Below are 57,259 nucleotides of genomic sequence, written 5' to 3'. Positions count from 1 at the left end.
CGCAGCACGTTGATGCCGGCGGTCTCCAGCCAGGCCTTGGACCAGGCCTTGAGGTCGCGGCCGCTGGCCTCCTCCAGGGCGCCGAGCAGGTCGCTGAGCCGGGTGTTGCCCCAGGCGTGGCGCTTGAAGTACGCCTGCACGCCCTGGAAGAAGGCGTCCTGGCCGACGTACGCCACCAGCTGCTTGAGCACCGAGGCGCCCTTGGCGTAGGTGATGCCGTCGAAGTTGACCTGGACGTCCTCCAGGTCGTTGATGTCCGCCATGATCGGGTGGGTGGACGGCAGCTGGTCCTGCCGGTACGCCCAGGTCTTCATCTGGTTGGCGAAGGTGGTCCAGGAGTGCGGCCACTTGGAGCCCGGGGCCTCGGCCTGGCAGACCGCCTCGGCGTAGGTCGCGAAGGACTCGTTGAGCCAGAGGTCGTTCCACCACTCCATGGTGACGAGGTCGCCGAACCACATGTGGGCGAGCTCGTGCAGGATCGTCGCGGCACGGGCCTCGTACGCGGCGTCGGTGACCTTGGAGCGGAACACGTACTGGTCGCGCAGGGTGACGGCGCCCGCGTTCTCCATCGCGCCGGCGTTGAACTCCGGGACGAAGAGCTGGTCGTACTTGGCGAACGGGTACGGGAAGTCGAACTTCTCCTGGAAGTAGTCGAAGCCCTGCTTGGTGACCTCGAAGACGGCCTCCGGGTCCAGGAACTCGCGCAGCGAGGGCCGGCAGTAGACGCCCAGCGGCACCTTCTGCTCGCCGTTCTCGTAGGTGTCGAAGACCCCGACGTACGGGCCGGCGACGAGCGCGGTGATGTAGGTGGAGATCCGGCCGGTGGGCTCGAACGTCCAGACCCGGGTGTCGCCCTCGCCGACCGGCTCCGGGGTCGGCGAGTTGGAGACCACGACCCAGCCCTCCGGCGCGGTCACGGTGAACGCGAACGCGGCCTTCAGGTCGGGCTGCTCGAAGTTGGCGAAGACCCGGCGGGCGTCCGGCACCTCGAACTGGGTGTACAGGTAGGTCTCGCCGTCGACCGGGTCGACGAACCGGTGCAGGCCCTCACCGGTGTTGGTGTACTCGCAGTTCGCGACGACCCGCAGCTCGTTCTCGGCGGCGAGGCCCGGCAGCGGGATGCGGCTGTCGGCGAAGGTCGCCGGGTCGAGCCGCACGCCGTTGAGGGTGATCTCCTCGACGCTCGGGGCGACGAGGTCGATGAAGGTCTCCGCCCCCGGGGTGGTGGCGGTGAACCGGACCACGGTGGTGGACCGGAAGGTACCGCCCTCGCGGGCCGAACCGAGGTCGAGCTCGATGTCGTACGCGTCCACGTGGAGGAGGTCGGCCCGGGTGCGGGCCTCCTCACGGGTCAGGTTTGTGCCGGGCACTCGCTGCACTCCTTTGTCAGACTGATGGTCCGAATCCTCGCACGTCCAACGGACGGGGCGGCCGAAAAATCACAGGCGGGGCGGGCCCGGGCGATCAGCCCGTGCCCACCCCGCCCGTGTCGGTCGCCGCGCGGCCCGCGACGAGGGGTCACGCCCCCGGGATCAGCCCCGGAGGCGCCCCGGCGTCACTTCTTCCACTTGGTCAGCGGACCGTCGCTGGCGCTGTAGCGGCGGAACGCGTAGACGGCGGCGCCGTCGTCCGAGACCAGGTACTCGGAGGTGCTGCTGCCGATGCCCATGCTGCTCGGCATCGTCATGGTGCCGAGGTCGGACATCGAGCCGTCGGTCGGCGAGAGCGTCACCAGCCGGGCCGGCTTGTTGTAGCCCTGGTCGACGATCGCGCGGACCTTGCCGTCCTTGTCGGTCCCGGCCACCAGGCGCATGTCGTTGCTCGTCGAACCGGAGTTGGCCGACCACAGCCGCTTGCCGGTGTTCAGGTCGTAGGCGTTGATGCCCGGCTTGCCGCCGCTGACCTGGACGTACAGCGTGGTGCCGCTGACCACGTTGCGGGTGAGGGCCTCGTTCTGGCCGGAGAGGCGCAGGCTGTCCGCGCCGGGCTCCTTGACGGACATCTGGGTGCCCGGCTTGTTGTCCTTGTCGAACGGCAGGACGTAGTCGCCCTGCGGGCCGTTGCCCATCAGCAGCACCAGCGGCTTGTCCTGGACGACCGAGTCGACCTCCTCGATGTTGCCGGTGAGGGTGATCGGGGTGCTGGCCGGCTTGCCGGTCTCGGCGTTGACGATGACCAGCTGCGACTTCGGGCCGCTGGTGCCGTAGCAGCGGTCGCTGACCGCGATCTGGGCGCCGGCCGCCTTGCCGCGCAGGACGCAGTCCTTGTCGCGCGGCTGGTACTGCCAGGCGGGCTGGCCGTTGGCGATGTTCAGGGCGGCGACGGCGTTGCCGCCGACGGCGACGACGTTCTCGGTGACGCTGAGGGTCGGCGAGGACATCCGGTCGGCCGAGACCTTGACGCTCCAGAGCAGCTTGCCCTGGGTCAGGTCGATGGCGCCGACGGTGGAGCAGTCGCTGTCACCGGTGTTGAAGGAGACGGCGGCGACGCCCTTGGAGTTGGCGGCGTACGAGGCGGTGCACAGCTCCTTGCTGCCGGCCGGGGCGGCGATGGTCCACGCCTCCTTGCCGTCGGTCAGGTTGAAGGCCCTGATCCCGGAGCTGTCGACGCGCACCGCGAGCTTGTCGGTGCCCCAGACGCCGAGCATCTGGTTCGAGCTGTCCGCGTTGGCCGGCTTGGGGGCGCTCCAGGCGACGTTGAAGGTGGCGCCCTTGGGAGCGGGGGCGGGGGTGGGGCCGCTGCTGGTCCCGCCGTTGTCGGTGGTGCCGGTGCTGACCGGGTCCGGGCCCGGGTCGGGGGCGGGCTTGGGGTCCTTGAGCAGGACGACCAGGGCGACCACGATCGAGATCGCCAGCACGCCGCCGATGATCCCGCCCCACAGCATCACCGGGTTGCGCTGCTTGGGCGCGACCGGCGCGACGGGGTAGCCGTACCCGGGCTGCTGCGGGTAGTTGTAGCCGCCCGGGTTGTAGGCCTGCCCGGCGTCCGGGGCGCCGTACGGGGCACCGGGGACCGGGTCGTACGGGCCGACCGGCGCGGCACCGGGCGGCGGCGGGGCCTGGCTGGGGAACCCGGGCGCGGTCGGCGCGTACGCCGCGTACTCCGGGCTGCCGACCGACGGCTGCGCGGGCGGCTGCACGGGCGGTGCCGGCGGCTGGACGGGCGGCGGGCCCGCGGGCGCGACCGGGCCCGGGGTGACCTGCCCCGGGACGGCGGCGCCGTCGAGCTGCGTCATCTGGTCCGCGACGGCGGCCGGATCGACCCCGCCGCCCGGCGGGCGCCCGAACGAGACGCCCCGGTTGTCCTGCGGACCGCTGCCGGGCGTTTCGCCTGCACCCGGCGTAGGGTGATCCCCTGCCATCTGATTCCCCGTCATGTCTGGATGCGTCCCCCTGGCGGTGCCGTCCACGGCCCCGATGGGACGGGTGAGAAGTGGCACCATGTTAGTGGTGCGTGGTTTTCGGCCGTCGCCAGGACGGCGGTTCCCCGTCCCCGCAGGTCCAGGCCGCGCAACACCTTCACCCCCCGATCACCGCGCCCCCACGCCCGCGCCCCCGCTCGCCGGCCCGCGCCGGGCGGCCGCCGTCCGCGCCCCCCCTGCGCGCCCGCCCGCCGCAGCCGGGATCCCCGCCCGGGCCCCCGGGCCGTACCCTTCAGGAGTTGAAGGGGACGCCCGGCGGAGGGGTCCCCGCCCTGGGAGGGTGGATCATGTCGACGGACACACCGGGCTCGCAGTCGTCGCTGCACCGGGCGAACCTGGAACGGGTGCTCCGCGCGGTGCGGATGGCCGGCTCGCTGACCCAGGCCGAGATCGCCCGCGGCACCGGACTGTCCGCGGCCACCGTGTCCAACATCGTGCGGGAGTTGAAGGAGAGCGGCACCGTCGTGGTCGCCGACACCTCCTCCGGCGGCCGCCGCGCCCGCAGCGTCTCGCTCAGCGGGGACGCCGGCATCGTGGTCGGCATCGACTTCGGCCACACCCACCTGCGCGTCGCGGTCGGCAACCTGGCCCACCGGGTGCTGGCCGAGGAGAGCGCCCCGATCGACGTCGACGTCTCCGCCCAGCAGGGCTTCGACCGCGCCGAGGCGATGGTCGAGCGGCTGCTGACGCAGGCGGGCTTCCGTTCCGACAAGGTGATCGGCGTCGGCCTCGGCGTGCCCGGCCCGATCGACGTGGAGACCGGCGCGCTCGGCTCCACCGCGATCCTGCCCGGCTGGACGGGCATCGCCCCGGGCCGGGAGCTGGCCGAGCGGCTCGGCATGCCGGTGCACGTGGACAACGACGCCAACCTGGGCGCGCTCGGCGAGCTGGTCTGGGGCGCCGGCCGCGGGCTGAGCGACCTCGCCTACATCAAGGTCGCCAGCGGGGTCGGCGCCGGGCTGGTGGTGAACGGCCAGATCTACCGCGGCCCGGGCGGCACCGCGGGTGAGATCGGGCACATCACCCTGGACGAGGCGGGGCCGGTCTGCCGCTGCGGCAACCGCGGCTGCCTGGAGACCTTCGTCGGCTCCCGCTACCTGCTCTCGCTGCTCGCCCCCACCCTCGGCCAGGACCTCAGCCTGCCCCGGGTGGTCGAGCTGGCCCAGCAGGGCGACCTCGGCTGCCGCCGGGTGATCGCCGACGCGGGCCGGCAGATCGGCACCGGCGTCGCCACCCTCTGCAACCTGCTGAACCCCCGCCGGGTGATCCTCGGCGGGGACCTCGCCGAGGCCGGTGAGCTGGTGCTCGCCCCGATCCGGGACTGGGTGGCCCGGTACGCGATCCCGAGCGCGGCCCGTCAGCTCTCGGTCGTCCCCGGCACCCTCGGCGGCCGGGCCGAGGTGCTCGGTGCGCTGGCCCTGGTGATGAGCGAGATGGGGGAGTCGGGCGCGCTGGGCCGCGCCTGACACCGCCGTCCGGCCCGCCCGCGTATTCAAACGCCTGTACGTCAACCTGAGGTGACCCGGCTTCCCGGCCCGACCTCCCGGAATGGCGGTAACCGAACGGTGGCACCGGGCGCGCCGCTTGGTGTCCGGCAGGCGGACATTAGACTCGACCGGTCGCCACCGGCCGGACCGTCGGACTGCCGCCGGGCCGGGCAGCGACGCCCGTCGGACCGTCCGTGGTCCGCGAACACTGAACGAGGAGGAACGGGTGGCCCTGCTGACCCGCATTCGGGGACCGCGCGATCTCGACCGGCTCACGCCCGGACAGCTGGCCGCACTGGCCCAGGAGATCCGGACCTTCCTGGTGACCGAGGTCTCCAAGACGGGTGGCCACCTCGGGCCCAACCTCGGCGTGGTGGAGCTCACCATCGCGCTGCACCGGGTCTTCGACTCCCCGCGCGACCGCATCCTCTTCGACACCGGCCACCAGAGCTACGTCCACAAGCTGCTCACCGGCCGCCAGGACTTCTCCCGGCTGCGGATGAAGGGCGGCCTGTCCGGCTACCCGTCCCGGGCCGAGTCCGAGCACGACGTGATCGAGAACTCGCACGCCTCCACGGTCCTCTCGTACGCCGACGGCCTGGCCAAGGCCAACCAGATCCTGGGCAAGAACGACCCGGTCGTCGCGGTGATCGGCGACGGCGCGCTCACCGGCGGCATGGCCTGGGAGGCGCTCAACAACATCGCCGACGCCAAGGACCGCCCGCTCGTCATCGTCGTGAACGACAACGAGCGCTCGTACTCCCCGACCATCGGCGGCCTGGCCAACCACCTCGCCACCCTGCGCACTACCCAGGGCTACGAGCGCTTCCTGTCCTGGGGCAAGGACGCGCTCCAGCGCACCCCGGTGGTCGGCCAGCAGCTGTTCGAGACGCTGCACGGCGCCAAGAAGGGCCTCAAGGACTTCATCGCCCCGCAGGGCATGTTCGAGGACCTCGGCCTCAAGTACATCGGCCCGATCGACGGCCACGACATGGCCGCCCTGGAGTCCGCGCTGACCAAGGCGCGCGGCTTCGGCGGCCCGGTGATCGTGCACTGCCTCACCGAGAAGGGCCGCGGCTACCACGCCGCCGAGAACAACGACGAGGACCGCTTCCACGCGGTCGGCAAGATCCACCCGGAGACCGGCCTGCCGATCACGAGCGGTGGCGGCCGGAGCTGGACCTCGGTCTTCGCCGAGGAGATGGTCGCGCTCGGCCACGAGCGCGAGGACATCGTCGGCATCACCGCCGCGATGCTCCACCCGGTGGGCCTGGCCCCGTTCGCCGAGGCCTTCCCGGACCGGATCTTCGACGTCGGCATCGCCGAGCAGCACGCCGTCACCAGCGCGGCCGGCCTGGCCACCAACGGCCTGCACCCGGTGTTCGCGGTCTACGCGACCTTCCTCAACCGGGCCTTCGACCAGGTCCTGATGGACGTCGCCCTGCACAAGCTGGGCGTCACCTTCGTCCTGGACCGGGCCGGCGTCACCGGCGACGACGGCGCCTCGCACAACGGCATGTGGGACATGTCGATGCTGCAGATCATCCCGACCCTGCGGCTGGCCGCCCCGCGCGACGCCGACCAGGTCCGCGCCCAGCTGCGCGAGGCCGTCGAGGTCAAGGACGCCCCGACCGTGGTCCGCTACTCCAAGGGCACGGTCGGCCCGGCCGTCCCCGCGGTCGGCCGGATCGGCGGCATGGACGTGCTGCGCGCCGCCGAGGAGCCCTCCGGCGCCCACCGCGCCGACGTGCTGATCGTCTCGGTCGGCGCGATGGCCCCCACCAGCCTGGAGGTCGCCGACCTGCTGGCCGCCCAGGGCGTCACCGCCACCGTGGTGGACCCGCGCTGGGTCAAGCCGGTGGACGCGGCCCTGCCGGGCCTGGCCGCCGAGCACCGGGTGGTCGTCACGATCGAGGACAACGGCCGGGTGGGCGGCGTCGGCGCCGCCGTGGCGCAGGCGCTGCGGGACGCGGACGTGGACCTGCCGGTGCGCGACTTCGGCATCCCGCAGGAGTTCCTGGACCACGCCAGCCGGGCCGAGATCCTGGCCGAGATCGGCCTGAACGCCCCGGACATCGCCCGAAAGGTGACGGCCCTGGTCGCCAAGCTGGACGCGGCGCCGGTCAAGGCCTGACCGGAGACCGTCCGGGGGAGCGGTCACCCGTTCCGCAGACGACCGTTTGTCGTAACTCCGTAACAGTTCGTCACGGAACAAGCTGACAATCGCACTGAAAGGCGGGACCGGCGCTACCGGCGCCGATCCCGCCCGGTAGGTTGTCACCCGTGCCGACCCCCACCCGCCTCCGCCTCACCGGACTGGCCGAGCGCCTGCCCGAGCGCGTCCGTACCCGTGTTCTCACCGGGTACTGGACCAGGCTGGTGCCGGTGCTCGCGCTGGTCGCGCTGCTCACCCACATCCCCTCCTTCGCCCGGCCCGTCTGGAGCCCGGACGAGGGCTTCCTGGCCACCCAGGCCCGGATGCTGGCGGACGGCGGGGTGCTGTACGACACCGTGGTGGACCGCAAACCACCGCTGCTGCCCTGGCTCTACCAGGCCTGCTTCGCGGTCTTCGGCTCCGCCTCGCTCTGGCCGCTGCGCACCCTGGCGGTGGTGGCCCACCTGGTCACCGCGATCCTGCTGGCCTCGATCGCCCGCGGCCGCTGGGGCAACCGGGCCGGGGCCGGGGCCGGACTGCTCTACCTGCTGGTCTCCATCGGGCTCTCCCCGGAGGACACCCAGGCGGCGACCTTCGAGGTCTTCATGCTGCCCGCCATGGTGGCCGCCTTCCGGTACGCCGAACGGCGCCGCTGGCTGGCCGCGGGCATCGCGGTCGCCCTCTGCTCACTGACCAAGCAGACCGGCGGCGCGGTGCTGCTGCCGGTGCTCTGGATGCTGTTCCAGGACGCCCGCCGGCGCGGGGTGCGCTGGCCGCCCGCGCTGTTCAAGATCGGGTTCGGCTTCACCCTGCCGATAGCGCTGGTCGCGGTGATCCTCACCAAGCCCAAGGGCTTCCTCTTCTGGGTGGTCACCGGCAGCGGCGACTACGCCTCCTTCGGCGGTGCCTGGCTCCAGATGCTCGGCCGGGCCTTCGGCAACTCGGCCATCCTGGCCGCGGCCGGCCTGGGCTTCCTGCTCCCGGTCGGACGCCGGCTCTGGCTCAAGCACCGCCACCGCCCGCTGCCGGTGGCCGGCGAGGAGCACGGCTCGACCACCGACCTGTGGGTCTGGCTGCTCTCCTCGGTCGTCGCGGTCAGCGTGGGCTTCCACTTCTTCGGCCACTACTACCTCCAGCTGATCCCGCCGCTGGTGCTGCTGGGCACCGGAGCGGTCGCCACCTCGGCGATCCGCTGGAAGCCCGTCCTGCTGTACACCACGGCCGCCGCCACGGTGTTCTGGAGCCTGGCGCTGGCCTGGCCGGGGGAGCGGCTCAACCGCACCACCGAGGTCGCCACCGCCGTCGCCGCCCAGACCACCCCCAAGGACACCGTGCTGGTCTGGGGCATGCACCCCGAGCTGTACTGGCTGGCCGACCGCAAGCCCGCCACCCGCTACCTGACCGCCGGCTTCCTCACCAACTACAGCGGCGGCAAGGACGGCAACCAGAACGTCGGCGAGCAGTTCAGCGTCTCCAACGCCTGGCAGACCTTCGACAAGGAGCTGGCCAACGGCCTGCCCGAGGTCGTGGTCGACGACTCCGGCATCGCCCCGTACCAGCCGGTCATGGTCCCCCGGATCGAGAACCTGCTGGACACCCACTACGAGATGGTCGGCGTCTTCGCCGACACCGTGGTGTACCGCCTCAAGCACTGAGGCGGCCCGTACCCGGTTTCCTCGCGGCAACGCCGTACACGCCGGGTTCTCGGCGGCAGCGCCGTACACAGGACCTCGGGCGGAAACGCCGTACACGCCGCGTCCGGGCGGCAGCCCCGTACACACGGAGGAGCCCCGGTGACCAGGCGGTCACCGGGGCTCCGTGTTCGGGCCCTGCGTTACGCGGGCACCGAGGCCACGCCGGGGGCGAGGAAGGCCTTGCCGTTCACCCGCTCCGAGACGCCCTCACGGTCCAGGTACGGGGTGATCCCGCCCAGGTGGAAGGGCCAGCCGGCACCGGTGATCATGCAGAGGTCGATGTCCTGCGCCTCGGCGACGACACCCTCCTCCAGCATCAGGCCGATCTCCTGCGCCACGGCCTCCAGGGCGCGGGCGCGGACCTGCTCCCCGGTGAGCACCGAGTCGCCGAAGGTCAGCAGCTCCAGCACCTCGGGGTCGAGGACCTGCTGGCCGTCCGTCCAGGTGTAGAAGCCGCGCTTGCCGGCCTTGACCACCTTGGCGAGGTTCTCGGAGACGGTGAACCGCTCCGGGAAGGCGCCGTGCAGGGTCTCCGAGACGTGCAGGGCGATGGCCGGGCCGACCAGCTCCAGCAGCACGATCGGGGACATCGGCAGGCCGAGCGGCTCGACGGCCTTCTCGACGTCGGCGATCGGGGTGCCCTCGTCGATGATGCCCTGGATCTCGCCCATGAAGCGGGTCAGGATCCGGTTCACCACGAACGCGGGGCGGTCCTTGCAGAGCACCGAGGTCTTCTTCAGCTTCTTGGACACCGCGAAGGCGGTGGCCAGCGAGGCGTCGTCCGTCGAGTCGCCGCGGACGATCTCCAGCAGCGGCAGGATCGCGACCGGGTTGAAGAAGTGGAAGCCGACGACCCGCTCGGGGTGCTTCAGCTTCGAGGCCATCTCGGTGACCGACAGCGAGGAGGTGTTGGTCGCCAGCACGCAGGTCGGCGAGACCACGTTCTCCAGGTCCGCGAAGACGGCCTGCTTGACGCCCATCTCCTCGAACACGGCCTCGATGACGAAGTCCGCGTCGCCGAAGGCGGCGGCCTTGTCCAGCGAGCCGGAGACCAGGCCCTTGAGACGGTTGGCCTTGTCCTGGCCGATCCGGCCCTTGCCGAGCAGCTTGTCGATCTCGGCGTGGACGTAGCCGACGCCCTTGTCCACGCGCGCCTGGTCGATGTCGGTGAGGACCACCGGCACCTCCAGACGGCGGGCGAACAGCAGCGCCAGCTGCGAGGCCATCAGACCGGCGCCGACGACGCCGACCTTGGTGACCGGGCGGGCCAGCGACTTGTCCGGCGCGCCGACCGGGCGCTTGGCCCGGCGCTGCACCAGGTTGAAGGCGTAGATGCCGCTGCGCAGCTCGCCGCTCATGATGAGGTCGGCCAGGGCCGCGTCCTCGGCGTCGAAGCCGGCCTGGAGGCTGGCCTTGTCCGCGAGGTCGAAGTCCTTGGCGGCGGCGATGATGTCCAGCGCCCTGTAGGCGGCCGGAGCGGCGCCGTGCACCTTGGCGTCGGCGACCATGCGGCCCCAGAGGACGGCGTCGTCCCAGGCCTTGCCGCGGTCGATCGCCTCGCGCTCGACGACGACGTCGCCCTTGACGACCTTGGCGGCCCAGAGCAGCGACTGCTCCAGGAAGTCGGCCGGCTCGAAGATCGCGTCGGCGATCCCCAGCTCGAACACGTCCTTGCCCTTGAGCTGCTTGTTCTGGTTCATCGAGTTCTCGACGATGACCTTGACGGCCTTACCGGCACCCACCAGGTTCGGCAGGATGGTGCAGCCGCCCCAGCCGGGGACGAGGCCGAGGAAGACCTCGGGCAGCGAGAAGGCCGGGACGCCCGCCGACACCGTGCGGTAGTCGCAGTGCAGGCCGACCTCGACGCCGCCGCCCATCGCCGCGCCGTTGTAGAAGGCGAAGGTGGGGACGGGCAGCGTGGCGATCCGCTGGAAGACGTCGTGGCCGCCCTTGCCGATGGCCAGCGCGTCCGCGTGCTCCTTGAGCAGCTCGACGCCCTTGAGGTCGGCGCCGACCGCGAAGATGAACGGCTTGCCGGTGATCGCGGCGCCGACGATCGTGCCCTCGGCGGCCTCGGCCGCGACCTGGTCCAGCGCCTCGTTCAGCTTGAGCAGCGAGCCCGGGCCGAAGGTGGTCGGCTTGGTGTGGTCGAAGCCGTTGTCCAGGGTGATCAGGGCCAGCCGGCCGGCCTGCAGCGGCAGGTCGAGGTGGCGGACGTGCGCGGTCGTGACGACCTCGCCCGGGAAGAGCTCGGCGCCGCGGGTCAGCAGCTCGGTGGTGTTCGTCATGGTCACTTACCACCCTCGAGCTCGGTGTTCTGGGTCGCTCCGCTCCAGTGCGGGTTCTCCCAGATGATGGTGCCGCCCATGCCGAAGCCGATGCACATCGTGGTGAGGCCGTAGCGGACGTCCGGGCGCTGCTCGAAGCGGCGGGCCAGCTGGTTCATCAGGCGCACGCCGGAGGAGGCCAGCGGGTGGCCGAAGGCGATCGCGCCGCCGTACGGGTTGACCCGCTCGTCGTCGTCCGCGATGCCGTAGTGGTCCAGGAAGGACAGGACCTGGACGGCGAAGGCCTCGTTGATCTCGAAGGCCTGGATGTCGTCGATGGTCAGACCGGCCTTGGCCAGCGCCTTCTCGGTGGCCGGCACCGGGCCGATGCCCATGACCTCGGGCTCGACGCCCGCGAAGGCGAAGGAGACCAGGCGCATCTTGACCGGGAGGCCGAGCTCCTCGGCGACGTCCTCGGCGGCCAGCAGCGAGGCGGTGGCGCCGTCGTTCAGACCGGCCGAGTTGCCCGCGGTGATGTTGCCGTGCGGGCGGAACGGGGTCTTCAGGCCGGCCAGCGACTCCATCGTGGTGCCCGGGCGCAGCGGCTCGTCCACGGTGGCCAGGCCCCAGCCGGTCTCGCCGACCTCGGGGTTGGTGTTGCGGATCGAGATCGGCACCAGGTCGGGCTGGATGTCGCCGTTGGCGTACGCCTTGGCGGCCTTCTCCTGGGAGCGCACGGCGTAGGCGTCGCAGCGCTCCTTGGTCAGGTGCGGGAACCGGTCGTGCAGGTTCTCCGCGGTCATGCCCATGAACAGGGCGGACTCGTCGACCAGCTTCTCGGAGACGAAGCGCGGGTTCGGGTCGACGCCCTCGCCCATCGGGTGGCGGCCCATGTGCTCGACACCGCCGGCCACGACCACGTCGTACGCGCCGAAGGCGATGCCGCCGGCGGTGGTGGTCACGGCGGTCAGCGCGCCGGCGCACATGCGGTCGATCGCGTAGCCGGGGACGGACTTCGGCAGGCCGGACAGCAGGGCGGCGGTGCGCCCGATGGTCAGGCCCTGGTCGCCGATCTGCGTGGTGGCCGCGACGGCGACCTCGTCGATGCGCTCGACGGGCAGGTTCGGGTTACGGCGCACGAGCTCCCGGATGCACTTGACGACGAGGTCGTCGGCGCGCGTCTCGTGGTAGATGCCCTTCGGGCCTGCCTTGCCGAACGGGGTGCGGACGCCATCGACGAAGACGACGTCCCTCGCGGTACGAGGCACGGGGGCTCTCCTCCCAGGGACCAACATGACGATTGGGCGGGCTGCCGCCGTCGAAGACCCGAGCGGCGCCGCATCACCGCCATGCTACCCGCCGGTAACCAACCTGCCCAGGCCCCTCGGAGGGATCCGACCATGTGTCCCCCGACACGTTCCCCGGCCCGTCCGACCAGGAGCGTCGTTCCCGGGTGCGACGGGCAGGTACGACGTACGGGTACGACGAAGGGGATGCCACCCGTACGGATGACATCCCCTTCCACGTGTTGCCGTGATCAGTCCTGGGCCGCGGCCGCGGCGAACGCGGCGGCCACCGCCGGCGCCACCAGGTCCACCTGCCACTGCCGGGCGCCGAACCCGCGCAGGGCGGCGGCCACGGCCTCGGGGCCCGGCTCGGTCGGCGGGTGCCAGCAGACCCGGCGGACGGTGTCCGGGGTCATCAGGTTCTCGGCCGGCACGTGGTACCGCTCGGCCAGCTCGCTGATCGCGGCGCGCGCGCCGGACAGCCGGGCGGCGGCCACCGGGTCCTTCTCGGCCCAGGCCCGCGGCGGCGGCGGTCCGTCGTGCGGCGCGGTGGCCGGCGGCAGCATGTTCTCCGGGATCTCCCGGGCGCGCTGCACGGCCGCCAGCCACTGCTCCAGCTGGCGCCGGTGCACCCGCGGGCCGAAGCCCTGGACGGCCTGCAGGGAGGCGATGTTCAGCGGCATGGCCAGCGCGGCGTTGACGATCGCCGCGTCGGCGAGCACCCGGCCGGGGGAGACGTCGCGGTCCTGCGCCATCCGGTCGCGGACCAGCCACAGCTCGCGCACCACGGCCAGCTGACGGCGGCGGCGGATCTTGTGCAGCTGCGAGGTGCGGCGCCACGGGTCGTTGCGCGGGCCCGGGCGGGGCGCGGCGGCGATCGAGGCGAACTCCTCCATCGCCCAGCCGAGCTTGCCCTGGGCGTCCAGCTCCTGTTCGAGTGCGTCGCGCAGCTCGACCAGCACCTCGACGTCCAGAGCGGCGTAGCGCAGCCACGGCTCGGGCAGCGGGCGGGTGGACCAGTCGACCGCGGAGTGCTCCTTGGACAGGCTCAGTCCGAGCACGTTCTCGGTCATCGGCCCGAGGCCGACCCGGGCGAAGCCGGCGATCCGCCCGGCCAGCTCGGTGTCGAACAGGCGCTGGGGTCTCATGCCGACGTCGGACAGGCAGGGCAGGTCCTGGCTGGCCGCGTGGACGACCCACTCGGCGTCCTCGACGGCCTTGCCGAGCGCACTGAGGTCCGGGCAGGCGATCGGGTCGATCAGGGCGGAGCCGGAACCCGCGCGGCGCAGCTGGATGAGGTAGGCGCGCTGCCCGTAGCGGTAGCCGGAGGCCCGTTCGGCATCGACGGCCACCGGTCCGGTGCCCGCGGCGAAGGCGGCGACGACGGCGCCCAGCGCCTGTTCGTCCGCCACGACGGGCGGGATCCCCTCCCTCGGCTCAAGGAGCGGGACCGGGGCTGCTTCTTCTGGGATGGCTGCTACGGCGTCGGTCACCCCCCAAGGGTACGACGGTCCTCGCGGCCGGGAGTGTTGTCGGACTGGTCAGACTGTTGATCGCCCGGGGGCGGCCCGCCCCGCTCCGGGGCGCGGTTCGCCCGCCGCGGGCCCTCCGGGGGTGACGGGAGTTCGGCGGCGGGAGGTTGACGACGGGAGTTCGACGGCGGGCCCCGGAACAGCGCCGCGGCGGCCGAGGAGGAAACGTTCCTCCTCGGCCGCCGCAGCGGTCCGGAGCGTCCGGCTCAGTGGATGATGCCGGTGCGCAGCGCGACCGCGACCATGCCGGCGCGGTCGCCGGTGCCCAGCTTGCGGGCGATCCGGGCGAGGTGGCTCTTCACGGTGAGCGCCGACAGGCCCATCGCCACGCCGATCGCCTTGTTGGACTGGCCCTCGGCGACCAGCCGCAGCACCTCGACCTCGCGGCCGGAAAGCTCGCGGTAGGCGGCCTGCTGCGCGCCGGGCGCACCAGGGGCTCCGGGGGCGCCCGGCGCTCCGGCCGCGCCCGGCATGCCCGGCATCCCGGGGCGGCGCATCCGGCCGGCCAGCCCGGCGGCGCCGAGCGGCATCCCGGGGCGGCCCGGCATCGCGACGTTCGTCCGGGTGCCGGTCACCACGTATCCCTTGACGCCGCCGGCCAGCGCGCTGCGGACCGCGCCGATGTCGTCGGCGGCGGACAGTGCCAGGCCGTTGGGCCAGCCCGCGGCACGGGTCTCGGCGAGGATGGTCAGCCCGGATCCGTCCGGGAGGTGGACGTCGGCGACGCAGATGTCGCGGGGGGTGGAGACCCGTGGGCGGGCCTCGGCGATGGAGGACACCTCGATCACGTCCCGGACACCGAGGGCCCACAGGTGGCGGGTGACGGTGTTTCGGACACGGGGATCGGCGATGACCACCATGGCGGTGGGCTTGGTCGGCCGGTAGGCGACCACGTTTGCGGGGTGCTCAAGAAGGACCGACACCAGGCCTCCTGCGGGGAGTGGCGGACGGAACCCCGATGGGGGCGGTCGGAGTGTTCCGCGTTGGGAAAGGGTCACAGACTGCTTCGGCAGCATCCGTGCCCGGCTTTAGCGAAAGATCACGATCTAGTGAGTAACAATACGGACAAATCGCGCAAATGATTGATGCGACATGCCTGGTATTCGCACAAAATCGATCAGATTCGGTGCCGATCGGTCGGTATCGACCGGTGAATTGACGCAGAGCGGGTCCGAAGTCACACTCCGTCAGCCCTGGGGGTGGCGTCCGGCCCCCGGGTGCCGCCGGAGCCGCACACCACCCGTCAGTGCGACCGCGGGCGTCGCCGGGCCGGCATCGGGACCACTCCACCGAGTGAAGGAACCTCGGCGGGACCCTGCGGAGCCGGGGCGGCCGGCGGCAGGCCGGCGCTGACACACAGCAGGTCCCCCCAGGCCGCCAGGTGCCGCTCGAAACGGCCGTCGGCCGGGGTCCAGGAGGCCCGGATCTCGATCTCCGTCGAGGACGGGCGGTCCGCCAGACCCCCGAAGTACTGGGAGGAGGCCAGCGTCACCGTGCCGGACGGCTCCGCGAACCCGGCGGCGTGCGCCTGCAGGGAGTCCAGCAGCCAGGCCCAGCCCACCTCGGAGAGCATCGGGTCGCCGGCCATCTCCGGCTCCAGCTCGGCCCGGGTCATCGTGACCACCCGGAACTCCCCGTTCCAGGCCTCCTGCCCGGCCGGGTCGTACAGCAGCACCAGCCGGCCGTCCGCCAGCTCCTCGCCGTCCACCTCGACCGAGGCGGTCACCGCGAACGAGTACGGGGCGAGCCGGCGCGGCGCCGGCGCGGGGGAGAGCTGCACCTCGGGCCGCAACCGGGCCCCGTCCAGGGCCGCCACGGCCGCCCGGAACTCGCTCGGCGCCCCCTCGCGACCCGCTCCGCCACCTGCTCCGCCACCCTGTGCGGGGTGCCCTCCGACCGCTGCCATGTCCCGAAGACTAGGTCGAAGAACGGGGTTATCGCCGCAACTTCTCTCCCAGCGGCGTGCCGGAACGGCAAACCCGGACAGATCTTGGAGGAACCGACGAGACCGGCCGGGAAACCGGGCCCGGCACGCGTGCGAAGATTTGACGGTGAGCGAGACTACGGCAGACAGCACGGCGGCCACCCACGACGGCCCGACCACCCCCGGGCGCCGCGGCGCCGCGCACGACTCGGCGTTCCTGCGCGCCTGCCGGCACGAGCCCGTGCCGCACACCCCGGTGTGGTTCATGCGCCAGGCCGGCCGCTCGCTGCCCGAGTACCTGAAGGTCCGCGAGGGCATCCCCATGCTGGAGTCCTGCATGCGGCCCGAGCTGGTCAAGGAGATCACCCTCCAGCCGGTGCGCCGGCACAAGGTGGACGCCGCGATCTTCTTCAGCGACATCGTGGTGCCGCTCAAGGCCGTCGGCATCGACGTCGACATCAAGCCCGGCATCGGCCCGGTCATCGCCGACCCGATCCGCACCGCCGAGGACCTGAAGCGGCTGCGCCCGCTGGAGCCCGACGACGTCCCCTACATCACCGAGGCCGTCGGCCTGCTGGTGGACGAGCTCGGCGAGACCCCGCTGATCGGCTTCGCCGGCGCGCCGTACACGCTGGCCAGCTACCTGATCGAGGGCGGCCCGTCCAAGAACCACGAGAACACCAAGGCCATGATGTACGGGCAGCCCGAGCTGTGGGCCGCCCTGGTGGACCGGCTCGCGGACATCACCTCGGCCTTCCTCAAGGTGCAGATCGAGGCCGGCGCCTCCGCGGTCCAGCTGTTCGACTCCTGGGTCGGCGCCCTCGCGCCGGACGACTACCGCCGCTCGGTGATGCCGTCCAGCACCAAGGTCTTCGACGCCGTCGCCGGGTACGGCGTGCCGCGGATCCACTTCGGCGTCGGCACCGGCGAGCTGCTCGGCCTGATGGGCCAGGCCGGCGCCGACATCGTCGGCGTCGACTGGCGGGTCCCGCTGAACGTCGCCGCCGAGCGGGTCGGCCAGGGCAAGGGCCTCCAGGGCAACCTCGACCCGGCGGTGCTGTACGCGCCCACCAAGGTCGTCGAGACCAAGGCCCGCGAGGTGCTGCACGCCGCCCAGGCGCTCGGCACCAGCGGCCACATCTTCAACCTCGGCCACGGCGTGCTGCCGTCCATGGACCCGGACGCGCTCAGCCGCCTCGTCGCCTTCGTCCACGAGGCCAGCGCACGCTGACCTCAGGGCGGTGGGCCCCCGGACTCAGGGGGCCCACTACCCGGCCGTGACCTCGATCCCGGCCCGGCGCAGCAGCGCCGCCGTCACCCCGTCACCCGGGCGCAGCTCCCCGGAGAACGTCCCGTCGTACACCTGACCGCAGCCGCAGGACGGGCTGCGCGCCATCAGCACCGCCCGCCGGGCCCCCGCCTCCTCGGCGGCGGACAGCGCCGCCCGGGCACCGGCCAGGAACTCCGCGGTGCAGTCCGCGCCCGTCGCGTCCACCACCCGGGCCCGCCCGTCCAGCACGTCCGCGCCGTCCCCGCCCACGATCTCCGCCGGCGGCCGCGGCGTCGGCAGCCCGCCCGCCCCCTCCGGGCACACCACCACGGCCCGCCCCTCCTCGACCAGCCGCACGGCGCCGTCGGAGGTCTTCGCCCGCCCGTCGTACCGACAGGGAATCCCGGCCAGACACGCACTCACCACGATCGGTTCCATAGCACACAGGTTAAGTGGCGGTCCGCCGTCTCCCCCCACTCGCTATCTTGAGGGCATGAGTGAGCTGCCGGACTGGATGTACGCGCCCAGAGTCGAGGGTTGGATCGCAGACGACCTCGACCACTTGCCGCAGGCGCCGCGGCACACCGAACTGATCGATGGAGCACTGGTCTTCATGATGTCCCCTCAGCGTCCTTGGCACAGTTGGGTCGTATCGGGACTGAACACGGCGCTGGAAGGCCTCGTGCCGGACGGGATGTGGCCAGAGCGTGAGATCGCGATCAAGCTTGACCGGCTCAACCGTCCGGAGCCGGACGTGATGGTCGTGACCGCGGAACCCGACCCCGACCGCACGCGGTATGACCCGGCCGATGTGCTGCTCGTCATCGAGGTCGTGTCGCCGGAGTCCGTGCACCGCGACCGCACGGTCAAGTTCCGCAAGTACGCCGAAGCCGGGATTCCGCACTACTGGATCGTTGAGGATGAGGACGGCCTGCCCGTCGTACACGTCTACGAGCTGGATCAGGCAACCTCTGCCTACGCCTCTGCCGGGATCTTTCGGTCCAAACTGGAGCATCCGGTGCCGTTTCCGGTGGTCATCGATCTCGACCACCTCGTGTCCCGCTGGAAGCGGGCGAAGCGTGCAGCGGATTGAGGGTCCGGTGTAAGGGTCTGCGAGACTGCGGAGCATGTCGGATGCACAGGTCGTCGTCGTCGGTGGTGGGATCGCGGGGCTGGCTGCGGCCGCCTTCCTGAGCGGGGCGGCCGGGGGGCCGGCGCGGGCGCGGGTGACGGTGCTGGAGGCGTCCGGGCGGGTCGGCGGGAAGCTGTGGGGCGGGGAGGTCGGCGGGGTCCGGGTGGACCTCGGGGCCGAGTCGGTGCTGGCCCGGCGGCCGGAGGCGGTGGAGCTGGCGCGGGCGGTCGGGCTCGGCGGGGAGCTGGAGCCGCCGACCACCGCGAAGGCCGCGATCTGGACCCGCGGCGCGCTGCGGCCGCTGCCCGGCGGGCAGGTGATGGGCGTCCCCGGTGACCTGGAGGCGCTGGCCGCCTCCGGGGTGCTGACAGACGAGGGCCTGGAGCGGGCCCGGCACGAGCGGGGCACCGAGGTCGGCGAGGACGTCGCGATCGGCCGCTACGTCGCCGACCGGCTGGGCCAGGAGGTGGTGGACCGGCTGGTCGAGCCGCTGCTCGGCGGCGTCTACGCGGGCCGCGCCGAGGAGATCTCGCTGCGCGCCGCCGTGCCGCAGCTGCTGTCGATCGCGCGTGACGGCGGCTCGCTGGTCGCGGGGGTGCACGAGCTGGCCTCGCGGCCGAAGGTGGTCGGCACCCCGGTGTTCCAGGGCCTGCGCGGCGGTCTCGGTACGCTGCCCGGCGCGGTCGCCGCGGCCTGTGTCCGGGCGGGGGTGGACCTGCGCACCGACGCCCCGGTGGACGAGCTGCGCCGCACCCCCGACGGCTGGCGGGTGGTGACCGGCGGCGAGGTGCTGCACGCGGACGCCGTGGTGCTGGCCGTCCCGGCGCCCGCCGCGGCCCGGCTGCTGCGCGAGGACGCCCCGGCGGCCGCCACCGAGCTGGACGCCGTCGAGTACGCGGGCATGGCCCTGGTCACCCTGGCCTTCCGCCGCGCCGACCTGGCCGAGCCGCCGAGCGGCAGCGGCTTCCTGGTGCCGCCGGTGGACGGGCGGCAGATCAAGGCGTCGACCTTCTCCTCGAACAAGTGGGGCTGGCTGGAGCGCTCCGCGCCGGACGCGTTCCTGCTGCGCACCTCGCTGGGCCGGTACCGCGAGGAGGAGGCGCTGGGGCTGCCGGACGAGGAGCTGGTGGCGCGGTCGCTGGCCGATCTCAGGGAGGCGATCGGGCTGACCGCCCGGCCGTACGACACCTTCGTCTCGCGGTTCTCGGCCGGTCTGCCGCAGTACCCGGTGGGGCACCTGGACCGGGTGGCCCGGGTGCGGGCGGCGGCGGGGCGGGTGGGCAAGCTGGCGCTGTGCGGCGCCGCGTACGACGGGGTGGGCATTCCGGCGTGCATCGGTTCGGCGGCCGCCGCCGCGGCCGCCGTCGACAGACTGCTGACCCCGGCGACCGGGGAAGGTTCCACGGAGAGGACAATGGGCGCATGACTGAGAGCGTTGAGCGGGAGCCGGAGCAGCGGCCCGAGAAGAAGAAGGCGCGCGACCTGAACCAGGTCATCCGCTACACCATGTGGTCGGTGTTCAAGCTCAAGGGCGGCCTGCCCGAGGACCGCACCGCCCTGGCCGCCGAGGTGGACGAGCTGTTCGCGCAGCTGGACGCCAAGGACGTGACCGTGCGCGGTACGTACGACGTCTCCGGTCTGCGCGCGGACGCCGACATCCTGGTCTGGTGGCACGCCGCCGACTCGGACGACCTCCAGGAGGCGTACAACCGCTTCCGCCGCACCGGCCTCGGCCGGCTGCTGGAGCCGGTCTGGTCGAACATGGCGCTGCACCGCCCGGCCGAGTTCAACAAGTCGCACATCCCGGCCTTCCTGGCCGACGAGCGCCCGCGCGACTACGTCTGCGTGTACCCGTTCGTCCGCTCCTACGAGTGGTACCTGCTGCCGGACGCCGAGCGGCGCGCGATGCTCGCCGAGCACGGCCAGATGGCGCGCGGCTACCCGGACGTGCGGGCCAACACGGTGGCCTCGTTCGCGCTCGGCGACTACGAGTGGCTGCTCGCCTTCGAGGCGGACGAGCTGCACCGGATCGTCGACCTGATGCGCGACCTGCGCCCCTCCCGGGCCCGGCTGCACGTCCGCGAGGAGGTGCCGTTCTTCACCGGGCGCCGCAAGCCGGTGAGCGAGCTGCTGAACGGCCTGGTCTGATGAACGGCCTGGTCTGAGCGGCCCACGGCTCCCGGAGGCCGGTTCCCCCGTGTCACACAGGGGAACCGGCCTCTGTGCCGTCGCGGTCCGGTCGCGGACCGGCGAACTCGCGCAGCACGGAGGTGTAGTGGTCGCCGAGGCCGACCCGGGTGACGTCGCGGAGCCGGTACTTGGTCGGCTCCGGGTACCAGCGGGCCTCGGTGTCGACCTCGTGCAGCCGCAGTGAGCGGGGGCGCAGCCCGGTGACGGTGCCGACCCGGCAGACGTCCGGATCCAGGTGTTCGGTGTGCAGGGTGATCAGGCCGTACTCGGCGCAGGCGGCGGTGAGCAGCCCGGGCAGGTCGTCCAGCGGCAGGTCGGCGCCGGGCGGGCGGACCGGCCACAGGCCGCGGCGGCGCAGCGCCCGTACGGTCAGGCCCTCCTCGCCGCCCCGGTCACGGACCTTGCGCAGGTCGGCGGTGCGGACGGCGCTCCAGCCGTCGAGGCGGTGGTCCGTGCAGGTGGCGAGCAGGGTCCAGACCGGGCCGGTGCCGAGGACGAAGCCCTCCAGCCGGTCCGCGCCGGGGAGGGTCCGGTGCAGTCGGACGAGCCGGCCCTCGGCCCGGGCGCGGTCGAGTACGGCGTGGTGGTGCTGGTCCATGGGCGGGAGTCTGCCCTGGTGGGAGGGGTCGGCGCAGCCGGTTTTCCCGGCTGTTGGCCGCGGCCCTAGCCGCGGTGCGGGCGCAGGGCGGCGCGGAGCCGGGCGTCGGGCAGGGCGGCGGGGCCGTTCATGGCGACGGCGGTGAGCAGTTCGCGTTCCTCGTCGTCGGCCAGGCCGCGCTGGCGGGCCGGGCGGACCTCGCGCAGCACCTCCTGCCCGATCGGGGAGGCCCAGCGGGTGTACGGGTAGACGTCGACGCGGGCCATCAGCAGGGTGCCGGAGGTGAGCACCAGCGGCAGCGAGAACCAGGCGAGCGGGGCGAGGGTGTCACCGCCGGTGAAGCCGTCGAGGGCCAGCGAGGCAGCCAGCAGGAGCAGGGACAGCAGCAGCGCGTGCCGGACCTGCCGGATCACCACCACGGTGTTGCGCTGCACCAGGGCCGGGGTGGCCAGGCCGGCCAGGGCGAGCCGGGCGCCGATCTCCAGCACGTTGGGGTGCTCGGCGACCGCCTGGCGCAGCTCGTCGGTGCGGCACTGGCCCTCGGGGCCGACGGTGGCGATGACCGCCCGCTCCAGGCGGCTGCGGCCCCTGGGGTCGACCACGGTGGTCCAGCCGGTGTGCGCCAGGTGGAGCCGTCCGCGGCCGGCCATCAGGACGAGGGCGAGTTCGACCACCCGGCCCGGGCCGCCGGCCAGGTAGGCGGTCTCGTACAGGCCGATGCCCACGGCTTCGGGGGGCCGCAGGCCGTTCTGGTCGGCGAGGGCGTCGGCGGTGGCGGTCATCCGGACCAGTCGGACGCAGGACAGGACAGCCGCGACACAGGCCGGTATGAGGAACAGCAACCACATGGGCTTGTTGTATGCCTGTGCCGACTGCGCGCGGAACGCCTTCCCGGTTCGCGATACCGAACTGTGACTTCCGCCGGGTGCCGCCGGAGTCAGGAGCCGCAGCCGCCACCGCCGCAGCTCGACCCGCAGCTGGAGGACGACGAGGAGCCGCAACTCGACGAGCTGGAGCCGCAGCTGGAGGAGGACGAGGAGCAGCTCGACGAGGAGGACCCGCAGCCGGACGAGCCGCAGCCGGACCCGGAGGAGCCGGAGGAACCGGAGTCGGAGGAGCCGCACCAGGCGGCGGAGCCGCCGTCGGAGCCGGAGGAGCAGGAGGAGGACGACGACGAGGACGAGGACGAGGTCGCGGAGCCGTTCGCGGCGGTGGCCTGCCGGAAGAACTCCTCGTCGTCGGTCGACGCGGCCAGCATCGCGGCCTCCAGCTCCGGCTCCCCCAGCCCGGCGGCGGCCAGGCCGCCGAGCGCGAGCGCGCCCAGCAGCGCGCCGCCGGCCAGCCGCGGCGACACCCCGGCATTGGGCTTCCACGGCCCCTGCATCAGGGACAGCTGGCGCTGCCCGGCCGGGGTGATCCGGCTCTTGACGAGCGGGGTGACGAGCAGCGAGACGACGCCCACGATCAGCAGGATGACCGGGATCCAGAGCTTCGGGCGCTCGTGGCCGGCGGCGCCGTCGTCGAGCAGCGGGGCGGCCACCATGGAGGCCGCCACCAGGAGCAGCGCGAGCCAGAGCAGCCGGCGGGCGGTGCGGGCCCGCCGCAGCCGCTCGGGGCGGCGCATCAGGCCGCGGTCGGCGAGCCGGTCGCCGATCTCCTGGACGGCGGTGGAGCGCATCACGGTGCGGCGCAGCGGGCCGAGCTGACGGCTCCCGGTCGGTCCGACGGCGTCCTGGACCGCCTTGTCGACCGCGTCGTACGGCTTGGCGCCGGTGAGCGTGACCAGGCCGGAGCGGCTGACCACGGCCTGCTCGCTCATGTGCATCCGGACCAGGGCGGTGTCGAACACCCGCGCCGGCCCGCCGGACAGGAACGCGGTGTCGAGCAGCGGCAGGCCGCGGCCGGGCAGGCCCTTGGCGTACCGGACCTGGCCGATGCGCTGCCGGGTCCGGACCGCGTGGACCGCGGCGGCCGCCAGCAGGACGGCCGGGACGATGAAGTAGCTGTTGTGCCACATGGGCGGTTCCCCCCGAGGTGGTGATGGTTCGTCAGGGCCCGGTGGCCCCGCAGTCGCCGACGGCCGGCCGGGTGTCCGACAGTCGACGGCTACCGGCTACCGGCTACCGGTTACCGGCGCAGGGCCCGGCGCAGGCGGGTGAGCGGGCCCGGCGGTCGTACGGGGGCCGGGTGGAGCCACTGCTCCAGGGCCCGGCGGTGGTCGGCGGCGAGCGGGCCGCCGTCGGTGAGCACCCACTGCGCGAAGGCCCGGGCGTCGGCCCGGTAGCCGCCGGTCTGCGGGTGGGAGCGGGCGTAGTCGAGGAAGAGCGGCCCGTACCCCGCCCCGAGCGTACGGGGCAGGTCGGGGGCCACCTTGGCGGTGGTGTCCCGCCGCTTGGCGGCCAGGCCGGTGGACTGGGCGCGGACCTGGCGTTCGTCGAAGCCGGGCGGGACGGGGCCGTCGGCCACCAGGGCGGCCAGCAGTTCCTCCTGGCGCCGGGCCAGGCGCCGCCGGGCGGCGGCGAGGTCCTGGTCGGCGGTGTCCCGCGCGGTCCCGGTCAGGTCGGTCATCGCCGGGTGCTCCCCTCCAGCACCCGGCGGATGGCGTCCAGTTCACCGGCCAGCTCGCTGGGCGGCGGGAAGTTGGCGTCCCGCTCCAGCAGGACCCCGGGCGGGGCGGTCCGCGCGCACAGCTCGGCCAGCACCTCCAGCACCGGTTCGGTGACGGGGTGGGCGTGGGTGTCGTGCCAGACGCCGTCGACCAGGGTGCCGCCCGCGACGTGGACGTAGGCGAGCGCCTCCAGCGGCAGGCGGTCGAGCTCGGCGGCCGGGTCGATGCCGAGGTTGACCCGGTTGGTGTGCAGGTTGGCGACGTCGATCAGCAGCCGGACGCCGGTGCGCTCGACCAGCTCGGCGAGGAACTGGCCCTCGGTGAACTCGTCGTCCGGCCAGGCGAGCTGGGCGGCGATGTTCTCCAGGGCGAGCGGTACCGGCAGCTGGTCCTGGGCGATCCGGACGTTCTCGGCGATCACCCGCAGCGAGTCCCGGGTGCGCGGGACGGGCAGCAGGTGGCCGGCCTCCAGGCCGCCGGCCCGGACGAACGCCAGGTGCTCGGTGACCAGCGGGGAGCCGAGCGCCAGCGCGGCCTCGGCGAGCCGGGCGAGGCGGGCGGGGTCGGGCAGGTCGGCGCCGCCGAGGCCGAGGCCGACGCCGTGCGGGACGACGGTGACGCCGCGTCCGCGCAGGACGGTCAGGGAGTCGGGCAGGTGGTCGGCGCAGATGTTCTCGGCGACCACCTCGACCCAGTCCAGGCCGGGCTGGCGCTCGACCATGGTGTCGATCTCGCCGCGCCAGCCGAGGCCGACGCCCAGGCGGGGCGCGGCGTCCCGGGAGGCGGTGTCCCGGGGCGCGGTCGCCAGCGGTGCGGCGTCCTGGGGCGCGGTGTCCCGGGGTGCGGTGGCCAGGGCAGGGGAAGTCATCGGTTCGCCCCCTTCGGAGGGCCGGGTGGGAGGGCCGTCGACCGGTGCGGCGTCGTCGCCGGACCCGTGTGGCCGTGTTGCTGAGGATGTCCCCGGGTGGGGTGGCTGCCAAGCCTCACCCGGTCTTCTCAGAGCATTATTTGAGCATGTCGTTCCGGTCGTGAGGGACTTGGGTCCCGAGCCCGGGCCGTCCCCCGCAGGTGGGGGTGCCCTCCGGCGGATAAATCGGAGGCGCCGGGCGGGTGGGCGCGACTAGCGTGGGAATCCATGACTTCTTCGAATTCCTCCCCCCTGACGATCCGGGACTTCCGTCCCGAGGACGCCGAGGCCGTGGCCGCGGCCCACCGGGCCGGGCGCGAGCACCTGGTGCTCTCCGCCGAGACCCTGCTCTGGCTGAACGGCCGGCCGAGCCCCGAGGAGCACTTCCGCACCTTCGTCGCCGAGCTGGACGGCCGGGTGGTCGGCGCGGTGCGCTGCGGAGTGGTGCTCGGGACGTCCGTCGCGGGTGTCGGCTACGCCAACGGCAGTGTGCTGCCCGGGTTCCGGCGGCGCGGCGCGGCCACCGCGCTGCTGGCCGCGGCCGAACGGCACCTGGTCGGGCACGGGGTGACGGAACTGCACACCTGGATGGACGACGAGCCCGCCTCGGTGGCCTTCGCCACCGCCCGGGGGTACCGGCTCGGGCGCACCATGCAGTTCGCCGGACGGGACCTGGCGCTGCCGCTGCCGCCGGCGCCCGTACTGCCGCCCGGCGTCGAGCTGCGCCCGGCCGCGGACTGGGCGGCCGACCCGCACCCGGTGTTCCTGGTCGAGGCGGACGCCATCCTGGACGAGCCCGGCAGCGAGGTGCCGATGGACGCCCTGGAGTACGAGGACTGGCTGCGCGACGACTGGAACCGGCCGGACCGGGACCTGGCCCTGAGCGTCGTCGCCGTGGTGGACGGCCGGCCGGCCGCGTTCAGCATGGTGCAGACCGACGGGGTGGACCGCTACTGGTCCGCGTTCACCGCCTGCCACCGGGAGTTCCGCGGCCGCGGGCTGACCAAGTCGGCCAAGCTGGAGTCCCTGCGGCTCGCCGCCGCGGCGGGCCTCCGGCACGCGTACACCAGCAACGACACGACCAACGGGCCGATGCTGGCGATCAACGCCTGGCTGGGTTACGAGCGCTGCGCGGCGGAGCGCAAGGGGATCAAGCGGCTGGGGCGGCCGTCGGAGCAGGGGGCCTGACGCCGCCGGGCCGCGTCCCCGGACGCGGCCCGCGCCCGCACCTGTGGCCGTGCCCGTTTCGCCCCCGGTTTCGCAGTGGCGGGGGCCGGGCCACTTCGGCCAGATGTGGTCCAGACCACGTGGGACGAATCGGGACAGCCCGGGCTGCTTCGGGCGCGAAGTGGCTTGAACTGTAATGGTTTTGCTCCACTCCTGTCACGACCTGGGCATAATCGCGCACATGACGATCAGCCGTGCGAACGTGAGCGCGATTGCCGAGGACCTGTACGTGTGGCTCCCGCCGAAGCGGGGGTGGGGCCTGGCCAACTGTGGCCTGCTGGCCTCGGAGACCACCGCGCTCTGGATCGACACGCCGTACGACCCCTCGATGGCCGGGGAGTTCCTCGCCGCGAGCCGGCGGCTGCTGCCGGCCGGGGTCGGGGTCGACCGGGTGGTCGTCACCCACGCCAACGGGGACCACCTGTGGGGCGCCGGGGTGCTGCCGGACGCCGAGGTGATCGCCACCCGCGAGGCGCTGGAGCACATCCACTGGGAGCCCACCCCGCAGCAGCAGCACGCGCTGGTCACCAACAGCGACCCGGACTCGCCGCTCGGCGGCTACCTGAAGGAGCACTTCGGGCAGTTCGACTGGTCCGGCACCGAGCCGGTGCGCCCCGACACCGTCTTCACCGGCGAGCTGGAACTGACCGTCGGCCGCTACCCGGTGCGGATCACCAGCCTGCCCGCCGCCCACACCGGCGGCGACCTGCTGGTCCACCTCCCGCACCAGCGCGCGGTGTTCACCGGCGACGTGATCTTCTCCTCGACGCCCGAGCAGCCCGGCGACCACCCCTCGCACTGGGCCGGACCGCTGGAGAACGTCATCGGCGCCTGCGAGCAGGCCCTGGCCACCGGCGCGGAGATCTTCGTCCCCGGCCACGGCCCGGTGCTCGACCGCGACGGCGTTCGCGAGCACATCGGCTACCTCGCCTACGTCCGCGAGCGCGCCCACGCCCTGCACGCCGCCGGGATACCCGCGCTGGACGCCGCCCGGCGGGTGATAGCCGAGCAGCGCCACCCCGAACTCGGCCTGCCCGAGCGGCTGGTGATCACCGTCGCTGCCGAGTACCGGCACCTGGACGGCTCGGCGGCCCCGGGCGCCCTGGAGGCCCTGGGCCAGGTCGCCCTGGTGGCCCGGGAACTGGCCGAGGACGAGGCCCGCACCCAGCGCCCGCGCACCGCCAGGCCCTGACCCCGCCAGGGCCCGGCACCGCCCGATCCTGATCCCGTCCGGCCCCGTCGCCCGGTCGTCCCGGCCGCACCACCCGGTCCACCCCGCAAGCACCCCCGAGGACTTCGATGACGCAGATCGCGCTGATCGTCCTGGCGCTGGTCGCCGCCGCGGCCGCGGCCGTGCTCGCCCGCGGCCGGGCCGTCGCCGTCACCCGGGCGACGGCCGCCGAGACCGCGCTCGGCCGGGGCGAGGAGCGCGCCCGGACCGCCGAGGGCCGGCTCGCCCGCGCGGAGCAGCAGCAGCGCGACGCGCAGGAGGCCGCCCGGCGCTCCGCCGAGGAGGCCCGGCGGGCTGAGGAGCGCACCCGGGCCGCCGAGGACAGCGTCCGCGAGGCGCAGGAGGCGGCCCGGCAGGCGCAGGACACCGTCCGGGACGCCATGCAGCAGGGCTCCGCCGCGACCGCCCGGGCCGAGCAGGCCGAGCGCGCGCTCGCCGAGGCCGAGGCGCGCGGCACCGCGCTGCTCGCCGAGATCGGCCACCTCGCCCAGGAGCGGGTCGCCGCCACCGCCGTACGGCTCACCCACGGCAACGCCCCGCTGGTCGGCCCGCTGGACCCGCAGGCCGTCGGCCCGGAGGCGGTCCGGGCGCTGCAGGGCGTCCTGGACGCCGCCCAGGCCGCCCTCGCCGACGAGCGCGAGCGGGTGGACGCCGCCGCCCGCGCCGCCATGCGCGGCGCCACCTCCCGGATCCAGACCCTGCTGTACCAGATCCAGAGCCTGGTCCAGCAGCTCCAGCACGAGAACGACGACCCCCGGCTGCTGGAGGTCGACTTCCGTAACGAGGTCGCGCTGCGCCGGATCCAGACCATCGCGGTGCTCTGCGAGGCCTGGCCGGGACTGGCCCGCACCGACTCGCCGCTCGCCGAGGTGGTCGTCGGCGCGCTCTCCCGGGTGCCCGGCTACGCCCGGATCAAGGTCGCCAACCACCTGCGCGAGCAGCGCCTCGCCGTGGTCGCCCGGGCCGCCGAGCCGATCGCCGTCACCATCGCCGAGCTGCTCGCCAACGCCACCGCCTGCTCCCACCCGGAGACCGACGTCCCGGTCACCGTCCAGCAGGGCGGCCGCGGCGCGCTGGTGATCATCGACGACAGCGGCATCGGCATGGACGAGGACCAGCTGCGCCGCGCCCGCCGGCTGCTGGCCGGCCCGCCCGACATGCTGCTCACCGAGCTCGGCAACCCGCCCAAGACCGGCTTCGCGGTGATCGGCAAGCTGGCCCGCCAGTACGGCTTCTCCTGTCACATCGAGCCCTCGCCGTACGGCGGCATGCGGACCATCCTGCGCATCCCGGCCGCGCTGGTGACCGTCGTGGACGACGAGCAGCCGCTGTCGGTGCTCACCCCGCTGCCGCTGCGGGCCGGCTCCGGCCCGGCCCCGGCGCCCACCGTCGCGGCCGTCCCGCCGATGCGCGACGCGGACGAGCAGGACGGCCCGCGGCTCGCCGACCGCCACAACCAGCCGGGCCCGCACCCGGCCCCGGCCATCCGCGTGGTGCCCGACCCGGTCGCGGACGGCCCGGCGGGGGAGGGCCAGGCGGGTGCGTCCGTCCCGGCCGAGCCCGGCCCGGACGCCCCCGCGACGGACACCCCCGCGACGGACGCGTCCGCGGCCGACGACGGCACCGGCCTGCCCACCCGGCGCCGCCGCCGTCCGCTGGCCGCCGAGCAGCCCGCCGCCGTACGGCCGGCCGCCGCGAAGCCCGCCCCCGCCCGCGCGGCCGCGCGCACCCCCGAGCAGGCCGCCGCCCACTGGCAGGCGCTGCAGCAGGGCACCGACTCCGGCCGGGCCGCCGTGGCCCGGGCCGAGCGCGAGGAGGCCGCCGGGGCCGCCCCCGGCCGGACCGCCCCCGGAAACAGCGACAGCACCACCGGTACGACCGGCACCACCCCCGGCGACACCACCGCCGACCGCGACCCCGGTGACCCGAGCACCGGTCCGACCTCAGAAGGAGCCGAGCAGTGAGCAGCACGCCCAGCCCGACCGCCACCGACGAGATCTCGTGGGTGCTGACCCCGCTGCTGGAGCTCCCGGGGGTGCTGCACGCCGTCATCGCCACCGGGGACGGCCTGGTCGAGGGCGCCTCGGACGGCCTGGAGCGCGCCTCGGCCGAGCGGGTCGCCGCGATGACCGCCACCGTGCACGCCGCCGCCCGGGCCTTCACCGCCGCGTTCACCGACGTCGAGCGGCCCCGGCTGGCCCAGACCGTGGTGGAGTCCGACCTCGGCTACGCCGTCGTGGTGCCCGCCGGGGAGAACACCTCGCTCGCCGTCTTCACCTCGCCGGACGCCCAACTCGGCAACGTCGCCTACCAGATGCAGCTGCAGGTCGCCGCCCTCGGTCGCGCGCTCGCGAGCCCGACCCGGCGGCAGGACGACGACGTCCGGTCATGACCGCCGTCCCCCGCAGGCGGATGGTCCCCGCCTACCTGGCCACCGGCGGCCGCAGCCGCCCCGGCACCAAGGGCTTCGAGCGGCTGACCGTGCTGTTCGCCGACCGCGCGGACCCGCCGGAGGCGCTCGACCCCGAACACCGCCGGCTCTGGGAACTGCTGCGCCCCGGCGCGCTGACCGTGGTGGAGGCCGCCGCGCACCTGAGCCTGCCGGTCAGCGCCACCGTCTTCCTCGCGGCCGACCTGGTCGAGGCGGGCTGCCTGCACGCCCGCGCGCCGATCCCGCGCGCCCAGCAGACCGACCGCTCCATCGTCGAGAGGCTCCTCGTTGGACTCCGTGCGCTCCGGTGACCCGGCCGCCCGGCCGGAACCGGAAGACCAGAGCCGGGTGGGCTACCTGCCCGACCAGGACCAGACGCTGATGAAACTGGTGGTGGCCGGCCCGTTTGGCGTCGGCAAGACCACCCTCATCCGGACCCTCTCCGAGATCGCCACCCTGCACACCGAGGAGGCGATGACCGAGACCGGCCGCCCGGTGGACGACCTGGCGGGCGTACCCGGGAAGTCCACCACCACCGTCGCCGTCGACTTCGGCCGGCTCACCCTGCCCGGCAACGTGGTGCTCTACATGTTCGGCACCCCCGGCCAGCGCCGCTTCTTCCCGCTCTGGCAGGACATCGCCCGCGGCGCGGTGGGCGCCCTGGTGCTCGCCGACACCCGCCGGCTGGCCGACTCCTTCGAGATCATGGACATGGTCGAGGAGCAGGGTCTGCCGTACGCCGTCGCCGTCAACCGCTTCCCGGACGCGCCGGACCACCCGGTCGAGGTGCTGCGCACCCACCTGGACCTGCACGCCGCCACCCCGCTGCTGCTCTGCGACGCGCGCGAGCGCGACAGCAGCCTGGACGCGCTGATCGCGCTGGCCGAGCACGTCCTGGAGGCCCTGCCCGCCGCCCCCGCCGGCCCGGACCCCGCCGGCCCGGACCCCGTCACCTCGGACCCCGCCACCCCGGAGCAGCCGTGACCGTCGAGTCCCGCCCGACCCCGATCCACGGCCCGGTCTTCGCCGCCGACCCCCAGCTGGTCTACGAGCGGCTGCGGCGGCACGGCGCGGTCGCCCCGGTGGAGATCGCGCCCGGCGTCGAGGCCCTGCTGGTCACCGACTACCAGGCCGCGCTGGACCTGCTGCGCGACACCGACACCTTCTCCAAGGACTCCCGGGCCTGGCAGCGGACCGTCCCGCCGGACTCCCCGCTGCTGCCGGTGCTCGGCTACCGCCCGACCGCGCTGTTCAGCGACGGCGAGACCCACGCGCGCTACCGGGCGGTGATCACCGACGCCCTCGCGCTGTTCGAGCCGCATCGGCTCCAGCGCCAGGTCGCCGAGACCGCGCACCGGCTGATCGACCGCTTCGCCGCCGTCGGGCACGCCGACCTGATCGCCGAGTACGCCCGCCGGCTGCCCGCCTTCGCGCTCACCACCTGGTTCGGCGTGCCGCAGGAGCAGCGCGAGGAGGTGGTGGACGCGATCACCGGGCTGATCGAGTCCACCGCCCGGGCCGGCGCCTCGTACGGGAAGCTCCTGGCGGTGGTCACCGCGATGGTCGCCGAGCGCCGCGAGCGCCCCCGGCACGACCTCACCTCGATGTACGTCACCCACCCGGTCGGGCTGGACGACGACGAGGTGATCCGGCAGATCACCCTGACCCTGATCGCCGGGCACGAGCCGACCACCAACCTGATCGGCAACGCCCTGCTGCGCCTGCTCACCGACGCCCGCTACGCCGGCTCCCTGTTCGGCGGGGCGATGACCGCCCACCAGGCGATCGACGAGGTGCTCTGGCACGAGCCGCCGATGGCCAACCTCTCGGCCCACTACCCGCGGTACGACATCACCTTCCACGGCCGCGAGATCAAGGCGGGCACGCTGGTGCTGGTCTCGTACGCGGCCGCCAACTCCCAGGCCGCGCCGCCCACCGACGGCGGCGGGCTGCGCAGCGGCGAGAGCGCCCACCTGGCCTGGGCGGCCGGTCCGCACGCCTGCCCGGCCCGGGACCCGGCCCTGCTGATCGCGATCACCGCCATCGAGCAGCTGGGCAGCCGCCTCAGCGACCTCGAACTGTCCACCCCCGCCGAGGACCTGCTCTGGCGCCCGGGCCCGTTCCACCGGGCCCTGACGCACCTCCCGGTCCGCTTCGCACCGGTCGAGGGGTAGGCCCGGACGGGCCTGGACGGGCCTGGACGGGCCTGGACGGGCCCGGACGGCGCGGAGGCCCGGACACCGTACGTGTCCGGGCCTCCGCGCGCGGGTCCGGCCCTACTCGGCCGGCTTCAGCGTCAGCGAGACGCTGTTGATGCAGTACCGCTGGTCCGTCGGCGTGCCGTAGCCCTCGCCCTCGAAGACGTGCCCGAGGTGCCCGCCGCAGCGGGCGCAGCGCACCTCGACCCGGCGCATGCCGAGCGAGGTGTCCTCGATGTACTGGACCCGGTCCCCGGCCAGCGGCGCGTAGTAGGACGGCCAGCCGCAGTGGCTGTCGAACTTGGTCTCGGAGCTGAACAGTTCGGCCCCGCAGGCCCGGCAGCCGTAGACGCCGACGGTCTTGGAGTCGGTGTACTCACCGGTGAACGGCCGCTCGGTGCCCGCCTCGCGGAGCACGTGGTACTCCTCGGGGCTGAGCTGGGCGCGCCACTCGGCCTCGGTCTTCTCGATCTCGTAGCTCATCACGGGCTCCCGGTCGCGGTGGACGTCGGACGGACGTATGTCAGACGTTGGAAGCAACGTTCGCGAGGTGCCGCAGGATTTCCGGGCCGAGGTTGGTGACGTCACCGGCGCCCATGGTGAGCAGCAGGTCGCCCGGGCGGGCGAGGCCGGCCAGCAGGGCGGGGGCGGCGGCGAAGGAGTGCTCCGCGGTGACCTCGGCGCCGGCCCGGCGGGCCGCGTCGATGATCAGCTCGCTGGTCACGCCGGGGATCGGGTCCTCGCGGGCCGGGTAGATGTCCAGCACCACCGAGGCGTCGGCCAGCGCCAAGGCCTGGCCCATCTCCTCGGAGAGCTGCTGGGTGCGGCTGAACAGGTGCGGCTGGAAGACCACCAGCACCCGGCCCCCGCCGGTCAGGCCCTCGCGGATGGCCTCCAGGTCGGCGGTCATCTCGGTGGGGTGGTGGGCGTAGGAGTCGATCACCTGGACCCCGCCGGCCTCGCCCTTGAGCTGGAGGCGGCGGCGCACGCCGGTGTAGGCGCCGAGCGCCTTGGCCAGGTCGGCGGCCGGGACGCCCAGCGCGACGCCGGCGGCCAGCGCGGACACCGCGTTGTGGGCGTAGTGGCGGCCGGGCACCGAGACGGTGAAGCTCAGCTCGGCGCCGTCCAGCAGGACGGTGACCTCGCTGGTCATGCCGTGGGCGACCACCGAGAGCACCCGCAGGTCGGCGTCCTCGGCGGAGCCGACCGTCACCACGTTCAGGCCCTCGCGGCCGGCCACCCGGGAGGTGAGCTCGCGGGCGCCGTCGTGGTCGGCCGAGACCACCAGGGTGCCGCCGGGGACGATCCGGCCGACGAAGGTCTCGAAGGACTCGTAGATCTCCTCGATCGACGCGTAGTTGGCGTGGTGGTCCAGCTCCACGTTGAGCACGATCGCCACCTCGGGCGCGTACTTGTGGAAGCTGCGGTCGCTCTCGTCCGCCTCGGCGACGAAGATCTCGCCGGTGCCGTGGTGGGCGTTGGAGCCGGGCGCGTCGAGGTCGCCGCCGATCGCGTAGGACGGGTCCAGGCCCAGCTCGCCGAGGGCGACGGCGAGCATGCTGGTGGTGGTGGTCTTGCCGTGGGTGCCGGCCACCGCCAGCGCCCGGCGCCCGCCCATCAGCGCCGCCAGCGCGTCGGAGCGGTGCACCACCGGGATGCCGCGCTCGTGGGCGGCCACCAGCTCCGGGTTGTCGGCCCGGATCGCGCTGGAGACGACCACGCTGCTGGTGCCGTCCGGCACGTGCTCGGCGGCGTGGCCGACGTGCACGGTGGCGCCGAGGGCGCGCAGCGCGAGGACGGTCTCGGACTCCTTGGAGTCGCTGCCCGAGACGCTGGCCCCGCGCACGGCGAGGATCTTCGCCAGGCCGGACATCCCGGCGCCGCCGATGCCGATGAAGTGCGGGGCGTGCAGGTCGTGCGCGGCGTCGTTCAAGGCGTGGCTCCGTAGGGGCGGGGGCAGACAGGGCGGGCGGACGGGTCGGGAAGACGGAATCGTCCTCGCGGGCGGACCGCAAGGACGATTCTGCACCACCGGCGTGCCGGGCCGGTCGGGTCAGGAGTCGCTGGCGAAGAGCCTGAGCACGGGGACGCCCACCTTGTGCCGGGCCTGGGAGGCCCAGTCGCGGTGGAAGAACTCCTCCACGAAGTGCGGTGAGGTGAGCACCACGACCTCGTCCGCCCGCTGCTCCCCGACGACCGCGCGCAGCCGCTCCAGCGGCTTCTCCCCGACCAGCTCGCCGACCGCCTCGGCCCCGGCCGAGCGCAGGTGGCGCAGGCTGTGCTCCAGCGACTCGCCGGCCACGGTCGGACCGCTCTCGGACTCGTCGTGCTCGTGCACCACCTTGTCGAGGTGGCCGAGGGCGACGTCGTCGAGCGCCCGCAGCAGTTCGTCCTGCCGGCCGCGCGGCTGCATCAGGACGACGAAGGACACCTTCTCCTCGCCGTGGAGCGTGGTGACGAGCTCCACGTCCGCGTCGGAGAGAGCCTTTTCGATCATCAGTACCGTCTTGAACACGTGAGTCCCTTCCAGTGGCCGGCCCCCGGGCCCCGGCATCCCATAACGGGATCACGATCAGGGGGTCACGGGGTTGTCCGAACCGGGGTGACGCAGGTAGCGGGTGAAGAGGAATCCTTTCTGCTCGATCAATGAGACCAGCCGCATCCGCTGCACGTCCGGCATTCGGGCATCGTGCAGGATGCGCGGCGCGTCGCCGCCGGTGAGCAGCGGAGCCAGCGACAGGCACAGCTCGTCCAGCAGGCCGGCCGCCGCCAGCTGCCCCAGCAGGCGCGGGCCGCCCTCGGTCAGCAGCCTGGTCCAGCCCCGTTCGGCCAGGGCCGCCACGCCCGCCCGCAGGTCCACCGAACCGGTGCCGGCGAGCACCAGGTCGGCCACCCCGGCGACCGCCCGGCGGCGCTCCGCGGGGGCGTCCTCGGTGGTGACGACCACCGTCCTGACCAGCGGCTCGGTGAACAGCGGCGCGGTCAGGTCCAGCTCCAGCGAGCGGCTCACCACGGCGATCGCCGGGGCGGGCGCCTGCCCCGCCGCCGCCCGGGCCGCCGCGAACTCCTTGCGGGCCCGGGCCGGCCGGTAGCCCTCGGCACGGACCGTCTCCGCGCCCACCACTACCACGTCCGACAGCGCCCGCAGCACCCCGAAGATCCGCTTGTCGGCATCGCCGGAGAGGCCCTCGGACAGCCCGTCCAGCTTGGCCCCGCCGTCCAGGCCGGACACCATGTTGGCGCGCAGCCAGGGGCGCCCCTGATTCACCTGTTCGGGGTACGCGTAGACGGCGGCGAGCGATTCCAGTGCGGCCGGATCGGCGAGCCGCCCGCCCAGCGGGCTGATCAACTGTTGCATGTCCCCAGTCTTCCACCGCGGGCCGTGGGCCGTTCGGGGCCGCGGGTCGTTCGGACGGCGTACGGGGCAGGCGTACCCTCTACTGATGTGCCCGCAGCCTCCCACTCCGCAACCGCGACCGAGCCGATAGCAGCCGCACACGCCTCCGGCTCCCCGATCGCGCTCACCGACCGCCGACCCGTCGTGCCCGCCGAGCGGCTGGTCGCCGAGATGGTCCCGCCGCCCCGGTTCGCCGACGTGAGCTTCGGGACGTACATTCCGGACCCGACCCAGCCGAGCCAGTACGAGGCCGTCCAGGTCCTGGAGCAGTTCGCGGCGACCCTCGGCGGAGGAAACGGTTCCGCGCCCAAGCGCAGCTGGTTCCGCCGCTCCGCCCCCGCACCCACCGGCCCGGCCGGGGTCTACCTCGACGGCGGCTACGGCGTCGGCAAGACCCACCTGCTCGCCTCGCTCTGGCACGCCGCCCCCGGCCCCAAGGCCTTCGGCACCTTCGTCGAGCTGACCAACCTGGTCGGCGCCCTCGGCTTCCAGCAGGCCGTGCGGACCCTCTCCGGGCACACGCTGCTCTGCATCGACGAGTTCGAGCTCGACGACCCGGGCGACACCGTGCTGGTCTCCACCCTGCTCGGCCGGCTGGTCGACAACGGCGTGAAGCTGTGCGCCACCTCGAACACCCTGCCGGAGAAGCTCGGCGAGGGCCGCTTCGCCGCCGCCGACTTCCTGCGCGAGATCCAGGGCCTGTCCGCGCACTTCCGCCCGATGCGGATCGACGGCCAGGACTACCGCCACCGCGGCCTGCCGGACGCCCCGCCGCCGTACACCGACGAGGCCGTCACGGCCGCCGCGGCCCGCACCCCCGGCGCCTCGCTGGACGACTTCGACGCCCTGCTCGCCCACCTCTCCGCCGTCCACCCCAGCCGCTACGGCGCGCTGCTGGACGACGTCGCCGCGGTCTGCCTGCGCGGCGTCCGCCAGATCGACGACCAGTCCACCGCGCTGCGCCTGGTCGTGCTGGCCGACCGGATGTACGACCGCGAGCTGCCGATCACCGCCTCCGGCCTCCCCTTCGACCAGGTCTTCCCGGAGGAGATGCTGCGCGGCGGCTACCGCAAGAAGTACCTGCGCGCCATCTCCCGCCTGGTCGCCCTCGCCCGGGACAGCGCCAAGGCCTGACCCGTGACCCTCCCCCTCGCCCGGCAGTTGTTCCCACTGCCGAGCGAGGGGGAGAGGCATGACCGGTGACGAGTCCAGGGCGGGCTACGGGATCGAGATCGAGCCCGAGGTGCGGGTGTGGCTCCAGAACTGCCCGACCGTCGAGTACCGGGCGGCCGAACGCGCCGCCGACCGCCTCGCCGAGGACGGCGAGGCGCTGTCGTTTCCGTTGGCGAGCCACCTGGGCGGCCCGCTGCGCGAGTTGCGGATCGGGTCCATGCGCATCACGTACTGGCTCGCGCCGGGGCGGAGGGCTGTGCTGCTGACGGTCTTCCGCAAGACTGGGAACCGCGAGACCGATCAGGTCGAACGGGCGCGCCGCGCGCAGAAGGTCTGCGAGGCGGAGCACGGGCCCGCCGCCGATCACGAGATCTACGACCGGGAGGAGCAGCGATGAGCAGCGGCTACCACACCCGTTGGACCGTGCCGGCGGAGCACCGGGAGAGCGAGGAGTACCGCGCGGCCGGGCGGCGGATGGCGCTGGCCGAGGCCGTGTACGCCCGACGCTCCGCGCTCGGGTGGACACTCGCCGAGCTCGCCGAGCGGGCCGGGCTGGACGAGGAGACCGTCGAGGGCATCGAGGAGAGCGGGGTCGATCCGACCCTTCCGCTGATCGAGCGACTCGCCGCCGCCTTCGACTCCGTCGTGCGGATCGATCCCGCCCGGGAGCCGGCCATGAGCTTCGAGGCCCACGCGGCCTGATCGAACCGGCCTCGCTTGTCGGTGGTGGGTCGTACCGTTGAGTGGTGCGTCCCATCACGAGTATTGAGCGGTCCGTGGCGCCTTTCGAGGTCGTCAGCCCCTTCCAGCCGAACGGCGACCAGCCGGCGGCGATCGCCGAGCTGGAACGGCGGATCAGGGGAGGGGAGAAGGACGTCGTGCTGCTCGGTGCCACCGGCACCGGCAAGTCGGCCACCACGGCCTGGATGATCGAGAAGCTGCAGCGGCCCACCCTGGTGATGGCGCCGAACAAGACGCTGGCCGCGCAGCTGGCGAACGAGTTCCGCGAGCTGCTGCCGAACAACGCGGTCGAGTACTTCGTCTCGTACTACGACTACTACCAGCCCGAGGCGTACGTCCCGCAGACGGACACCTACATCGAGAAGGACTCCTCGATCAACGAGGAGGTCGAGCGGCTGCGCCACTCGGCGACCAACTCGCTGCTCACCCGCCGGGACGTGGTGGTGGTGGCCTCGGTCTCCTGCATCTACGGCCTCGGCACCCCGCAGGAGTACGTGGACCGGATGGTGCGGCTCAAGGTCGGCGAGGAGATCGACCGGGACGAGCTGCTGCGCCGCTTCGTCGACATCCAGTACGCCCGCAACGACGTGGCCTTCACCCGCGGCACCTTCCGGGTCCGCGGCGACACCATCGAGATCTTCCCGGTCTACGAGGAGCTCGCCGTCCGGATCGAGATGTTCGGCGACGAGATCGAGGCGCTGTACACCCTGCACCCGCTCACCGGCGAGATCATCAGCCAGGACGACTCGGTCCACGTCTTCCCCGCCTCGCACTACGTGGCCGGCCCCGAGCGGATGGAGCGCGCGGTCAACGGCATCGAGGCGGAGCTGGCGCTGACGCTCGCGAAGCTGGAGAAGCAGGGCAAGCTGCTGGAGGCCCAGCGGCTGCGGATGCGCACCACCTACGACATCGAGATGCTGCGCCAGATCGGCACCTGCTCGGGCGTCGAGAACTACTCGATGCACTTCGACGGCCGCGAGCCCGGCTCCCCGCCGAACACCCTGCTCGACTACTTCCCGGAGGACTTCCTCCTGGTCATCGACGAGTCGCACGTCACCGTCCCGCAGATCGGCGCGATGTACGAGGGCGACGCCTCGCGCAAGCGCACCCTGGTCGAGCACGGCTTCCGGCTGCCCTCCGCGATGGACAACCGCCCGCTGAAGTGGGAGGAGTTCCTGGAGCGGACGGACCAGACGGTCTACCTGTCGGCGACGCCCGGCCCGTACGAGCTGTCGCGCGGGGACGGCCAGGTCGAGCAGATCATCCGCCCGACCGGCCTGATCGACCCCGAGGTGATCGTCAAGCCGACCGAGGGCCAGATCGACGACCTGGTGCACGAGGTCCGCAAGCGGGTCGAGCGGGACGAGCGCGTCCTGGTCACCACGCTGACCAAGAAGATGGCCGAGGACCTCACCGACTACATGCTCGGCCTGGACATCCGGGTCCGGTACCTGCACAGCGACGTGGACACCCTGCGCCGGGTGGAGCTGCTGCGCGAGCTGCGGGCGGGCCGGTACGACGTGCTGGTCGGCATCAACCTGCTGCGCGAGGGCCTGGACCTGCCCGAGGTGTCGCTGGTGGCGATCCTGGACGCGGACAAGGAGGGCTTCCTGCGCTCCGGCACCTCGCTGATCCAGACGATCGGCCGCGCGGCCCGCAACGTCTCCGGCCAGGTCCACATGTACGCGGACAAGATCACCCCCGCGATGGAGAAGGCCATCGACGAGACCAACCGCCGCCGGGCCGTGCAGCAGGCCTACAACAAGGAGCACGGGATCGACCCGCAGCCGCTGCGCAAGAAGATCGGCGACATCCTGGACACCCTCGCCCGCGAGGACGTGGACACCGACGAGCTGCTCTCCACCGGCTACCGGAACCAGGGCAAGGGCAAGGCCCCGGTCCCGGCGCTGGGGGCGGAGCGCAAGCCGGCCAAGTCCCTGCCGGCCGCCGAACTGGCGGACCTGATCCAGGAGATGACCGACCGGATGCACACGGCCGCCGCCGACCTCCAGTTCGAGGTCGCGGCCCGGCTGCGCGACGAGGTCAAGGAGCTGAAGAGGGAACTGCGGCAGATGCGCGAGGCCGGAGTGGCGTAGCCGCACCCGCCGGGGCGCACCCGCGGGGCGCACCCGTACGGCGCCGGGCCTGGCCGGAATGACACCGGTCAAGTCCGCGGGTGTCTCAGCCTTGCCACAAACGGGCAGACCCGGGGGAGCCCGGGGTGCCGCAGGCCCTAGGCTGGCCTGCGGCATCGTGCCCTCGGGACGGGGTTTGCGGGCCGTACGCAGAGGGGGCCTCAGCCGGGGGACGGCGACGGGGTGTTCCACCGTGGAGCCGCTCGGCTGTGACCGCGCGGCCGGCAGAGAGGACAACGTCGTGTCGGTGAACCTGGCCAAGGGGCAGCGGGTCAGCCTCCAGAAGGGGCAGGGCGGCGCCCTGACCGTGGTCCGGATGGGCCTCGGCTGGCAGGCCGCCCCCAAGCGCGGGCTGTTCGGCAGCCGCACCCGGAAGATCGACCTGGACGCCTCGGCGCTGCTGTACGCCGAGCGGACCCCGTCCGACGTGGTGTTCTTCTCACACCTGGAGAGCAACGACGGCTCCGTGCGGCACACCGGCGACAACCTGGAGGGCGGCTCCGGGGCCGAGGACGACGAGGCGATCCTGGTCGACCTGGTGCACGTGCCCGTGAACATCACCCAGGTGGTGTTCACGGTGAGCTCGTACACCGGGCAGACCTTCGCCGAGGTGCAGCGGGCGCACTGCCGGCTGGTGGACGAGGCCACCGGGCTGGAGCTGGCCCGCTACGAGCTGGCGGGCGGCGGGCCGCACACCGGGCAGATCATGGCCAAGGTGGTCCGGGACGGCGACGGCGGCTGGGAGATGCAGGCGATCGGCGCGCCGGCGAAGGGGCGGACCTTCCAGGACCTGCTGCCGGCGATCGAGCCGTTCCTGTAGCCGGCCGCGTAGCCGTTCCAGTAGCCCGCTCCGCGCGGTTCTTTACCTTCTTTACCTTCCCTTGGGATTGCTGTTACTCTCGTTGGCAGCGGAGGGGAGTATTCCTCGACAGCCGACCCCGTCATCACGGGTGCCCGTCGTGGCACCCCGGGGCGCTGGCCCGACGGGCGGAAGAGACCTCCGGCAGTGACGATGACTGTCTCGCCTACCTGCCGGAGGAGCAGTAGTGGACGTTTCCGTAACCATGTGGGTTTCCACGATCCTGGTGCTGATCGCACTGGTCGTGGCGGACTTCTTCATCGGAGGGCGCAAGCCGCACGAGGTCTCGATCAAGGAGGCCGGGATCTGGACGGCCGTCTGGGTCGCCCTGGCGGTGCTCTTCGGCGGCTTCCTCTGGTGGCACTCCGGTGGGGAGCCGGCGGGCGAGTTCTTCGCCGGCTACATCACCGAGAAGTCGCTCAGTGTCGACAACCTCTTCGTGTTCATCCTGATCATGGGCAAGTTCGCGGTGCCCAGGATCTACCAGCAGCGCGTGCTGATGTTCGGTGTGATCATCGCGCTGGTGCTCCGGGCGGTGTTCATCGCCGGCGGCGCCGCGCTGGTCGCCGAGTTCTCCTGGGTGTTCTTCATCTTCGGCGCCTTCCTGATCTGGACGGCCTGGAAGCTGATCAAGGAGGCCCGCGCCGAGGACGAGGGCGACGAGGAGTTCGAGGAGAACCGCGTCCTCAAGTCGATCACCCGCCGCTTCCCGGCCACCGAGGACTACCGCGGCACCAAGCTGTTCGTCCGGGAGAACGGCCGCCGGCTGATCACCCCGATGCTGGTCGTCATGCTGGCGATCGGCACCACCGACGTGCTGTTCGCGCTGGACTCGATCCCGGCGATCTTCGGCCTGACCCAGGACCCGTACATCGTCTTCACCGCCAACGCCTTCGCCCTGATGGGGCTGCGCCAGCTGTACTTCCTGATCGGCGGCCTGCTGAAGAAGCTGGTCCACCTGTCGTACGGCCTGTCGGTGATCCTCGGCTTCATCGGCGTGAAGCTGGTGCTGCACGCCGCGCACGAGGCGGGCGCGACCTGGGCCCCGGAGATCGGCATCCCGTTCTCGCTGGGCTTCATCGTGGTCGTCCTGGCGGTCACCACCTTCACCAGCCTGCGGGCCGCGAAGAAGGCCGAGTCCGCCGAGCACGAGAAGCTCGACGCCTGACGCCTGACGCCTGACGCCTGACGTTCCTGCGCCGCACGGCGCCGGGCACCGCCGAGGCCCCCGCGACCGGAAACGGTCACGGGGGCCTCGGCCGTGCGGCGGGGGAGGGGCTACCAGCCGCGCTCGCGCCACTCGTCGAGGTGCGGGCGCTCGGCGCCGACGGTGGTGTCGGAGCCGTGGCCGGGGTAGACCCAGGCCTCGTCGGGGAGGGCGTCGAAGATCTTCTCGGTGACGTCCCGGTAGAGGGTCCGGAAGGCCTCCGGGTCGCCCCAGGTGTTGCCGACGCCGCCCGGGAAGAGGCAGTCGCCGGTGAAGACGTGCTGGTGGCCCTGCGGGTCGTCGTAGACGAGCACGATGGCGCCCGGGGTGTGGCCGGCCAGGTGCCGGACGGTGAGCTCCACCTCGCCGACCCGGAGCGTGTCGCCGTCCGCGAGCAGCAGCTCGGTGGGGACGTCGATGCCCTCGGCGTCGTGCTCGCCGGCGGCCGTCCGGGCACCGGTGGTGGCGACCACCTCGGCCAGCGCGCCCCAGTGGTCGTGGTGGCGGTGGGTGGTGACCACCGTTTCGAGGTCGTCCCCGACGGTCTCCAGCAGCACCGGCGCGTCGGCGGCCGCGTCGATCAGGAGCTGTTCGTCGGTGGCCCGGCAGCGCAGCAGGTAGGCGTTGTTGTCGTACGGGCCGACGGCCACCTTGGTGATGATCAGGTGGGCCAGTTCCCGCACGTCCGGCGGTCCGCCGACCTTGACCGCTCCGTGGTACGTCATCCGTCTGCTCCTCGTCGTGTGGATCTCCCTGGCATCATCCTCGCGCCGTCAGCCCATGGGGGGAAGCGGGGGCAGGGCGGTGTCGGGGGTGCGGTGCAGGGCGTCGCCGGCGGAGCGGCCGGAGAGCCAGGCGGTGAGGGCGCGGACGGGGCCCCGGACGGTGAGGGCGGGCTCGCCGGTGCCGATGACGGCGCGGTCGTCGGTGTCGTCGGCGACCAGCTCGACGGCCGGCAGGCCGGCCTCCCCGGCCAGGCCGGCGGCGAGCTTGCGGAACTGGGCGACGGCGAAGTCCTCCGGCCAGTCCGCCGGGGTGTGGCCGGCGGCCAGGTCGACGTGGTGGTACTCCAGCTCCAGCAGGCGCTTGTGCGGGATCTGGTGGGCCGGGAAGACGTAGCCGAAGCGGTGCTTGACGGACGCCGCCCAGGCGTCGTCGGTCAGCTGCGCGGCGGCGGCCAGGAAGCGCTCGTGGGACGCGCGCAGGTCGGCGAGGTGGGCGTCGAGCGGGCGGGGCGCGTCGCGCTCGATGTCCTGGTCGCGGGCCTCGTGGCTGGCGTACTGCGGGACGTCGGTGCCGGTGCGGGCGCCGGTCAGCAGGTTGACCAGGGAGTCGGCGTTGCGGGCGAGGTGGGCCAGCACGTGGCCCTTCGTCCAGCCGGGGAGGGCGGAGGGCTCGGCGACGGCGTCGGGCTTCAGCCCGGCGACGGTGCGCAGCAGGCGCCCGGTGCTCTCCTCGACCTGGCCGAGCCAGGAGTCGGCGGCGGACCTCGGGTCGGTCATCGAATCTGCCTTCCGTGCGGAACGGGGCGTTGCCCGGAGCGGGCTTCGCTCGTTGACCAGGTGACGCTACCGCCGAATCCGGGCCCTGAGCAGGGGGTTTTCGGGTACGCGCACCGTGCGGGTACGGACGGCCCGGGGGGTGGCCTCACTCGTTCGGGTGGTCCCGGCTGGACAAGGTCGATATTCGAACGTCTGAGCTATAGGCTGGCTGCCGCATCCTGGAAGAAGCAGCACATCCCAACGCAAGCCCTCTCGCCCCGGAGAAAGGCGCCAGAAGCAGTGGCCGACCGCCTCATCGTCCGCGGTGCTCGCGAGCACAACCTCAAGAACGTCTCGCTCGACCTGCCCCGCGACTCCCTCATCGTCTTCACGGGCCTCTCCGGCTCCGGCAAGTCCTCGCTCGCCTTCGACACGATCTTCGCCGAGGGCCAGCGCCGCTACGTCGAGTCGCTGTCCTCCTACGCCCGTCAGTTCCTCGGGCAGATGGACAAGCCCGACGTGGACTTCATCGAGGGCCTCTCCCCGGCCGTCTCGATCGACCAGAAGTCCACCAACCGCAACCCCCGTTCGACCGTCGGCACCATCACCGAGGTCTACGACTACCTGCGCCTGCTGTTCGCCCGGATCGGCAAGCCGCACTGTCCGCACTGCGGCCGCCCGATCGCCAAGCAGTCGCCGCAGGCGATCGTGGACAAGGTGCTGGAGCTCGCCGAGGGCACCCGGTTCCAGGTGCTCAGCCCGGTGGTGCGCGAGCGCAAGGGCGAGTTCGTCGACCTCTTCGCCGACCTCCAGTCCAAGGGCTACTCCCGCGCCCGGGTCGACGGGGGGACGATCCAACTCGCCGAGCCGCCGAAGCTCAAGAAGCAGGAGAAGCACACCATCGAGGTGGTCATCGACCGCCTGACCGTGAAGGACAGCGCCAAGCGGCGGCTCACCGACTCGGTGGAGACGGCCCTGCGGCTGTCCGGCGGCATGGTCGTGCTCGACTTCGTCGACCTCCCCGAGGACGACCCGGAGCGCGAGCGGATGTACTCCGAGCACCTCTACTGTCCGTACGACGACGTGTCGTTCGAGGAGCTGGAGCCGCGCTCGTTCTCCTTCAACTCGCCGTTCGGCGCCTGCCCGGACTGCTCGGGCCTGGGCAACCGGATGGAGGTCGACCCGGAGCTGGTGGTGCCCGACGTCGAGCGCTCGCTGGACGAGGGCGCGATCCACCCCTGGTCGGCCGGGCACGCCAAGGAGTACTTCCAGCGCCTGATCGACGCGCTGGCCGGGGAGCTCGGCTTCCGCACCGACATCCCCTGGGCCGGGCTGCCCGCCCGCGCGAAGAAGGCGCTGCTGTACGGGCACAAGCACCAGGTGGAGGTCCGCTACCGCAACCGCTTCGGCCGCGAGCGCTCGTACAGCACCGGTTTCGAGGGCGCGATCCCGTTCATCCAGCGCCGGCACACCGAGGCGGAGAGCGACAGCAGCCGCGAGCGCTTCGAGGGCTACATGCGCGAGGTGCCCTGCCCGACGTGCCAGGGCACCCGGCTCAAGCCGGTGGTCCTCGCGGTCACCGTCGAGGGCAGGTCGATCGCCGACGTCTCCTCGATGTCGATCAGCGACTGCTCCGAGTTCCTCGGCGCGATGCGGCTCAACGCCCGGGACAAGCAGATCGCCGAGCGGGTCCTCAAGGAGGTCAACGAGCGGCTGCGCTTCCTGGTCGACGTCGGCCTGGACTACCTCTCGCTCGACCGCGCGGCCGGCACCCTGTCCGGCGGCGAGGCCCAGCGCATCCGGCTGGCCACCCAGATCGGCTCCGGCCTGGTCGGCGTGCTGTACGTGCTGGACGAGCCGTCCATCGGCCTGCACCAGCGGGACAACCACCGGCTGATCGAGACGCTGGTGCGGCTGCGCGACATCGGCAACACCCTGATCGTCGTCGAGCACGACGAGGACACCATCAAGACGGCGGACTGGGTGGTCGACATCGGCCCGGGCGCGGGCGAGCACGGCGGCAAGGTGGTGCACTCCGGTTCGCTGAAGCAGCTGCTCACCAACAAGGAGTCGCTGACCGGCCAGTACCTCTCCGGCAAGCGGTCCATCCCGATCCCGGCCACCCGCCGCGAGCGGGACAAGAAGCGCCAGCTGACGGTCCACGGCGCCCGCGAGCACAACCTCAAGGACGTCACGGTCGGCTTCCCGCTCGGCACCTTCACCGCGATCACCGGCGTCTCCGGCTCCGGCAAGTCGACGCTGGTCAACGACATCCTGTACACCCACCTCGCCCGGGAGCTGAACGGCGCCCGCAGCGTGCCCGGCCGGCACACCCGGATCACCGGCACCGACCAGGTGGACAAGGTGGTGCACGTCGACCAGTCGCCGATCGGCCGCACCCCGCGCTCCAACCCGGCCACCTACACCGGGGTGTTCGACCACGTCCGCCGGCTCTTCGCGGAGACGCAGGAGGCCAAGGTCCGCGGCTACCTGCCCGGCCGGTTCTCCTTCAACGTCAAGGGCGGCCGCTGCGAGAACTGCTCGGGCGACGGCACCATCAAGATCGAGATGAACTTCCTGCCGGACGTCTACGTGCCGTGCGAGGTCTGCCACGGCGCCCGGTACAACCGGGAGACGCTGGAGGTCCACTACAAGGGCAAGTCCATCGCCGAGGTGCTGGACATGCCGATCGAGGAGGCGCTGGGCTTCTTCGAGGCCGTCCCGGCGATCGCCCGGCACCTGCGGACGCTCAACGACGTCGGCCTCGGCTACGTCCGGCTCGGCCAGTCGGCGCCGACGCTCTCCGGCGGCGAGGCACAGCGCGTCAAGCTCGCCTCGGAGCTCCAGAAGCGCTCCACCGGGCGGACGGTCTACGTGCTGGACGAGCCCACCACCGGCCTGCACTTCGAGGACATCAGCAAGCTGATCAAGGTGCTCAGCGGGCTGGTGGAGAAGGGCAACACGGTGATCGTCATCGAGCACAACCTCGATGTGATCAAGACCGCCGACTGGATCGTCGACATGGGCCCCGAGGGCGGCTCCGGCGGCGGCACGGTGGTCGCCGAGGGCACCCCGGAGCAGATCGCCGCCGTCCCGGAGAGCCACACCGGCAAGTTCCTGCGGGACATCCTGCCGGCCGGTTTCGCGGACGCCCCGGCCGCCGCCCCGGCGAAGAAGGCGCCGCGCAAGCGCGCGGCCGCCGCGAAGAAGTAGCCCCGTCCGCCTACCCCGCCGCACCCGGGGACTCCCGGGAGCGGCGGGGTGGGCGCGACATAGACTTCCGTGGTCCCCGCAACAGCCGTACCCGTAGGAGCGCACCGATGTCCGAGGCCCCCGAGTCCAGCCCCACCGCCTCCCGCCGCACCGTGCTCTGCGGGGCCGCGGCCGTCCTGGCGGCCGGCGGCACCGTGGCGGTCACCGGGTGCAGCTCCTCGTCCTCCGGTGGCAGCGCCCCCAAGGGCCCGGTCGACCTCGGCCCGGCCTCGGCCGTGCCGGAGGGCGGCGGCAAGGTCTTCCGCGAGCAGAAGATCGTGGTGACCCAGCCCACCGCCGGCCAGTACAAGGCGTTCAACGCCCGGTGCACCCATGCCGGCTGCCTCGTGGACCAGGTCAAGAACAACCAGATCCAGTGCCCCTGCCACGGCAGCCGGTTCGCCGTCACCGACGGCGCCGTGCAGGACGGACCGGCCTCCTCCCCGCTGCCCGCCTACACCGTCACGGTCGAGGCCGGCAACCTCAAGGTGACCCCGAGCTGACCGAGTTGAGCGCCTCCCGACCGCCACGGTCCCCCCTGACGATCTCCGCCCCGCGGCCCCGGCCCCACTCGGTACGGTGGACCCATGGCTGACCCGAGCACCTACCGCCCGGCGCCCGGTGCGATCCCGACCTCCCCCGGCGTCTACAAGTTCCGCGACGCCCACGGCCGGGTCATCTACGTCGGCAAGGCCAAGAGCCTGCGGCCGCGCCTGTCGTCCTACTTCCAGGACCTGGCCGGCCTGCACCCGCGCACCGCGACCATGGTCACCACCGCCGCCTCGGTGGAGTGGACGGTGGTCGCCACCGAGGTCGAGGCGCTCCAGCTGGAGTACTCCTGGATCAAGGAGTACGACCCGCGGTTCAACGTCAAGTACCGCGACGACAAGAGCTATCCGGAGCTCGCCGTCACCCTGAACGAGGAGTACCCGCGGGTCCAGGTGATGCGCGGGGCGCACAAGAAGGGCGTGCGCTACTTCGGCCCGTACGGGCACGCCTGGGCGATCCGCGAGACGGTCGACCTGCTGCTGCGCGTCTTCCCCGTCCGCACCTGCTCCAACGGCGTCTTCAAGCGCGCCCGCCAGGTCGGCCGGCCCTGCCTGCTCGGCTACATCGGCAAGTGCGCCGCGCCCTGCGTCGGCAAGGTCTCGGCGGACGAACACCGCGCGCTGGCCGAGGACTTCTGCGACTTCATGGCCGGGCGCACCGGCAACTACCTGCGCCGGCTGGAAGACGAGATGCAGGAGGCCGCCGCCGAGCTGGAGTACGAGAAGGCGGCCCGGCTGCGGGACGACATCGGCGCCCTCAAGCGCGCGATGGAGAAGAACGCCATCGTGCTCGCCGACGCCACCGACGCCGACCTGCTGGCCCTGGCCGAGGACGAACTCGAGGCCGCCGTGCAGATCTTCCACGTCCGCGGCGGCCGGGTGCGCGGCCAGCGCGGCTGGGTCACCGACAAGGTCGAGGACGTCGACACCGCCGGCCTGGTCGAGCACGCCCTCCAGCAGCTCTACGGCGGCGGCGAGTCCGTCCCGCGCGAGGTGCTCGTCCCCGCCCTGCCGGAGCCGGCGGAGCCGGTCCGCGAGTGGCTCGGCGGCCTGCGCGGCAGCCAGGTCGACCTGCGCGTCCCCCAGCGCGGGGACAAGAAGGACCTGATGGCCACCGTGCAGCGCAACGCCCAGCAGGCGCTGGCGCTGCACAAGACCAAGCGCGCCTCCGACCTCACCACCCGCAGCCGCGCCCTCCAGGAGATCGCCGACGCGCTGGAGCTGGACTCCGTCCCGCTGCGCATCGAGTGCTACGACATCTCCCACCTCCAGGGCGAGGACGTGGTCGCCTCGATGGTCGTCTTCGAGGACGGCCTGGCCCGCAAGAGCGAGTACCGGCGCTTCCAGATCAGGGGCTTCGAGGGCCAGGACGACGTCCGCTCGATGCACGAGGTGATCAGCCGACGCTTCCGCCGCTACCTCCAGGAGCGCGAGCAGACCGGCGAGTGGGCCGTCCCCGAGGAGGACGACCCCGACACCGGCGCCGGCGGCACCCGGGACGAGGAGGGCCGCCCCAAGCGCTTCGCCTACCCGCCCCAGCTGCTGGTCGTCGACGGCGGCCAGCCGCAGGTCGCCGCCGCCAGGCGCGCTCTGGACGAACTCGGCATCGACGACGTCGCGCTGTGCGGCCTGGCCAAGCGCCTGGAGGAGGTCTGGCTGCCCGGCGAGGACGACCCGGTGGTGCTGCCCCGCTCCAGCGAGGGCCTCTACCTGCTCCAGCGGGTCCGCGACGAGGCGCACCGCTTCGCGATCAGCTATCAGCGCAACAAGCGTTCCAAGCGACTCACCGCCGGGGAACTGGACTCCGTCCCGGGCCTCGGCGAGACTCGCCGCCGGGCGCTGCTCAAGCACTTCGGTTCGCTGAAGAAGCTCCGGGCCGCCACCGTGGACGAGCTCTGCGAGGTACCCGGCATCGGACGCCGCACCGCGCAGACTGTTGCGGAGGCGTTGTCGTCCCGTACACCCGCCGCACCCGCGGTCAACACCGCGACCGGCGAGATCATCGAGGACGGGGCCGAGCAGGCCGCCGGGCCGGTGGCCGCAGCACCCCAGACCGCACCATCCCAGGAGACGCCATGACGGCCGACGCCGCCCGTCAGCCGGTGTGCCCCGGCCCCGCCCGCCTGCCCGGGCCGGGGAAGGGCGGCCGAGCCGTACGCGTACTCCCCAGCAGAAAGACCGAGAGCGGGGAACCGAAGTGACCGTGTCAGACGTGGCCGAGAACGCGCCGGAGCTGGTGATCATCTCCGGTATGTCCGGAGCCGGCCGCTCCACCGCCGCCAAGTGCCTGGAGGACCTCGGCTGGTTCGTGGTGGACAACCTGCCGCCGGCCCTGATCCCGACCATGGTCGACCTGGGCGCCCGTTCCCAGGGCAACGTCGCCCGGATCGGCGTGGTCGTGGACGTCCGCGGCCGGCAGTTCTTCGACGACCTGCTCACCTCGCTGGACGAGCTGGAGAAGCGCGGCGTCCGGCTGCGGGTCGTCTTCCTGGACTCCTCCGACGAGGCGCTGGTGCGCCGCTTCGAGAGCGTCCGCCGCCCGCACCCGCTGCAGGCCGACGGCCGGATCGTGGACGGCATCGCCCTGGAGCGCGACCTGCTGCGCGACCTGCGCGGCGAGGCCGACCTGGTGATCGACACCTCCAACCTCAACGTGCACCAGCTGCGCGCCAAGCTGGACGCCCAGTTCGCCGACCACGACGAGCCCGAGCTGCGCGCCACCGTGATGTCCTTCGGCTTCAAGTACGGCCTGCCGGTCGACGCCGACCTCGTGGTGGACTGCCGCTTCCTGCCCAACCCGCACTGGGTGCCCGAACTGCGGGCCCGTACCGGCACCGACGCGGACGTCGCCGGCTACGTCTTCCAGCAGCCCGGAGCCAACGAGTTCCTGGACGGCTACGCCCAGCTGCTGCGCATCATCACCGAGGGATACCGCCGCGAGGGGAAGCGCTACATGACGCTTGCCGTAGGCTGCACCGGTGGCAAGCACCGAAGCGTCGCCATGTCCGAGCGTCTGACCAAGCGTCTCATCGCCGACGGAGTCGAGACGGTGCTCGTCCACCGTGACATGGGACGGGAGTAACCGCCGCCGCCCTGCCGGGCCCGCCGGCGGAGTGGTCGGCGGGCCGAGGAACGCGAGGTGAGTGTGGCGGGATACGTGCCCGGGCGGCAGCCGCAGAGCAGGACCGGTGACCGGGCGGGCAGCCCGGCCCGGCCCACGGCGCCGGGCCGTCCGCGCAGCAGTCCCGCCCGCGCCAACCCGGCCCCGAGGATCACCGCGCTCGGCGGCGGGCAGGGCCTGTCGGCCTCGCTGTCCGCGCTGCGCCGGCTCACCAGCGACCTCACCGCCGTGGTCACCGTCGCCGACGACGGCGGCTCCAGCGGCCGGCTGCGCGAGGAGCTGGGCGTGCTGCCTCCGGGCGACCTGCGCAAGGCGCTGGCCGCGCTGTGCGGGGACGACGACTGGGGCCGCACCTGGTCCGAGGTGATCCAGCAGCGCTTCACCGGCAACGGCGAGCTCGGCGGCCACGCCGTCGGCAACCTGCTGATCGTCGCGCTCTGGGAGAAGCTGGGCGACCCGGTCGCCGCGCTGGACTGGGTCGGCCGGCTGCTCAACGTGCAGGGCCGGGTGCTGCCGATGTCGGCGGTGCCGCTGGACATCGAGGCGACCGTCCGCGGCCACGACCCGGCGCGCCCCGGCGAGGTCACGGCCGTCCGCGGCCAGGCCGACGTCGCGGTCACCCCGGGCACCGTGCAGTCGATCCGGCTGCTGCCGGACGAGCCGCCCGCCGTCCCGGAGGCGGTCACCGCCGTCCGGGAGGCGGACTGGGTGGTGCTCGGCCCCGGCTCCTGGTTCACCAGCGTGCTGCCGCACCTGCTGGTGCCCGAGCTGGCCGCGGCGCTCACCGAGACCCGCGCCCGCCGCCTGCTCACCCTGAACCTGGCCCCCCAGCCCGGGGAGACCGAGGGCTTCACCCCGCAGCGCCACCTGGAGGTCATCGCCGACCACGCTCCGAACCTCGCGGTGGATGCGATCCTGGTGGACGAGCGCGCCGTCACCGGCGGGGCCTTCGGCCAGGCCGACCTGGACGGCCTGGCGAAGGCCGCCGAACGGATGGGCGCGGCTCTGGTGCTCGGCTCGGTGGCCCGCACCGACGGGACGCCGCGACACGACCCCGAGCTGTTGGCGGCAGCGTACGACCGGATTTTCCGGACACATGGAAGGATCGGGCCATGGCGATGACTCCAGCGGTGAAGGACGAGATCAGCCGGCTCCCGGTCACCCGGGCCTGCTGTCGCAAGGCGGAGGTGTCGGCGATCCTGCGGTTCGCGGGCGGGCTGCACATCGTGAGCGGCCGCATCGTGATCGAGGCGGAGCTCGACACCGGAGCGGCGGCACGGCGGCTGCGCAAGGACCTGCTGGAGATCTTCGGGCACTCCTCCGACCTGGTGGTGATGGCCCCCGGCGGGCTGCGCCGCGGCAGCCGCTTCGTGGTCCGGGTCGTCAAGGACGGCGAGCTGCTCGCGCGCCAGACCGGGCTCGTGGACGGCCGCGGACGCCCGATCCGGGGCCTGCCCCCGGCAGTCGTCTCCGGGGCCACCTGCGACGCCGAGGCGGCCTGGCGCGGGGCCTTCCTGGCGCACGGCTCGCTCACCGAGCCGGGCCGCTCCTCCTCGCTGGAGATCACCTGCCCCGGCTCCGAGGCCGCCCTCGCCCTGGTCGGCGCCGCCCGTCGGCTCGGCATCCCGGCCAAGGCCCGCGAGGTGCGTGGCGTGGACCGGGTGGTGATCCGCGACGGCGACGCGATCGGCGCCCTGCTGACCCGGCTCGGCGCGCACGAGTCGGTGCTCGCCTGGGAGGAGCGCCGGATGCGGCGCGAGGTGCGCGCCACCGCCAACCGGCTGGCCAACTTCGACGACGCCAACCTGCGCCGCTCGGCCCGCGCCGCGGTGGCGGCCGGCGCCCGGGTGGCCCGCGCGCTGGAGATCCTCGGCGACGAGGTGCCCGAGCACCTGGCCGCGGCCGGCCAGCTGCGGATGCAGCACAAGCAGGCCTCGCTGGAGGAACTGGGCGCGCTCGCCGACCCGCCGCTGACCAAGGACGCGGTGGCCGGCCGGATCCGCCGCCTGCTGGCGATGGCCGACAAGCGGGCCTCCGAGCTGGGCCTGCCCAGCACCGAGGCGAGCCTCACCGACGAGATGGCGATGAACTGACGCCCACGGTCACACCCCGTGATCACGAAGGCCGGTGCCCGGACCCCCGGGCGCCGGCCGCGGTCGTTTCCGGACAGCCGCGACACTCCCGAATTGGTAGAGACCACTGAGCTGGGACCAACTGCCCGGCGGGCCAGGGCCGGACGGCCTGAAATGGGGTTTGGGGCACGCCACGCCCGGTCTCACCAGGCGGCGCGATGTGCCGTCCCAGGCCCCGGAGGGGTAGGGTCGTAGGCGGTCGGGGACTTCCCAAATCTCACCCCCGCCGGGCCTCGCGCCCGGCGTACCTAACGAGGAGATCGGTTCGTGACGATCCGGGTAGGCATCAACGGCTTCGGCCGCATCGGCCGCAACTTCTTCCGCGCGGTCAAGGCTCAGGGCGCGGACATCGAGATCGTCGGTGTCAACGACCTCACCGACACGAAGACCCTGGCTCACCTGCTCAAGTACGACACCACCCTGGGCACCCTCCAGGCCGAGGTCTCGCACACCGAGGACAGCATCACCGTCGACGGCCACACCTTCAAGGTGACCGCCGAGCGTGACCCCGCGAACCTCCCGTGGGCCGCCCTGGGCGCCGACATCGTCGTCGAGTCCACCGGCATCTTCACCAAGGCCGAGGCCGCGAAGAAGCACCTCGCCGCCGGCGCGAAGAAGGTCATCATCTCGGCGCCCGCCACCGACGAGGACGTCACCATCGTCCTGGGTGTCAATGACGAGAAGTACGACGCCGCCAACCACCACGTCATCTCCAACGCCTCCTGCACCACCAACTGCGTGGCGCCGATGGCGAAGGTCCTGAACGAGAGCTTCGGCATCGTCAAGGGTCTGATGACCACCGTCCACGCGTTCACCAACGACCAGGTGACCCTGGACTTCCCGCACAAGGACCTGCGCCGTGCTCGTGCGGCCTCGCAGAACATCATCCCGACCTCGACCGGTGCCGCCAAGGCGACCGCCCTGGTCCTGCCGGAGCTGAAGGGCAAGCTGGACGGCACCTCGCTGCGCGTCCCGGTCCCGACCGGCTCCATCACCGACCTGGTCGTGACCCTCGAGCGCGAGGTCACCAAGGACGAGGTCAACGCGGCCTTCCAGAAGGCCGCCCAGGAGGGCCCGCTCAAGGGCATCCTGGCCTACACCGAGGACCCGATCGTCTCCTCGGACATCGTGAACGACCCGCACTCCTGCATCTTCGACTCGCAGCTGACCATGGTCCAGGGCAACCAGGTCAAGGTGCTCGGCTGGTACGACAACGAGTGGGGCTACTCGAACCGCGTGGTCGACCTGGTCGGCCTCGTCGGCGGGCAGCTCTGACCTCGCGGGAGCTGACGTGATGTAGGGGCGAGGGCCCGGTCGGCGTACGGTGCCGACCGGGCCCTCGTTCCGCGCTCAAGGACTTCTCAGGCGGCCCCTGCGCCGTGCCGCCTCACTGCGCATCAACCATCTCCCCAGGAGAATCCGAATCCCCGTGAAGACCATCGAAGAGCTCATCGAAGCCGGTGTCGAAGGCAAGCGCGTCTTCGTGCGCGCCGACCTGAACGTGCCGCTGGACGGCCGCACGATCACCGACGACGGCCGCATCCGCGCCGTCGCGCCGACCATCGCCAAGCTGGCCGCGGCCGGCGCGAAGGTGGTCGTCGCCTCGCACCTCGGCCGTCCCAAGGGCGCGCCGGACCCGCAGTTCTCGCTCGCCCCGGCGGCCGAGCGCCTCGGCGAGATCCTCGGCAAGGGCGTCGCCTTCGCCACCGACACCGTCGGTGACAGCGCCGCGGCCACCGTCGCCGCGCTGGCGAACGGCGAGGTCGCGCTGCTGGAGAACCTGCGCTTCAACGCGGGCGAGACCAGCAAGGACGACGCCGAGCGCAAGGCCTTCGCCGAGCAGCTGGCCGCGCTGGCCGACCTGTACGTGGGCGACGGCTTCGGCGCCGTGCACCGCAAGCACGCCTCGGTCTTCGACCTGCCGGCCCTGCTGCCGCACGCCGCGGGCGACTTGATCGCCACCGAGGTCGGCGTGCTGAAGAAGCTCACCGAGGACGTGGCCCGCCCGTACGTGGTGGTGCTCGGCGGCGCCAAGGTCTCCGACAAGCTCGGCGTGATCGACAACCTGCTGGAGAAGGCCGACCGGATCCTGATCGGCGGCGGCATGGCGTACACCTTCCTCAAGGCCAAGGGCCACGAGGTCGGCATCTCGCTGCTCCAGGCGGACCAGATCCCGACCGTCCTGGAGTACCTGGCCCGGGCCGAGGCGCGCGGCGTCGAGTTCGTGCTGCCGGTCGACGTCCTGGTCTCCGCCGAGTTCCCGGACCTCAAGACCAAGGCCCCGGCGAACCCCTCGACCGTCGCCGCGGACGCCATCCCGGCCGACCAGGAGGGCCTGGACATCGGCCCCGGGACCCGCGAGCTGTACGCGGCCAAGCTGGCCGACGCGGGCACCGTGTTCTGGAACGGCCCGATGGGCGTCTTCGAGCACCCGGACTACGCGAACGGCACCAAGGCCGTCGCGCAGGCCCTGCTCGACAGCGACGCGTTCACCGTGGTCGGTGGCGGCGACTCCGCCGCGGCCGTCCGCATCCTGGGCTTCGACGAGACGAAGTTCGGGCACATTTCGACCGGCGGCGGCGCCAGCCTCGAGTACCTGGAGGGCAAGACCCTCCCCGGTCTCGCCGCTCTGGAGGACTGACAGCACATGACCGACCGTCTCCCGCTGATGGCGGGCAACTGGAAGATGAACCTCAACCACCTTGAGGCCATCCAGCACACCCAGAAGCTGGCCTTCGCGCTGGCCGACAAGGACTACGCGGCCGTCGAGGTCGCCGTCCTGGTGCCGTTCACCGACCTGCGCTCGGTGCAGACCCTGGTCTTCGGCGACAAGCTGAAGATCAAGTACGGCTCGCAGGACATCTCGCAGCACGACGGCGGGGCCTACACCGGCGAGGTCTCCGGCCCGATGCTGGCCAAGCTCCAGTGCACCTACGCGGTGATCGGCCACTCCGAGCGCCGCCAGTACCACGGCGAGAACGAGGAGATCGTCAACGCCAAGGTGAAGGCCGCCTACCGCGCCGGGGTCACCCCGATCCTGTGCGTCGGCGAGCCGCTGGAGATCCGCAAGGCCGGCACCCACGTCGAGTACACCCTGGCCCAGCTGGACGGCGGCCTGGCCGACGTCCCGGCGCACCAGGCCGAGTCGATCGTGGTCGCCTACGAGCCGGTCTGGGCGATCGGCACCGGCGAGGTGGCCACCCCGGAGGACGCGCAGGAGGTCTGCGCCGCCATCCGCGGGCGGATCGCCGAGCTGTACGACGCCGAGCTGGCCGGCAAGGTCCGGGTGCTGTACGGCGGTTCGGTGAAGTCGTCGAGCGCGGCCGGCCTGATGGCCAAGCCCGACATCGACGGCGGCCTGGTCGGCGGTGCCTCGCTGGACGCCGACGAGTTCGTCAAGATCGTGCGCTACCGTGAGCAGGCAGTAGGCTAACGCCGCCGCAGCAACGTAGGCTTTGGGGCCGGACCGCCGTACGCGGCCCGGCCCCTTCGCCGAAGATACGAGAGAGTTGGTCCCGTCGTGGTTCTCGGGTTCTCGATTGCCCTGATCATCTTCAGTCTGCTGATGATCCTTCTGGTGCTGCTGCACAAGGGGAAGGGCGGCGGCCTGTCCGACATGTTCGGCGGTGGCTCGATGTCCACCGGCGGCGGTTCGGCGGTGGCCGAGCGCAACCTGGACCGCATCACCATCGTGGTCGGCCTGGGCTGGTTCGCCTCCATCATCGTCCTCGGCCTGCTGATGAAGTCCTCGGTCTGACGTAACCCTGACGCCCCGTCGCCCGAGCGCCTATCCTGGGACGGTCGGGTGCGGAGGCGGTGGTGGCGGAGGCTTAACTCCTGCTTACACTAGGACGACTTTCGCCACCGACGCGCACCGCGGCGGGTCGGCGCACCAGTACGCAGGGAGTCAGACCGTGGCAAGTGGCAATGCCATCCGTGGCAGCAGGGTCGGGGCCGGCCCGATGGGCGAGGCGGAGCGCGGCGAGTCCGCCCCGCGCAACCGGATCTCCTTCTGGTGCGCGAACAAGCACGAGACCCGTCCCAGCTTCGCGGCCGAAGCGGCGATCCCGGACACCTGGGACTGCCCGCGCTGCGGCTTCCCGGCCGGCCAGGACCAGCACAACCCGCCGGCGCCCTCGCGCAACGAGCCGTACAAGACCCACCTCGCCTACGTCCGCGAGCGGCGCACCGACGCCGACGGCGAGGCGATCCTGGCCGAGGCGCTGGCGAAGCTCCGCGGCGAGATCTGAGCGGAGCGCCGGAGCGGAACGCAGCGGTCCGGACAGAACAGCGCGAAGGGCGCCCCCGTCGGTGACGGTGGCGCCCTTCGGCGTTGCCGGATCCGGTCAGGCCGAGGCCGGCGGGTAGAGCTGCGGCGGGATCCGCTCCGCGGCGGCGCGGTCCAGCAGCCACAGGGTGCGGCTGCGGCCGTACGCGCCGGAGGCGGGCGCCTGGAGTTCGCCGGGGCCGGACAGGGCCAGCGCGACCGCGCCCGCCTTGTCCTCGCCGGCGGCCAGCAGCCAGACCTCGCGGGCGGTGCGGATCGCCGGGAGGGTGAGCGAGACCCGGGTCGGCGGGGGCTTGGGGGCCCCGCGCACGCCGACCACGGTCAGCTCGGTCTCCCGGACGCCCGGGTGCTCGGGGAAGAGCGAGGCGACGTGGGTGTCCGGGCCGACGCCGAGCAGCAGCACGTCGAAGGCCGGGACGCCGAGCCGGTCGCCCGGCCCGGCCGCCTTCGCCAGCTCCTCGGCGTAGCGGGCGGCGGCGGCCTCCACGTCCGAGCCGTCCACGCCGTCCGAGGCGGGCATCTCGTGCACCCGCGCCGGGTCGAGCGGGACGGCGTCCAGCAGCTCGGCGCGGGCCTGGACGGCGTTGCGCTCCGGGTCGGCGGCGGGCAGGAAGCGCTCGTCGCCCCACCAGAGGTCCAGCCGGCCCCAGTCGACCGCGTCGCGCGCCGGGGAGGCGGCGATCGCGGCCAGCAGGGCGTTGCCGTTGCGCCCGCCGGTGAGCACCACCGAGGCGCTGCCGCGGGCGGCCTGGGCGTCCACGATCCGGGTGATCAGCCGGGCCGCGGCCGCCTGGGCCATCAGCTCCTTGTCCCGGTGGACGACCAGCTGCGGGGTCGCGTTGGTCATGCGCCGTCCTTGCCGGTGCGCTTGCCGGCGGCCTTGCGGGCGGGCTTCTTCTCCGCCGTCCCGGCGGTCACCCGCTCGGGGTTGGCCACGGCCTGCTCCACGGCCGCCTCGGCGGCCTCCTCGACGGCCTCCTCCGCGACCTCGCGGGCGACCTGCTCGGCCGCCGCGGTCTCGGCGTTGGACGGCTCGTGCAGCCGGTCGACGGGCGTGCGCACGGCCGTCGCGTAGATGTCGTCCGGGTCCAGGCGGCGCAGCTCCTCGGCGATCAGCTCCGAGGTCTCGCGCCGCTTGAGCGCCACCTGGCGGTCCGGCGAGCCGGGCATGGAGAGCGTGCCCAGCAGGCCGTCCGGGCGGTCCAGGGTGATGTCCCCGTCCTTGGTGCGCAGGTGCACCGCGGTGATGCCGGGGCCGTTGGTGACGACCCGCTCGACGGGCACCTGGAGCCGGTTGGTCAGCCAGAGGCCGAGCAGCTCGACGCTGGGGTTGTAGGACTCGCCCTCGACCACCGCGGAGACGATCG

50 protein-coding genes and 1 pseudogene (2 of these 51 running past the window's edge) are annotated in these 57,259 nt (G+C 72.8%); 31 read left to right on the top strand and 20 right to left on the bottom strand.

Translation table 11 applies throughout. The annotated features are described in order from the left end of the window. Positions 1-1,370, bottom strand: the 5' portion of a protein-coding gene (pepN, locus tag ACFY4B_RS21875; RefSeq protein WP_074005616.1) for an aminopeptidase N. Its footprint begins 1,210 nt before the window's first position; 1,370 of the gene's 2,580 nt are visible here — the first part of the coding sequence; it begins with the start codon at positions 1,368-1,370; the stop codon falls past the left edge of the window. 185 nt (positions 1,371-1,555) lie between these two features. After that, positions 1,556-3,235: a PQQ-binding-like beta-propeller repeat protein gene (locus ACFY4B_RS21870; protein ID WP_387969957.1), complete on the bottom strand. Its 1,680-nt coding sequence runs from the start codon at positions 3,233-3,235 to the stop codon at positions 1,556-1,558. A 473-nt stretch (positions 3,236-3,708) separates the two neighbouring features. Here ACFY4B_RS21870 and ACFY4B_RS21865 point away from each other — a divergent pair, with 473 nt between their 5' ends. The 3 genes from ACFY4B_RS21865 to ACFY4B_RS21855 all read left to right on the top strand — a co-directional run bounded on the left by ACFY4B_RS21865 (position 3,709) and on the right by ACFY4B_RS21855 (position 8,718). Further along, the gene (locus tag ACFY4B_RS21865) at positions 3,709-4,887 is read left to right on the top strand and encodes an ROK family protein (RefSeq protein ID WP_387969955.1); all 1,179 of its coding nucleotides are present in this window, start codon (positions 3,709-3,711) and stop codon (positions 4,885-4,887) included. A 247-nt stretch (positions 4,888-5,134) separates the two neighbouring features. Further along, positions 5,135-7,042 (top strand): 1-deoxy-D-xylulose-5-phosphate synthase, encoded by a 1,908-nt coding sequence (gene dxs / locus ACFY4B_RS21860; protein WP_387825953.1) that lies wholly within the window; start codon positions 5,135-5,137, stop codon positions 7,040-7,042. 149 nt (positions 7,043-7,191) lie between these two features. Continuing rightward, on the top strand, positions 7,192-8,718 hold the full coding sequence (locus ACFY4B_RS21855) for a glycosyltransferase family 39 protein (RefSeq protein WP_234348350.1): 1,527 nt from the start codon (positions 7,192-7,194) through the stop codon (positions 8,716-8,718). A gap of 179 nt (positions 8,719-8,897) precedes the next feature. On the opposite strand, the gene ACFY4B_RS21850 is transcribed toward ACFY4B_RS21855, so the two are convergent. The 5 genes from ACFY4B_RS21850 to ACFY4B_RS21830 form a co-directional block, all read right to left on the bottom strand. Beyond that, positions 8,898-11,045, bottom strand: coding sequence for a 3-hydroxyacyl-CoA dehydrogenase NAD-binding domain-containing protein (locus ACFY4B_RS21850; protein WP_375873232.1), 2,148 nt, complete (start codon positions 11,043-11,045; stop codon positions 8,898-8,900). A 2-nt stretch (positions 11,046-11,047) separates the two neighbouring features. Continuing rightward, positions 11,048-12,292 (bottom strand): acetyl-CoA C-acyltransferase, encoded by a 1,245-nt coding sequence (locus ACFY4B_RS21845; protein ID WP_049651277.1) that lies wholly within the window; start codon positions 12,290-12,292, stop codon positions 11,048-11,050. A 269-nt stretch (positions 12,293-12,561) separates the two neighbouring features. After that, positions 12,562-13,803: a ribonuclease D gene (locus tag ACFY4B_RS21840; RefSeq protein ID WP_049651278.1), complete on the bottom strand. Its 1,242-nt coding sequence runs from the start codon at positions 13,801-13,803 to the stop codon at positions 12,562-12,564. A gap of 245 nt (positions 13,804-14,048) precedes the next feature. After that, on the bottom strand, positions 14,049-14,765 hold the full coding sequence (locus tag ACFY4B_RS21835) for a response regulator transcription factor (protein ID WP_049651279.1): 717 nt from the start codon (positions 14,763-14,765) through the stop codon (positions 14,049-14,051). 320 nt (positions 14,766-15,085) lie between these two features. After that, a complete protein-coding gene (locus ACFY4B_RS21830) occupies positions 15,086-15,748 on the bottom strand; it encodes a DUF3000 domain-containing protein (protein ID WP_074005620.1) in 663 nt (220 codons plus the stop codon). A 235-nt stretch (positions 15,749-15,983) separates the two neighbouring features. Between ACFY4B_RS21830 and hemE the strand changes: the two genes are divergently transcribed. After that, positions 15,984-16,997, top strand: coding sequence for a uroporphyrinogen decarboxylase (hemE, locus tag ACFY4B_RS21825; RefSeq protein ID WP_234348351.1), 1,014 nt, complete (start codon positions 15,984-15,986; stop codon positions 16,995-16,997). 36 nt (positions 16,998-17,033) lie between these two features. Here the strand turns inward: hemE and ACFY4B_RS21820 are convergent, their stop codons facing one another. After that, the gene (locus ACFY4B_RS21820; protein ID WP_049651282.1) at positions 17,034-17,474 is read right to left on the bottom strand and encodes a DUF523 domain-containing protein; all 441 of its coding nucleotides are present in this window, start codon (positions 17,472-17,474) and stop codon (positions 17,034-17,036) included. Positions 17,475-17,529: 55 nt separating this feature from the next. On the opposite strand from ACFY4B_RS21820, the gene ACFY4B_RS21815 reads away from it, so the two are divergent. The 3 genes from ACFY4B_RS21815 to hemQ are packed head-to-tail and all read left to right on the top strand — an operon-like array spanning position 17,530 to position 20,316. Then, a complete protein-coding gene (locus ACFY4B_RS21815; protein ID WP_117489926.1) occupies positions 17,530-18,129 on the top strand; it encodes a Uma2 family endonuclease in 600 nt (199 codons plus the stop codon). 34 nt (positions 18,130-18,163) lie between these two features. After that, positions 18,164-19,594, top strand: coding sequence for a protoporphyrinogen oxidase (gene hemG, locus ACFY4B_RS21810; RefSeq protein WP_387969950.1), 1,431 nt, complete (start codon positions 18,164-18,166; stop codon positions 19,592-19,594). Continuing rightward, entirely contained in the window at positions 19,591-20,316 is a 726-nt protein-coding gene (gene hemQ / locus ACFY4B_RS21805) for a hydrogen peroxide-dependent heme synthase (RefSeq protein ID WP_049651284.1), read from the top strand. Before hemG ends, hemQ begins: the two co-directional genes overlap by 4 nt. A 52-nt stretch (positions 20,317-20,368) precedes the next feature. Here hemQ and ACFY4B_RS21800 read toward each other — a convergent pair whose 3' ends face one another. From ACFY4B_RS21800 to ACFY4B_RS21785, 4 genes and pseudogenes are all read right to left on the bottom strand, one after another. Next, positions 20,369-20,956, bottom strand: a complete 588-nt coding sequence (locus tag ACFY4B_RS21800; protein ID WP_387969946.1) for a hypothetical protein — start codon at positions 20,954-20,956, stop codon at positions 20,369-20,371. A gap of 65 nt (positions 20,957-21,021) precedes the next feature. Continuing rightward, the gene (locus ACFY4B_RS21795; protein ID WP_074001688.1) at positions 21,022-21,804 is read right to left on the bottom strand and encodes a TIGR04222 domain-containing membrane protein; all 783 of its coding nucleotides are present in this window, start codon (positions 21,802-21,804) and stop codon (positions 21,022-21,024) included. A gap of 89 nt (positions 21,805-21,893) precedes the next feature. After that, positions 21,894-22,973: a TIGR04222 domain-containing membrane protein gene (locus tag ACFY4B_RS21790; RefSeq protein WP_387969943.1), complete on the bottom strand. Its 1,080-nt coding sequence runs from the start codon at positions 22,971-22,973 to the stop codon at positions 21,894-21,896. A 110-nt stretch (positions 22,974-23,083) separates the two neighbouring features. Next, a pseudogene (locus tag ACFY4B_RS21785) lies at positions 23,084-24,285 on the bottom strand (DUF692 domain-containing protein). Positions 24,286-24,699: 414 nt separating this feature from the next. Between ACFY4B_RS21785 and ACFY4B_RS21780 the strand changes: the two are divergent. From ACFY4B_RS21780 to ACFY4B_RS21750, 7 genes are all read left to right on the top strand, one after another. Further along, on the top strand, positions 24,700-25,659 hold the full coding sequence (locus ACFY4B_RS21780; RefSeq protein WP_387969941.1) for a GNAT family N-acetyltransferase: 960 nt from the start codon (positions 24,700-24,702) through the stop codon (positions 25,657-25,659). Between the two features lie 220 nt (positions 25,660-25,879). Beyond that, positions 25,880-26,890, top strand: coding sequence for an MBL fold metallo-hydrolase (locus ACFY4B_RS21775; RefSeq protein ID WP_387969938.1), 1,011 nt, complete (start codon positions 25,880-25,882; stop codon positions 26,888-26,890). Positions 26,891-26,997: 107 nt separating this feature from the next. Further along, complete coding sequence (locus ACFY4B_RS21770; protein ID WP_387969935.1) at positions 26,998-28,893, top strand: ATP-binding protein; 1,896 nt, start codon at positions 26,998-27,000, stop codon at positions 28,891-28,893. Next, positions 28,890-29,321: a roadblock/LC7 domain-containing protein gene (locus tag ACFY4B_RS21765; protein ID WP_049649591.1), complete on the top strand. Its 432-nt coding sequence runs from the start codon at positions 28,890-28,892 to the stop codon at positions 29,319-29,321. Before ACFY4B_RS21770 ends, ACFY4B_RS21765 begins: the two co-directional genes overlap by 4 nt. Then, positions 29,318-29,671: a DUF742 domain-containing protein gene (locus tag ACFY4B_RS21760; protein WP_049649592.1), complete on the top strand. Its 354-nt coding sequence runs from the start codon at positions 29,318-29,320 to the stop codon at positions 29,669-29,671. The genes ACFY4B_RS21765 and ACFY4B_RS21760 overlap by 4 nt, the downstream gene beginning before the upstream one ends. Positions 29,672-29,741: 70 nt before the next feature. Further along, positions 29,742-30,344, top strand: coding sequence for an ATP/GTP-binding protein (locus ACFY4B_RS21755; protein ID WP_079272039.1), 603 nt, complete (start codon positions 29,742-29,744; stop codon positions 30,342-30,344). Then, entirely contained in the window at positions 30,341-31,534 is a 1,194-nt protein-coding gene (locus ACFY4B_RS21750) for a cytochrome P450 (RefSeq protein WP_049649594.1), read from the top strand. The genes ACFY4B_RS21755 and ACFY4B_RS21750 overlap by 4 nt, the downstream gene beginning before the upstream one ends. Positions 31,535-31,636: 102 nt before the next feature. On the opposite strand, the gene msrB is transcribed toward ACFY4B_RS21750, so the two are convergent. The 4 genes from msrB to ACFY4B_RS21730 form a co-directional block, all read right to left on the bottom strand. After that, entirely contained in the window at positions 31,637-32,041 is a 405-nt protein-coding gene (gene msrB, locus ACFY4B_RS21745) for a peptide-methionine (R)-S-oxide reductase MsrB (protein ID WP_049649595.1), read from the bottom strand. Between the two features lie 40 nt (positions 32,042-32,081). After that, positions 32,082-33,491 carry a UDP-N-acetylmuramate--L-alanine ligase gene (gene murC, locus ACFY4B_RS21740; protein ID WP_074001683.1) on the bottom strand — a complete coding sequence of 470 codons (1,410 nt, stop codon included), beginning with the start codon at positions 33,489-33,491 and terminating at the stop codon, positions 32,082-32,084. A gap of 120 nt (positions 33,492-33,611) precedes the next feature. Further along, entirely contained in the window at positions 33,612-34,073 is a 462-nt protein-coding gene (locus tag ACFY4B_RS21735; protein ID WP_107086353.1) for an indole-3-glycerol phosphate synthase, read from the bottom strand. Positions 34,074-34,130: 57 nt separating this feature from the next. After that, the gene (locus tag ACFY4B_RS21730) at positions 34,131-34,916 is read right to left on the bottom strand and encodes a pyrimidine reductase family protein (RefSeq protein ID WP_074001682.1); all 786 of its coding nucleotides are present in this window, start codon (positions 34,914-34,916) and stop codon (positions 34,131-34,133) included. Positions 34,917-35,042: 126 nt separating this feature from the next. On the opposite strand from ACFY4B_RS21730, the gene zapE reads away from it, so the two are divergent. The 6 genes from zapE to ACFY4B_RS21700 all read left to right on the top strand — a co-directional run bounded on the left by zapE (position 35,043) and on the right by ACFY4B_RS21700 (position 41,031). Next, the gene (zapE, locus tag ACFY4B_RS21725; RefSeq protein ID WP_241852830.1) at positions 35,043-36,089 is read left to right on the top strand and encodes a cell division protein ZapE; all 1,047 of its coding nucleotides are present in this window, start codon (positions 35,043-35,045) and stop codon (positions 36,087-36,089) included. A gap of 58 nt (positions 36,090-36,147) precedes the next feature. Then, positions 36,148-36,525: a type II toxin-antitoxin system RelE/ParE family toxin gene (locus tag ACFY4B_RS21720; RefSeq protein WP_049649600.1), complete on the top strand. Its 378-nt coding sequence runs from the start codon at positions 36,148-36,150 to the stop codon at positions 36,523-36,525. Further along, positions 36,522-36,830 carry a helix-turn-helix transcriptional regulator gene (locus ACFY4B_RS21715; protein WP_359817162.1) on the top strand — a complete coding sequence of 103 codons (309 nt, stop codon included), beginning with the start codon at positions 36,522-36,524 and terminating at the stop codon, positions 36,828-36,830. Before ACFY4B_RS21720 ends, ACFY4B_RS21715 begins: the two co-directional genes overlap by 4 nt. Before the next feature lie 44 nt (positions 36,831-36,874). Further along, positions 36,875-38,965 carry an excinuclease ABC subunit UvrB gene (gene uvrB / locus ACFY4B_RS21710; protein WP_049649602.1) on the top strand — a complete coding sequence of 697 codons (2,091 nt, stop codon included), beginning with the start codon at positions 36,875-36,877 and terminating at the stop codon, positions 38,963-38,965. Between the two features lie 280 nt (positions 38,966-39,245). Continuing rightward, positions 39,246-39,824 carry a TerD family protein gene (locus ACFY4B_RS21705; RefSeq protein WP_049649603.1) on the top strand — a complete coding sequence of 193 codons (579 nt, stop codon included), beginning with the start codon at positions 39,246-39,248 and terminating at the stop codon, positions 39,822-39,824. A gap of 226 nt (positions 39,825-40,050) precedes the next feature. Continuing rightward, a complete protein-coding gene (locus ACFY4B_RS21700) occupies positions 40,051-41,031 on the top strand; it encodes a TerC family protein (protein WP_049649604.1) in 981 nt (326 codons plus the stop codon). 110 nt (positions 41,032-41,141) lie between these two features. On the opposite strand, the gene ACFY4B_RS21695 is transcribed toward ACFY4B_RS21700, so the two are convergent. Continuing rightward, positions 41,142-41,795: an MBL fold metallo-hydrolase gene (locus ACFY4B_RS21695; RefSeq protein ID WP_387969928.1), complete on the bottom strand. Its 654-nt coding sequence runs from the start codon at positions 41,793-41,795 to the stop codon at positions 41,142-41,144. A gap of 48 nt (positions 41,796-41,843) precedes the next feature. Continuing rightward, the gene (locus ACFY4B_RS21690) at positions 41,844-42,572 is read right to left on the bottom strand and encodes a maleylpyruvate isomerase family mycothiol-dependent enzyme (RefSeq protein ID WP_117489947.1); all 729 of its coding nucleotides are present in this window, start codon (positions 42,570-42,572) and stop codon (positions 41,844-41,846) included. Positions 42,573-42,851: 279 nt separating this feature from the next. Here ACFY4B_RS21690 and uvrA point away from each other — a divergent pair, with 279 nt between their 5' ends. From uvrA to ACFY4B_RS21635, 11 genes are all read left to right on the top strand, one after another. Further along, on the top strand, positions 42,852-45,764 hold the full coding sequence (gene uvrA, locus ACFY4B_RS21685) for an excinuclease ABC subunit UvrA (RefSeq protein ID WP_049649607.1): 2,913 nt from the start codon (positions 42,852-42,854) through the stop codon (positions 45,762-45,764). A 107-nt stretch (positions 45,765-45,871) separates the two neighbouring features. Further along, entirely contained in the window at positions 45,872-46,306 is a 435-nt protein-coding gene (locus ACFY4B_RS21680) for a Rieske (2Fe-2S) protein (RefSeq protein ID WP_387969925.1), read from the top strand. Positions 46,307-46,390: 84 nt separating this feature from the next. Next, positions 46,391-48,430: an excinuclease ABC subunit UvrC gene (gene uvrC, locus ACFY4B_RS21675; protein WP_049649609.1), complete on the top strand. Its 2,040-nt coding sequence runs from the start codon at positions 46,391-46,393 to the stop codon at positions 48,428-48,430. A 118-nt stretch (positions 48,431-48,548) separates the two neighbouring features. Further along, on the top strand, positions 48,549-49,433 hold the full coding sequence (rapZ, locus tag ACFY4B_RS21670) for an RNase adapter RapZ (RefSeq protein ID WP_234348205.1): 885 nt from the start codon (positions 48,549-48,551) through the stop codon (positions 49,431-49,433). 63 nt (positions 49,434-49,496) lie between these two features. Then, entirely contained in the window at positions 49,497-50,594 is a 1,098-nt protein-coding gene (gene yvcK / locus ACFY4B_RS21665) for a uridine diphosphate-N-acetylglucosamine-binding protein YvcK (protein ID WP_079271949.1), read from the top strand. Then, complete coding sequence (gene whiA / locus ACFY4B_RS21660; RefSeq protein ID WP_049649611.1) at positions 50,585-51,565, top strand: DNA-binding protein WhiA; 981 nt, start codon at positions 50,585-50,587, stop codon at positions 51,563-51,565. Before yvcK ends, whiA begins: the two co-directional genes overlap by 10 nt. Before the next feature lie 306 nt (positions 51,566-51,871). Further along, positions 51,872-52,879: a type I glyceraldehyde-3-phosphate dehydrogenase gene (gap, locus tag ACFY4B_RS21655; RefSeq protein WP_049649612.1), complete on the top strand. Its 1,008-nt coding sequence runs from the start codon at positions 51,872-51,874 to the stop codon at positions 52,877-52,879. Positions 52,880-53,033: 154 nt separating this feature from the next. Continuing rightward, positions 53,034-54,245, top strand: a complete 1,212-nt coding sequence (locus ACFY4B_RS21650; protein WP_074001676.1) for a phosphoglycerate kinase — start codon at positions 53,034-53,036, stop codon at positions 54,243-54,245. A gap of 6 nt (positions 54,246-54,251) precedes the next feature. Then, complete coding sequence (tpiA, locus tag ACFY4B_RS21645; RefSeq protein ID WP_049649614.1) at positions 54,252-55,037, top strand: triose-phosphate isomerase; 786 nt, start codon at positions 54,252-54,254, stop codon at positions 55,035-55,037. 87 nt (positions 55,038-55,124) lie between these two features. Continuing rightward, positions 55,125-55,361, top strand: a complete 237-nt coding sequence (gene secG / locus ACFY4B_RS21640; RefSeq protein ID WP_049649615.1) for a preprotein translocase subunit SecG — start codon at positions 55,125-55,127, stop codon at positions 55,359-55,361. A 205-nt stretch (positions 55,362-55,566) separates the two neighbouring features. Beyond that, positions 55,567-55,854: an RNA polymerase-binding protein RbpA gene (locus ACFY4B_RS21635; protein ID WP_030238413.1), complete on the top strand. Its 288-nt coding sequence runs from the start codon at positions 55,567-55,569 to the stop codon at positions 55,852-55,854. 96 nt (positions 55,855-55,950) lie between these two features. Here ACFY4B_RS21635 and pgl read toward each other — a convergent pair whose 3' ends face one another. Beyond that, positions 55,951-56,739, bottom strand: a complete 789-nt coding sequence (gene pgl, locus ACFY4B_RS21630; RefSeq protein ID WP_049649616.1) for a 6-phosphogluconolactonase — start codon at positions 56,737-56,739, stop codon at positions 55,951-55,953. Beyond that, positions 56,736-57,259 carry the 3' end of a glucose-6-phosphate dehydrogenase assembly protein OpcA gene (opcA, locus tag ACFY4B_RS21625; RefSeq protein ID WP_049649617.1) on the bottom strand. It continues 589 nt past the right edge of the window, so only the last 524 of its 1,113 coding nucleotides appear in the window; its start codon lies off the right edge, out of view; it ends in the stop codon at positions 56,736-56,738. Before opcA ends, pgl begins: the two co-directional genes overlap by 4 nt.

Source organism: Kitasatospora sp. NPDC001261, from assembly GCF_042896795.1.
Taxonomy (GTDB): Bacteria; Actinomycetota; Actinomycetes; order Streptomycetales; family Streptomycetaceae; genus Kitasatospora.
Note: the sequence above shows the minus strand (reverse complement) of the source record. Positions and strands in the feature narration are given on the sequence as shown.

What these genes read in the sequence shown, in the direction of transcription:
- ACFY4B_RS21715 (WP_359817162.1), top strand. Translation starts at nt 36,522, where the DNA reads ATGAGCAGCGGCTACCACACCCGTTGGACCGTGCCGGCGGAGCACCGG.
- ACFY4B_RS21780 (WP_387969941.1), top strand. Translation starts at nt 24,700, where the DNA reads ATGACTTCTTCGAATTCCTCCCCCCTGACGATCCGGGACTTCCGTCCC.
- ACFY4B_RS21720 (WP_049649600.1), top strand. Translation starts at nt 36,148, where the DNA reads ATGACCGGTGACGAGTCCAGGGCGGGCTACGGGATCGAGATCGAGCCC.
- pgl (WP_049649616.1), bottom strand. Translation starts at nt 56,739, where the DNA reads ATGACCAACGCGACCCCGCAGCTGGTCGTCCACCGGGACAAGGAGCTG.
- ACFY4B_RS21795 (WP_074001688.1), bottom strand. Translation starts at nt 21,804, where the DNA reads ATGTGGTTGCTGTTCCTCATACCGGCCTGTGTCGCGGCTGTCCTGTCC.
- ACFY4B_RS21775 (WP_387969938.1), top strand. Translation starts at nt 25,880, where the DNA reads ATGACGATCAGCCGTGCGAACGTGAGCGCGATTGCCGAGGACCTGTAC.
- ACFY4B_RS21760 (WP_049649592.1), top strand. Translation starts at nt 29,318, where the DNA reads ATGACCGCCGTCCCCCGCAGGCGGATGGTCCCCGCCTACCTGGCCACC.
- ACFY4B_RS21870 (WP_387969957.1), bottom strand. Translation starts at nt 3,235, where the DNA reads ATGACGCAGCTCGACGGCGCCGCCGTCCCGGGGCAGGTCACCCCGGGC.
- ACFY4B_RS21800 (WP_387969946.1), bottom strand. Translation starts at nt 20,956, where the DNA reads ATGGACCAGCACCACCACGCCGTACTCGACCGCGCCCGGGCCGAGGGC.
- ACFY4B_RS21815 (WP_117489926.1), top strand. Translation starts at nt 17,530, where the DNA reads ATGAGTGAGCTGCCGGACTGGATGTACGCGCCCAGAGTCGAGGGTTGG.
- ACFY4B_RS21865 (WP_387969955.1), top strand. Translation starts at nt 3,709, where the DNA reads ATGTCGACGGACACACCGGGCTCGCAGTCGTCGCTGCACCGGGCGAAC.
- ACFY4B_RS21680 (WP_387969925.1), top strand. Translation starts at nt 45,872, where the DNA reads ATGTCCGAGGCCCCCGAGTCCAGCCCCACCGCCTCCCGCCGCACCGTG.
- ACFY4B_RS21820 (WP_049651282.1), bottom strand. Translation starts at nt 17,474, where the DNA reads ATGGAACCGATCGTGGTGAGTGCGTGTCTGGCCGGGATTCCCTGTCGG.
- ACFY4B_RS21770 (WP_387969935.1), top strand. Translation starts at nt 26,998, where the DNA reads ATGACGCAGATCGCGCTGATCGTCCTGGCGCTGGTCGCCGCCGCGGCC.
- whiA (WP_049649611.1), top strand. Translation starts at nt 50,585, where the DNA reads ATGGCGATGACTCCAGCGGTGAAGGACGAGATCAGCCGGCTCCCGGTC.
- tpiA (WP_049649614.1), top strand. Translation starts at nt 54,252, where the DNA reads ATGACCGACCGTCTCCCGCTGATGGCGGGCAACTGGAAGATGAACCTC.
- ACFY4B_RS21695 (WP_387969928.1), bottom strand. Translation starts at nt 41,795, where the DNA reads ATGACGTACCACGGAGCGGTCAAGGTCGGCGGACCGCCGGACGTGCGG.
- ACFY4B_RS21790 (WP_387969943.1), bottom strand. Translation starts at nt 22,973, where the DNA reads ATGTGGCACAACAGCTACTTCATCGTCCCGGCCGTCCTGCTGGCGGCC.
- uvrC (WP_049649609.1), top strand. Translation starts at nt 46,391, where the DNA reads ATGGCTGACCCGAGCACCTACCGCCCGGCGCCCGGTGCGATCCCGACC.
- ACFY4B_RS21730 (WP_074001682.1), bottom strand. Translation starts at nt 34,916, where the DNA reads ATGCAACAGTTGATCAGCCCGCTGGGCGGGCGGCTCGCCGATCCGGCC.
- ACFY4B_RS21850 (WP_375873232.1), bottom strand. Translation starts at nt 11,045, where the DNA reads ATGACGAACACCACCGAGCTGCTGACCCGCGGCGCCGAGCTCTTCCCG.
- ACFY4B_RS21635 (WP_030238413.1), top strand. Translation starts at nt 55,567, where the DNA reads ATGGGCGAGGCGGAGCGCGGCGAGTCCGCCCCGCGCAACCGGATCTCC.
- ACFY4B_RS21690 (WP_117489947.1), bottom strand. Translation starts at nt 42,572, where the DNA reads ATGACCGACCCGAGGTCCGCCGCCGACTCCTGGCTCGGCCAGGTCGAG.
- hemG (WP_387969950.1), top strand. Translation starts at nt 18,164, where the DNA reads ATGTCGGATGCACAGGTCGTCGTCGTCGGTGGTGGGATCGCGGGGCTG.
- ACFY4B_RS21830 (WP_074005620.1), bottom strand. Translation starts at nt 15,748, where the DNA reads ATGGCAGCGGTCGGAGGGCACCCCGCACAGGGTGGCGGAGCAGGTGGC.
- msrB (WP_049649595.1), bottom strand. Translation starts at nt 32,041, where the DNA reads ATGAGCTACGAGATCGAGAAGACCGAGGCCGAGTGGCGCGCCCAGCTC.
- ACFY4B_RS21755 (WP_079272039.1), top strand. Translation starts at nt 29,742, where the DNA reads ATGAAACTGGTGGTGGCCGGCCCGTTTGGCGTCGGCAAGACCACCCTC.
- hemQ (WP_049651284.1), top strand. Translation starts at nt 19,591, where the DNA reads ATGACTGAGAGCGTTGAGCGGGAGCCGGAGCAGCGGCCCGAGAAGAAG.